Source organism: Pseudomonas sp. GW458-11-26-14-LB4 (assembly GCF_059423925.1).
Window position 1 is genome coordinate 286463 of sequence record NZ_JBWKYU010000001.1, and the last position, 56514, is coordinate 342976.

Below are 56514 nucleotides of genomic sequence, written 5' to 3' on the forward strand. Positions count from 1 at the left end.
GCGCCGTGCGCGGCATCCTCGCCGACGATGTGAAGGAAGGCGACATCGTCATCATTCGCTACGAAGGCCCGAAAGGCGGCCCGGGCATGCAGGAAATGCTCTACCCGACCTCGTACCTGAAATCCAAAGGCCTGGGCAAAGCCTGCGCCCTGCTGACCGATGGCCGTTTCTCCGGCGGCACTTCCGGTCTGTCCATCGGCCACGCTTCGCCAGAGGCTGCGGCCGGCGGCGCGATCGGTCTGGTACAGGACGGCGACAAGGTGCTGATCGACATTCCGAACCGCTCGATCAACCTGTTGATCAGCGATGAAGAACTGGCGGCACGCCGGGTCGAGCAGGACAAGAAAGGCTGGAAACCGGTCGAACAGCGTCCACGCAAAGTGACCACCGCCCTCAAGGCCTACGCCCTGCTGGCGACCAGCGCCGACAAGGGTGCCGTGCGCAACAAGGCGATGCTCGACGGGCTGTGATGCTTAACCGTCGCGCATAAAAATGCCCCGCCAAGTGCGGGGCATTTTTTTGCCTTCAGGTTTTGATCGTTCCCACGCTCCCGCGTGGGAATGCCTCAAGGGACGCTCTGCGTCCAGTGACGCGGAGCGTCACGGGCTGCATTCCCACGCAGAGCGTGGGAACGATCGTCGCGCTCTGCTCGGGAGCGATCACCGTAGCAATTACTGGATTTCTTCAGGTTTGACGATCACCCAGTTCTTGTCCGCCGTCACCGGCAAACCTTCTTTCGCCTGGGCCGCCGCGTGCTTGGCCATCATGCCCTGAATCTGGGTCATGTACTTGTCCTTGCGATTGACCCACAAGTGAATGCCACCCTTGGCCACGTCCACATCGTGGAACAGCATGTAGCCGTCGCTGGTCGGTGTGTCGCCACCCACCAGTACCGGTTTTTTCCATTCGTCGATATAGGTCAGGATTGCCGCGTGCTTGCCGGCCATCCAGGTTGCCGGAGTCCACAGGTAGGGTGTCAGCTCGAGGCCGAGGTTGGCCTTCTCGTCATATTTGCCGGCGGTGATCTGCTTGCGCGCGGTGGTCAGCTCGCCGGTCTCGCGGTTCTTCAGCAACGTGGTCACGCCGATCACGTTCTGCGGTTTGACGTTGTAGCCATACTTCGGATCGGCCGCGACCATCCGCACCAGTTCTTCGGAGGCGGCGGTCATCACGTAGACTTCGATGCCGTTCTCCATCAGTTTGTTGTACAGCTCTTTCTGGCCAGTGAAGATCTTCGGCGGATTCACATCCAGATTCTTGACCACGTCACCTTCGTAATAGGTCGCAGGCACCGGTTTGCCCGAGGCCATCAGCTCATCGACGTAGCCCTTGAGTTCCTTGAGGGTGAAGCCGGAAAAAACTTGCGCGACCCATGGATAGCAGACCATGTCGTCGACTTCGCAGAGGCGGTAGTAGTAACTGAACAGGCTTTCCTTGTGGTCGGCGGTGTCCTTGAACGGCATCAGTTTCAGGGAGGGGTCGAGCTTGTCCCGGGTGATCAGGCCCTTGTTTTCCATGAACGGCAGCAACGACTCTTCGAGGTCGTAGCGGTAACTGGTGTTGTCCATGTCGAACACCGCGTAGTTACCTTTGTTGGCGTTGGCGGCGATCATCGCGTCCAGTGCCTTGGCCTGATCCGCCGGCCAGTGTTTCAGGTCGGTGGCGAACGCCTGAGTGGCCAGGCCCATCCCCACAGTCAGTGCGACAGCCAGAAATTTCGGTGCAAACTTCATTGGCGCTTCTCCCTGGGTCAAAGAAATCGACGCTAACAAATAAATGTGACAGTCCCCGTCTGTCAGCGACCGTCCACGTCCGTTTCGCGCCAATTGCATCCCCGAGAGCGACACCCGCTTATTCCAAAAACGACGGACGACCTTTGATTTCGGTATTAAATCATTGGAAATCAAACTGTTAGGCTTGCCGGTTCGCAACAGCCCCGGAAGGTTGTTGGCACAGTCTTTTCTGGAGTCCTCATGAATCTGCCCCTGATTCTCAACTTGCTGGTGTTCCTCGCCCTGCTCTTCGGCCTGGCGCAAACCCGTCACACCTCGTGGAGCCTGGCGAAAAAAGTCCTGCTCGCACTGGTGCTGGGCGTGGCATTCGGCGTCGCGCTGCACACGATTTACGGTGCCGGCAACCCGGTACTGAAAGCCTCGATCGGCTGGTTCGATCTGGTCGGCAACGGTTACGTGCAACTGCTGCAAATGATCGTGATCCCGCTGGTGTTCGCCTCGATCCTCAGCGCCGTGGCCCGTCTGCACAACGCATCGTCGCTGGGCAAGATCAGCTTCCTGACCATCGGCACGCTGCTGTTTACCACCGCAATTGCGGCGCTGATCGGCATCGGCCTGACCAACCTGTTCGGCCTGACCGCCGAAGGTCTGGTCGCCGGCACGCAGGAAATGGCCCGTCTGCAAACCATTCAGACCGACTACGCCGGCAAGGTCGCCGACCTGAATGTGCCGCAACTGCTGCTGTCGTTCATCCCGCAGAACCCGTTCGCCGACCTGGCCCGGGCCAAGCCGACCTCGATCATCAGCGTGGTGATCTTCGCCGCGTTCCTGGGGGTTGCCGCGCTGCAACTGCTCAAGGATGACGTCGAGAAAGGTCAAAAAGTGATCAACGCCATCGACACCCTGCAGGCCTGGGTGATGCGTCTGGTGCGTCTGGTGATGAAGCTGACCCCGTACGGCGTGCTGGCGCTGATGACCAAAGTGGTCGCCGGTTCCAACCTGCAGGACATCATCAAGCTCGGCAGTTTCGTGGTGGTGTCGTACCTCGGTCTGGGCCTGATGTTCGTGGTACACGGTCTGCTGGTGTCGGCGGCCGGGATCAACCCGCTGCGCTTCTTCCGCAAGATCTGGCCGGTGCTGACCTTCGCGTTCACCAGCCGCTCCAGCGCCGCGAGCATTCCGCTGAGCATCGAAGCGCAGACTCGTCGTCTGGGTATTCCGCAATCGGTGGCAAGCTTCGCCGCATCGTTCGGTGCGACCATCGGCCAGAACGGTTGCGCCGGTCTGTACCCGGCAATGTTGGCGGTGATGGTTGCGCCAACCGTCGGCATCAACCCGCTGGATCCGCTGTGGATCGCGACGCTGGTGGCGATCGTGACCCTGAGTTCGGCTGGTGTGGCGGGCGTGGGTGGCGGTGCGACCTTCGCCGCGCTGATCGTGCTGCCGGCCATGGGCTTGCCGGTTTCGCTGGTGGCGTTGCTGATTTCGGTCGAGCCGCTGATCGACATGGGTCGTACGGCGCTGAACGTGAGCGGTTCGATCACCGCTGGCGCGATTACCAGCCAGGTGATGCAGCAGACCGACAAGGCACTGCTGGATGCCGATGAGCATGCGCAGCTAGCGAGCTAGCCAGCTGCAAGCTGCAAGCTGCAAGCTGCAAGCTGCAAGAAGAGCATTCCAGCTTTTACTCGCGGCTTGCAGCTCGAAGCTTGTAGCTATCTTCTTTCCCAGACTTCGAAGTTGTAAGCCGGTTTGTCGCCTTCAGCCGGATTCGGCACGTTCGACACCAGCTTCCACTGGTTCAGATCGAACTCCGGAAACCACGCATCCCCTTCCGGGCTCAACGCCACACGGGTCAGATACAAACGATCCGCCTGCGCCAGCCCTTGCGCATACAACTGCGCCCCACCAATCAGCATCAACTCGTCGACGCCCTGCTCTTTCGCCCACGCTTCGGCGCGAACCACGGCGGCTTCCAGCGACGGATAGACTTCCGCGCCCTCCAGCACCAGACCGGCCTGACGGCTGACCACGATATTCAGACGGCCCGGCAACGGACGCCCCAGCGAATCCCAGGTCTTGCGGCCCATGATGATCGGCTTGCCGAGCGTCGTGGCCTTGAAGTATTTGAAGTCTCCGGGCAGGTGCCAGGGCATGCTGTTGTCGACGCCGATCACGCGGTTTTCACCGAGGGCTGCGATCAGGCTGAGGGGGAGTGATTTAGTCATGCCGGCGAGGATACCAGAGCCGCCCTTACCCCGATAAGCGCCACAGCGGTTATGCTCACGGCTCAATCAAGCAACGGGATGCCGCGTGACTGAACTGACTTCACTGCAAAACCTCTGGCTCACCGAAACCGTGCGTCTGCGCGAAGAACACGCAGGCCCGCTGGATGATCTGGAAGCCAATCGCCTGGCCCGCGCGGCCGGCGGCGATCTGCCGGGACGCATTCAACGCCGCGCCCTGTGGCTGGCCGAGCGCGACGGCCTGACCTCCGCACTCAAGCACTGGCTGCAAGGCGCCCGTCTGGCGCTGGTGCTGCTGGCGATCTTCGCCATATTGAGCGGCGCAGGGCTGGCCTTCGCCGCACTGGGCCAGACGCCGGTCAATGTGTTCTGGGCGCTGGGCAGTCTGCTCGGGCTGAATCTGATTCTGCTGTTGAGCTGGGCGCTGGGGCTGATCTTCGCTGGCGAACATGGCGCCACCCTCGGCCGCTTGTGGCTGTGGCTCAGTGAAAAACTCGCCCGCGACGCCAAGGCGGCACAACTGGCGCCAGCCCTGCTGTTGATGCTGCAACGCAAGAGGCTCAATCGCTGGGCACTCGGTACGCTGGTCAATGGCCTGTGGTTGCTGGCGATGGTCAGCGCGCTGGTTTTGCTGTTGACGCTGATGGCGACCCGGCGCTACGGCTTTGTCTGGGAAACCACGATTCTCAGCGCCGACACGTTCATCAACATGACTCAGGCCCTCGGCGCCTTGCCGGCGCTGCTGGGCTTCAACGTGCCAACCGTGGACATGATCCGCGCCAGCGGCGACACCGCACTGAATATCGAAAGCGCCCGTCAGGCCTGGGCGACCTGGCTGGTCGGTGTACTGGTAGTTTATGGCGTGCTGCCGCGTCTGCTATTGGCGCTGTTCTGCTTCTGGCGCTGGAACAGTGGCAAAGCTGCGCTGCGTCTTGACCTGAACCTGCCCGGCTACGCCCAACTGCGCGAACGCCTGATGCCGACCAGCGAACGCCTCGGCATCACCGATCCAGAACCTGCGCAATTGCACCGCGTCGAAAGCACCGTCGGCGAACACGCCAGCGATGGCGCGTTGCTGGTGGCGATCGAACTCGACGATCAACACTCATGGCCGCCGACGCTGCCGAAAAACGTCAGCAACGCCGGCATCCTCGACAGCCGTGAATCGCGCAACAAACTGCTCGAACAGCTCAGCCGCTTCCCGCCGGCGCGCCTCGCGATTGCCTGCGACCCACGACGTTCGCCGGATCGCGGCAGCCTGGCGCTGATCGCCGAGCTGGCGCGCAATGCCACTGCGACCCGTGTCTGGTTGTTGCAGGCGCCGCAAGGACAAGCGCTGGATGCCGAACGCCTCGGTGACTGGCATGTGGCGTTGCAACAGCTGGAACTGCCGTTCGCCGATTGCGCCCCGTTGAACTGGCTGGAGCACGGACATGACTGATGCCTGGAAAGCGCCGCTGAAACTGGCGGTGGTCGGCCACACCAACGTCGGCAAGACTTCGCTGTTGCGCACCCTGACCCGCGACGTCGGCTTCGGCGAAGTCTCCCATCGACCGAGTACCACGCGGCATGTCGAAGGCGCGCGGTTGTCGGTGGATGGCGAGCCGTTGCTCGACCTCTACGACACGCCCGGTCTGGAAGACGCCATCGCCCTGCTGGATTTTCTGGAACGTCTGGAGCGCCCCGGCGAACGCCTCGACGGCCCGGCACGGCTGGCGCGGTTTCTCGACGGCAGCGAAGCGCGCCAGCGTTTCGAACAGGAAGCCAAAGTCCTGCGGCAACTGCTCGATTCCGATGCCGGCCTGTACGTGATCGACGCCCGCGAACCGGTGCTGGCCAAGTACCGCGATGAACTGGAAGTGTTGGCCAGTTGCGGCAAGCCGCTGCTGCCGGTGCTGAATTTCGTCAGCAGCGCCAACCACCGCGAGCCGGACTGGCGCGAAGCACTGGCGCGTCTCGGCCTGCATGCATTGGTGCGTTTCGACAGCGTCGCCCCGCCCGAGGACGGTGAGCGGCGGCTGTATGAAAGCCTCGCACTGTTGCTGGAAAACGCCCGCCCACAACTTGAACGCCTGATCGCCGATCAACAGGCCCAGCGCCTCGCCCGCGAGCAAAGCGCCGCACGCCTGATTGCCGAATTGCTGATCGACTGCGCTGCGTGCCGACGCAGTGTGGCGAGCAACGCCGAGCAGGAACAACAGGCCATCAGCGAACTGCGCAAAGCCGTGCGTCAACGCGAACAGAAGTGCGTCGAGGCGCTGCTGAAGCTCTACGCCTTCCGCCCGCAGGACGCCGCCGCCAGCGATCTACCGTTGCTCGACGGACGTTGGGGCGATGACCTGTTCAACCCGGAAACCCTCAAGCAACTCGGCGTGCGGGTCGGCGGCGGGATTGCGGCCGGTGCAGCGGCCGGTGCGGGTGTGGATTTGCTGGTCGGCGGCATCACCCTAGGCGCCGCCGCGCTGGCCGGCGCCATTGCCGGCGGCGCCCTGCAAACCGCCCGCAGCTATGGCAACCGCTTGATCGGCAAGATCAAGGGGCAGCGGGAGCTGACGGTCGACGACAACGTGTTGCGCCTGTTGGCCCTGCGTCAGCGGCAACTGTTGCAAGCGCTGAATGCCCGCGGCCATGCGGCGATGGATGCCGTTCAGGTGGCGACGCCGCAGGACAAGACCTGGCGCGAGGGCAAGTTGCCGGAAGCACTGAACAAGGCGCGGGCGCATCCGCAATGGTCTTCGCTGAATCCGCATCCGAAGCTGAATCAGGCGGAGCGGCAGGAGCAGATTGAGTCGTTGGTCGGGAAGGTGCTTGAGCTTTAGATCCGCGCCCTCACCCGGTCGACAACAAAACTTCAGCCTTGCGCTTGAGAACGGCAAGATCCATCACCGGCACCGCCATTTCCTTCGCCAGTTCATCCCACTGGCGCATTCGCAGGCTGACGGCGCACAACGGATCCTGCTCGAACGCATCCGCTTCAGCCTCGGTCATCACCCCGCCCTGATATTCCAGGGTGCGGCGGCTGGCTTCGCTCAAGCGGTCGTAATAGCCCGATTCCCTGAGCGTCAGATAGCGCTTGGCCTGGACGTGATATTCCACCAGTCGCGCCAGGCGTTCGCAGAAGCCGGCCTCACGCAAGTAATCCGCGCCGAGGCGTTCGTGGCTGACCACGCCGTAACCGCCCATGTTCTCTGCGCCTTCGGCACACAAGTGGCCGATGTCGTGGAAGAACGCGGCAAGCACCACTTCGTCGTCGAAGCCTTCGGCGATGGCCAGTTGCGCCGACTGGGACATGTGCTCGATCTGCGACACCGGTTCGCCGATGTAGTCGCTGGCGCCGAAGCGCTCATAGAGGCCGAACACCCGGTCGATGACTTGCTCGTGACTCAACATCAGTGCTCTCCAAAAAGCTGTGCAACATTGCGCTCGGCCATGGCCGGGCCGACGCTCATGCCGACGCCGCTGTGCATCAGCGCCACACTCAGCCCCGGCGCCGGACGCAGGAACGAAAACGGCCCCGGCCCCCGGGAACCATAGACACCCTGCCAGCGCTCGACCACCTGCACCTTGCAGCCAAGGGTCTGTTCGGCCAGCTCGAGCATCCAGTTGTCGACCTGCTCGGCGTTGAACGGTGATGGATCGCTGCCGTAATGGTGCGAATCACCAATGATCAGTTCGCCATACGGCGTCGGGCTGATCAGCAGGTGAATGCCGTTCTCCTGCAAGTGCGGTTGCTCGCGCAGGATTTGCGCCTGCACTGCGGCCGCTTCCGGCAGATCGGCGAAGGCGCCGTAATGCACGCAGCTGAGGCCGGTGAGCAAGGCATGTTGCAGGTTCAGGTCGATCTGCGGCCGGGCGCGGAGCATTTGCAGTCGGCAGATTTGCGGGTCGAGGGCGGCAATCGGCTCGGCCAGCAAGGTCTGATAATCGTGGCCGGAGCAGACGATGATCTGCTTGGCGGAGAATGTGCCGGCAGTACTTTGCAGGCGCCCAGGCTCGACATCGCGAACCAGCGTCGAGAAGTGAAACTCGACGTCGAGCTCGCGGCGCAGGTATTCGATCAGCGCCGGAATCGCTTCCCGGGAATACAGCTGTTGGTCGTCCATACCGTGCAGCGCGGCGCGGTGATGGCTGAACTGGCCGCCGTACAGATCGCGCAGCGCGGCACCGCGCAGCAGTTCGACGCGGTAGTCGTGCTCGACGGCGCGTCCGGCGCAGAAGGCTTCGAGCAAGTGCTCTTCGGCTTCGGTGCGGGCGAACAGGTACGAGCCGTTGCGCTTGAGTTGCAGGCCGGCGAGCTGCGCCCACTGGCCCCAGATGTCGCGGCTGGCCTTGGCCAGTTCGAGCATCGGACCCGGTGGCTGGCCGGTGACCAGGGCCTGGCCGAAGTTGCGTACCGAGGCGCCGAGTGGCGTGGTGGTGCGCTCGAAAACCGCGACCTTGAGACCGCGCCGGGCGGCGGCCCAGGCGTGGGACAGACCCAGAATGCCGGCGCCGACGATCAGCAAGTCTTTGTGTTGTGTCATGCAGCTACCTCAATGATCGTTCCCACGCTGATCGTTCCCACGCTCTGCGTGGGAATGAATACCGTGACGCTCTGCGTCACAGAGGACGCGGAGCGTCCTTGGCTGCATTCCCACGCGGAGCGTGGGAACGATCGGGTAAGAAGATTTACTTGGCAGCGACTTTCTCGGACTTGCCGTCATAGCGCTTGCGCCATTCGGTCAGGATCTCGTCGCGGTTCTTCGAGGCCCAGGCGAAGTCGTTCTTGATCAGGCGCTGCTCGTAGTCGGCCGGCAGTTCGGTCTGCGGCTTGGCGATGCCCGGTTGGGCGAGGACGGCGAAGTTTTCCTTGTACAGATCCATCGCCGGGGCGCTGGCGGAGAAGTCGGCCAGTTTCTTCGCGGCTTCTTCATGCGGCGTGCCTTTGATCACGGCAGTCGCTTCGATTTCCCAGCCCAGGCCTTCCTTCGGCAGGATGATGTCCAGCGGCGCGCCCTGACGCTTCAGCTGAACGGCCGGGTATTCGAAGGAAATCCCGATCGGGAATTCGCCCGCTGCCGCCAGTTTGCAAGGCTTGGAACCGGAGTGAACGTACTGGCCGATGTTCTGGTGCAGACCGTCCATGTAGGCCCAGCCCTGTTTCTCGCCGAAGGTTTGCAGCCAGGCGCTGACGTCGAGGAAACCGGTGCCGGACGAGGCCGGGTTCGGCATCACGATCTTGCCCTTGTACTCAGGCTTGGTCAGGTCCTGCCAGCTCACCGGTTTGCTCAGGCCCTGCTTTTCGGCTTCGACGGTGTTGAAGCAAATCGTCGCGGCCCAGACGTCCATGCCGACCCAGGCTGGCGGGTTGGCGGCGTCGCGGTAGTTCGCGCCGATCTTGCCCAGATCCTTCGGCGCATAGCTTTGCAGCATGCCTTGCTGATCGAGGATCGCCAGGCTCGACGCCGCCAGGCCCCAGACCGCGTCAGCCTGCGGGCGATCCTTTTCGGCCAGCAGTTTGGCGGTGATGATCCCGGTGGAATCGCGCACCCACTTGATCTCGACGTCCGGGTTGGCCTTTTCGAAGGCCTCTTTGTAGGACTTCAACTGCTCGGCTTCGAGGGCGGTGTATACCGTCAACTCGGTTTTTGCCGCGAAGGCATTCAGGCTGAAAGTAGCGAGCACAGCAGCGGCCAGGGCCATAGGCTTGAACATGATCGTTTTCCTGTCGGTGAGTTGAGGCTAAAGGGATAAGTCGTGGATCAGTGGCCGGGCGCCGTTTGCCGCCAGGCCTGGGAACGGCGCAGCAAGCCGCGCGAAGCCCACGCCAGCAGCAAGGACACGCCCGCCGAGGTGAACAGAATCAGGGTCGACATCGCCGCAGCCCCGCCGACGTTGCCGGCGTCATCCATGTTCAGCACCGCCACCGCCGCGAGGATGGTGTCGGGGCTGTAGAGGAAGATCGCGGCGGACACGGTGGTCATGGCCGAGACGAACAGGTAGCGCACGATGTCCAGTAGCGCCGGCAGGCAGATCGGCACGGTGACCTTCAGGTAATGCCGGTACAGCGGCGCCTTGAGCGACAGCGCGGCAGCTTCGAACTCGGCATCGAGCTGGCGCAGCGCGGTGGTGGCGGTCATCTGTGCGGTGGTCAAATAGTGAGCAATGGTGCAGACGATCAGCAGGGTCATGGTTCCGTACAGCACGTGCAGCGGGTTGCCGGTCAGGTTGAAAAAGAAGACATAACCCAGACCCATCACCAGCCCCGGCACCGCCATCGGTACGAAACTGAGCATTCGCAGTGTCAGATTCAGCCCGCGCTGGCTGCGGGTCTTTTCCATCAGGTAGGCGCCGGTGAAGATCAGCACGCTGCCAATCAGCGCCGTGCCCAGCGCCATCTTCAAACTGTTGCCGTAGGCCAGCCAGCCACCGCCGGCGGTCTCGTTGAACTGGTAGTGGTTGAGCGACAGCGACAGGTTGTACGGCCAGAATTTCACCAGCGACGAGAATACCGCCATACCGAACACCAGCAGCAACGCGGCGCTGATCAGCAGCACAACGCTGAAATAAAAGGTGTCGCGCTTCTTCGACGGCGCCGGTTTGAACACCTGGGCGCGGCCGCTCATGGAGTCGCCGTGACGGCGACGCAGCCAGGCGTCGACACCGAAGCTGAACAGCGCCGGCAGCAGCAGAACCATGCCGATCAACGCGCCGCGACCGAATTGCTGCTGGCCGACCACCGCTTTGTAGGCTTCCAGCGCCAGCACCTGATAGTCGCCACCGACGACAACCGGCACACCGAAATCGGTGATGGTCAGGGTGAACACCAGACAGAACGCGGCGAACACAGCCTGGCGAGTCGCGGGCCAGGTGATGCTGCGGAAGGCTTTCGCCGGACTCGCGCCCATGCTCGACGCAGCGTCGAACAGTCGCGCATCCGCCAGCGACAGGGCTGACAGCAAAATCATCAAGGCGTGTGGGAAGGTGTAGATCACCTCACCCAGAACAATGCCCCAGAAACCGTAGATGTTGTCCGACAGCAGCCCGCGCAACATGCCCTGATTGCCGAACAGATAGACCAGCGCAATCCCCGGCAGCATCGACGGCGCCATCAGCGGCAGCAGGGAGATCCCGCGCCAGATGCCTTTTGCCGGAATCAACGTGCGCTGCAAGGCGTAGGCAAACAGGTAGGCTAGCGGTACGACGATCGCCGCGACGCTGAGGGAAACTTTCAGGCTGTTACCGAGCAGCCAGTGGAAATTGTCGCTGGTCACCAACTCCTTGGCGGCGAGCCAGCCACCGCCCTGCCCGGCTTCGCTGCTGAAGCCGCGCCAGAAGATCGCCAGCAATGGCAACAGCACCGCCACACCGAGCAGCACCAGCAGCAGAAGTTTGCCGCCGAGGACGAAGATCCGGTCGCCGACCTCGGCCCCGGACATCTGCCGCGCCTGCTTTTGCGGTAGCGGCAGTGCGAGGTTGCTGTTCATCAGGCAAACACCTGCAGGCTGCGTGGCGGCAAGGCGACCATGATCTGCTGGGCGCCGAGGCGTGGCATGGCTTCCGGTGCCAGTTCGGCGAGCAAGGGGTGGCCGGGCAACTGATCGAGTTCGAAGCTCATGCGGCAGCGGTTGCCGAGGAAAGTGATCTCGCGAACCTTGGCCGGGAACAGGTTTTCCTCGTGTACCAGCGGATTGACGTTGATCGCTTCCGGGCGGCAGAACAGCCGGCCCGACGCACTGTGGACGCTGCCGTCGGCCAGGCGCAGGTTCATCCCGCCGACCTTGGCGTGGCTGTCGCTGCTGCGCTGGAATGGCAACCAGTTGCCTTGGCCGACGAACTCGGCCACGAACGGCGTGGCCGGGCGGTTGTAGATTTCCTGCGGGGTGGCGTACTGCTCGACCTTGCCGTTGTTCATCACGGCAATGCGGTCGGCCATCAGCATGGCCTCGTCCTGATTGTGGGTGACCATCAAGGTGGTGATGCCGAGGTTGCGTTGCAGTTGACGCAGCTCGGTGCACAGATGCTCGCGAACCCGGGCATCGAGGGCCGACATCGGTTCGTCGAGCAACAGCAGCGACGGCGCCGGTGCCAGAGCCCGGGCCAGTGCCACCCGTTGCTGCTGGCCGCCGGACAACTGGCCCGGGTACTTTTTCTCACTGCCGGTGAGGCCGACCAGTTCCAGCATCTGACCGACGCGACGGCGCACTTCATCGCGACCGCTGCCGGCGAGGCCGTAGGCAATGTTCGCTTCGACGGTCAGATTGGGAAACAGCGCGTAGGACTGGAACAGGATGCCGTAGTCGCGGGCCTGCGGCGCGAGGTGGGAAACATCGCGCTCGCCCAGGTACAGCTCGCCGCTGTCCTGCTTTTCCAGACCGGCGATGCAACGCAGCAGCGTGGTCTTGCCGCAGCCCGACGGGCCGAGCAGGCACACCAGTTCACCGGCCGCGACATCGAGGGAGACGTTATCCAGCGCCGTGAAAGCGCCGAAACGCTTCTGCACGCCGCGCACTTTCATCGGTGCGCCGGGGTTGGTCAGGGCAGTTGCAATTGCAGGGTTCATGGACAGGCCTCATCAAGCAGATGAGACGAATCCTAGAGTTGTAATGCGTCGGTCATATGGCAACAAGGCAAAATCGACCGATAGTGGTATTCAGGGATTTTGGTTCCCCGCAGAGCGTGGGAACGATCATTACGATCAGGCCGGGGACATTTCCTGCGCCAGTCCGAGAAACGCCGCCGGCAAGCGGGCGTTCTTGCGTTCCTTGAGGCAGTAGAGGTATTCGGGAATCTGCGGCGCATTTTCGAGGGTCAGCACCCGCAACTGCGGATCGTGCGGCACTTCCTGGCGGGCGATGATGCTGATGCCGATGTTGCGCAGCACCGCCTCGCGAATCGATTCGCGGCTGCCGATCTCCAGCAACGGGCCGAAACTGACGCCGGCGCTGGCCAGCAATTCTTCGGTGAGGCGACGGGTAGTTGAGCCGGATTCACGCATCAACAAGGTATGCCCGGCCAGCGCACTCAGCGTCACATGGTCGTGCGCCGCCAGTGGATGATTGCGATGCACCGCCAGCACCAGCGGGTCGCTGCCCAACACCCGACGGATCAGCCGTGCATCGTCGAGCAACTGCGACGAGGCCGCGACATCCACCCGATAATCCTCCAGCGCTTCGAGCACCTGCTGCGAGTTGCCGATTTCCACCGACACTTCTACCTGTGGCAAACGCTCGCGGAACGTCTTAACCAGATCAAGGATGTAATACGGCGCGGTGGCGGCAATGCGCAGCGTGCCCTGCACCTGGCCGCTGTTGCGCAGGAAGAACTCGATATCGGCTTCCTGCTGCAACAAGGCTTTGACCATCGGCAACAGTCGCGCACCTTCGTCGCTGACACTCAAGCGCCGGCCGCCACGGTAGAACAACTCCACCGAATACTGGCTTTCCAGATTGCGGATCTGAGTGGTCACGGTCGGTTGGCTGAGGCCGAGCTTTTTCGCCGCCAGCGTGATGCTGCCCAGGCGGGCCACCATGTAAAACGCTTTCAGCTCGGCACTCAGCACAACCGTCCCTCTTCCTCTATTTGCGCAGCAGGCGCAAACCGTTGAACACCACCAGCAGGCTCACGCCCATGTCGGCAAACACCGCCATCCACATGGTGGCGAGCCCGGCGAAGGTTACCCCAAGAAAGATCGCTTTGATCACCAGCGCCAGCGCGATGTTCTGTTTCAGGATAGTGGCGGTATGGCGCGACAGGCTGATGAAGGCCGGAATCTTGCGCAGATCATCGTCCATCAGGGCGACATCGGCGGTTTCAATCGCCGTATCGGTGCCGGCCGCCGCCATCGCAAACCCGATCTCGGCCCGAGCCAGTGCCGGCGCATCGTTGATGCCGTCGCCGACCATGCCGACCCGGCGCCCTTGGGCGTACAGGTCTTCGATGGCTTGCAGTTTGTCGGTGGGCAGCAAGTCGCCCTTGGCCTGATCGATCCCGACCTGCGCCGCAATCGCCTGCGCGGTGTGGACGTTGTCGCCGGTGAGCATCAGGGTTTTCACGCCCAGTTCGTGCAATTGGCGGATCGCCTCACGGCTGGTTTCCTTGACCGTGTCGGCCACGGCGAACAGCGCCAGCGGGCCGGAACGGTCGAGCAGCAGCACCACGGACTTGCCCTGTTTCTCCAGCGCGAACAGCTTTTCTTCCAGCTGCGGCGAGCACAGGCCCAGTTCTTCCACCAAACGATGGTTGCCCAAGTGGTAGACCTGACCGTTGACCTCGCCTTTTACCCCACGGCCGGCCAGCGCTTCGAAGTTATCCACAAGCAGAGCCGCGAACCCTTTATCCACAGCCGCATTGGCGATGGCCAGCGACACCGGGTGATCGGAGCGCCCGGCCAGCGCGGCGGCAATCGCCGGGGCCGTGGCGTCGGCGGTCGGGTCGAGGGAAAGGTAATCGGTCTGCACCGGTTTGCCGTGGGTGAGGGTGCCGGTCTTGTCGAGGGCCAGATAGTCGAGCTTGAAACCGCCCTCCAGGTACACGCCACCCTTGACCAGAATGCCTTTGCGCGCCGCTGCGGCGAGGCCGCTGACGATGGTTACCGGAGTGGAAATCACCAATGCACACGGGCAAGCGACCACCAGCAACACCAGCGCGCGGTAGATCCAGTCGAACCACGCGGCGCCCATGAACAGCGGCGGGATGATCGCCACGGCCAGCGCCAGGACGAAGACCACCGGGGTGTAGATTTTCGAAAACTGATCGACGAAGCGCTGGGTCGGCGCACGCGCGCCTTGCGCCTGTTCCACGGCGTGGATGATCCGCGCCAGAGTCGAATTGTTCGCCGCTGCCGTTACCGCGTATTCCAGCGAACCGGCCTGGTTGATGGTGCCCGCAAAGACCTTGTCGCCGACGGTTTTCTCCACCGGCAGGCTCTCACCGGTAATCGGCGCTTGATCGATAGTCGAACTGCCACTGACGACTTCACCGTCCAGCGCAATGCGCTCACCGGGTTTAACCCGCACGCGGGCGCCGAGATCGATGCTTTTGACGTCCAGTTCGACCCAGTTACCGTCCGCCTGCAACACCGTCGCCTGCTCCGGCGTCATCTGCATCAGGCCGCTGATGGCGTTGCGTGCGCGGTCCAGCGAGCGCGCTTCGATCAGCTCGGCCACGGTGAACAGGAACATCACCATCGCCGCTTCCGGCCACTGGCCGATCAACACGGCGCCGGTCACGGCGATGCTCATCAAGGCGTTGATGTTGAGGTTGCGGTTCTTCAGGGCGATCCAGCCCTTCTTGTAGGTGGTGAGGCCGCCGCTGAGGATGGAAATCAGCGCAATGATCGCCACCACCCAGGTCGGGGCGGCGCTGGTGAAGTGGATCACTTCGGCAGCGAGCGCACCGACGCCGGACAGCGCCAGCGGCCACCAGTGTTTTTTCACCGGCGCCGTCGTTGGCGCTTCGACGCCCGCCTCCAGCGGCTCGGCCTGCATGCCCAGGGATTTGATCGCGTCGATGATCGGCGCGGTGTCCGGCAGATTGTGTGTCACACCGAGCACGCGGTTGATCAGGTTGAATTCCAGTTGCTGGATCCCGGCCAGTTTGCCGAGCTTGTTCTGGATCAGCGTCTGCTCCGTCGGGCAGTCCATCGCCTCGATGCGGAAGCTGCTCAGCCGGGCGTCAGCGCTTTTTGCCTCGCTCAGTTTCACCAGTGACGGCGCGGTGGCTTTCGACGAGCAGCACGAGTCTTCACTCGAATGAACCGGCGCAGGCGCAACGGTTTTCGACCCGCAGCAGGAGTCGCCGGCGTGGGCATGTTTATGCACAGGCTGCAGTTTGTGACTGTGATCGTGCCCGTCGCCGGGCTTGTGGGTGTGCAGGGAATCGCTCATTGGTCGCGTCCATGAAGGTGCCTGTTGCCAAGTAAAGACCCTGTAGCCACTATAGGGTCAAGCACCCTTTTGGAGATTGCCGTCATGAAGATCGGAGAACTGGCGAAACAGACCGATTGCGCCGTGGAAACCATCCGCTACTACGAGCGTGAAAACCTGCTGCCGGAACCGGCCCGCAGTGACGGCAACTACCGCGTCTACACCCAGGCCCACGCCGAGCGCCTGACCTTCATCCGCAACTGCCGCACCCTCGACATGACCCTCGAAGAAATCCGCAGCCTGCTCGCCTTGCGCGACAGCCCGCAGGATCAATGTGAAAGCGTGAATGCGCTGATCGACGAGCACATCCAGCACGTCAAGGCGCGAATCGATGGGTTACTGGCGTTGCAGACGCAACTGCTCGAGCTGCGCCAGCGCTGTGGCGAAGGGCCGGAAGCGGATCAGTGCGGGATTTTGCAGAGGCTGAAAGTCAGTGGCGGGGTTGTGGCAACCGAAGTCGAACATTCCCATGTGGGCAGAAGCCACGGCCACTAACGACTGACGCTCGTTCCCATGCTCCGCGTGGGAATGCCGCCATGGACGCTCCGCGTCCAAAGTGACGCGGAGCGTCACGGGATTCATTCCCACGCAGAGCGTGGGAACGATCCTGCCGACTAGACCGCCATCGGCGCGGTCATCGGCGCATGGTGCTCGTAGCCTTCCAGCGAGAAGTCGCTCGGCTCCACCAGTTCCAGCCACTCCGGTTGATAAACACCGGTCTTGGCAAACTCCGGCACGCGGTCCGAAATCTTCAGTTTCGGCATGGCGAACGGCTCGCGCTTGAGCTGTTCGTTGAGCATGTCCAGGTGGTTTTCGTAGACGTGGGCGTCACCGATGAAATAGGTGAACCAACGCGGCGTGTAGCCGGTCAGGCGACCGATCAGACTCAGCAGCGCAGCGCCTTCGGTGAGGTTGAACGGCGTGCCCAGGCCCAGGTCGTTGGAGCGGATGTAGAGGGTCAGGGAAATTTCCTTGGTCTCAACATTCGGGTGGAACTGGTACAGCAGATGGCACGGCGGCAGGGCCATTTCATCGAGCTGGGCGCAGTTCCAGCCGTGGAACAGGATGCGCCGGCTGCCCGGATCCTTGATGATCGTGTCGACGCACTGGCGCACCTGATCGATGGCTTTGTACAAGACCACATAGGCCTGACCGTCTTCTTCGCCCTGGGCAATCTGCTTGTAGCCGTTGCTCAGGGTTTGTTCGATGGCGGCGGTGTTGCTCAGCGGGATCTGCTTGTACGCCGGCCATTTGCGCCATTGCACGCCGTAGATTTCGCCAAGGTCGTCTTCGCCCTGGCGGAACGGGTTGGCCAGCCACTGGGCGTTTTCGTTGGCGTTCTGATCCCAGACCTTGCAGCCCAGCGCACGGAATTCGGCGGCGTTGTTCACGCCACGCAGAAAGCCGCACATCTCGCCGATGGCCGATTTGAAGGCCATCTTGCGGGTCGTGATCGCCGGGAAACCTTCCTGCAGATCGAAGCGCAGCATCGCGCCCGGAAAGCTGATGGTGTTCACGCCGGTACGGTTGGCCTGTTTGGTGCCGTTGTTGATGACGTGCGACACCAGATCGAGATATTGCTTCATGAGTTACCTGTCCTTGAGCCCCGGCAGACGTCGCCGGGGTTCGAATATTTAAGCTGTCGGTGCAACCGGCGCCGCCGGGGCGCGGTGGTAGGCCAGCCAGATCAGGAACAGCCCGCCGATGATCATCGGTACGCAGAGTACCTGACCCATGGTCAGCCAGTTCCAGGCCAGATAGCCCAGTTGCGCGTCCGGCACGCGGACGAATTCGACGATGAAACGGAAGATGCCATAGAACAGCGCGAACATGCCCGAGACCGCCATGGTCGGCCGCGGCTTGCGCGAGAACAGCCAGAGGATCAGGAACAGCGCCACGCCTTCCAGAGCGAACTGATACAGCTGCGACGGGTGACGCGGCAGTTGCGCCGGGTCGCTGAACGGCGGGAACACCATGGCCCACGGCACGTCGGTGGCCTTGCCCCACAGCTCGGCATTGATGAAGTTGCCGATACGCCCGGCACCCAGACCGATCGGCACCATCGGCGCCACGAAGTCCATCAGCTGGAAGAACGACTTGCCGTTACGCTTGCCGAACCACAACGCGGCCAGCATCACGCCGATGAAACCGCCGTGGAACGACATGCCGCCCTTCCACACTTCGAAAATCAGCGTCGGGTTGGCCAGGTAAGCGCTCAGGTCGTAGAACAACACATAGCCCAGACGCCCGCCGACAATCACCCCCATCGACAGCCAGAACACCAGGTCGGACAGCTTTTCCTTGGTCCAGGTCGGGTCGAAACGGTTGAGCCGGCGCGATGCCAGCAGCCACGCGCCGCCGATGCCGACCAGGTACATCAGGCCGTACCAGTGGATTTTCAGCGGACCGATGGCCAAAGCCACCGGATCGATCTGCGGGTAAGGCAGCATTGCGACTCCTCGTTAGCATTCAAATCTTCAAAAATTCCCGGGCGACGCTGTCACCTCAGGATTAAGCCAGGATTGCGACCTGCCAAAACCGACGGCTCAGAACAGAAAGCTCAGGCCCACGCAAAACAGCAAAGCCGCGAACAGCCGTTTCAGCAACTTCGGCGACAGCCTGTGCGCCAGCCGCGCGCCGAGACGGGCGAACACCATGCTGGTCAGCGCAATGCCGAGCAGTGCCGGCAAATACACAAAACCGAGACTATGGGCCGGCAGCAACGGATCATGCCAGCCCAGAATCATGAAACTTATTGCACTGGCCACAGCAATCGGCAGACCGCAGGCCGACGAGGTCGCCACCGCCTGCTGCATCGGCACGCTGCGCCAGGTCAGGAACGGCACGGTCAGCGAGCCGCCGCCAATCCCGAAAATCGCCGATGCCCAGCCGATCACACTGCCGGCCACGGTCAGACCGAGTTTACCCGGCACCGTTCGGCTGGCCTTGGGTTTGACGTCCAGCGCCAGCTGCGCCGCGATCACCAGGGCGAACACACCGATGATCTTTTGCAGGTTGGGCCCGGAGATCGCTTCGGCGGTCAGCGCTCCGAAACCCGCGCCGAGCAGAATGCCAACGGTCATCCACTTGAAGATCGGCCAGCGCACCGCGCCGCGTCGATGATGCTCGCGCACCGCGTTGACCGACGTGAAGATGATCGTCGCCAGGGACGTGCCGACCGCCAGATGGGTCAGGATCGACGGATCGAAGCCCTGCAAGGTGAAACTGAACACCAGCACCGGGACGATGATGATCCCGCCGCCCACCCCGAACAGCCCGGCCAGTACGCCCGCACAGGCGCCCAGCGCCAGATAGAGCAGAAATTCCATGACTGCCTCCCAAGGCACGTCCCCAAAACCGGAGCGGCATGGTAACGGATGGATACCCTTCGGCTCCACTGGCGATGGATGCACGGACGATGTCTGCGTAGAGTGGGCAAAAAACACACAAGGACCACCTTATGTGCCTGATTGTTTTCGCCTGGCGACCGGGGCATGCCCAGCCGCTGATCGTCGCGGCCAACCGCGACGAGTTCTACGCCCGGCCGAGCCTGCCGCTGGCGCAGTGGCCCGAGTCGCCGCATGTTCACGCCGGCCGTGATCTTGAGGCTGGGGGCACCTGGCTCGGTCTGGGCGCCAACGGTCGTTTTGCGGCGCTGACCAACATTCGCGATCCGCATCAGCCGCCGGCCCGGCGCTCCCGGGGTGAACTGGTGGCGGGTTTTCTGACCGGAAACCTGTCGATCGATGACTATTTGTCTGACGTTGTCGCCCGTTCGCCGGAATATGCCGGGTTCAATCTGCTGCTGGGCAATGCCAACGAGCTGTGGCACTTCAATGCGCGGTCTTCGGAACCGGTGATGTTGCAGCCCGGGGTCTATGGCCTCTCCAACGCCGGGCTGGATACACCGTGGCCGAAACTGCTCAAGGCCAAGGCGGCATTGAGTGCGGTGCTGGATGATCCGCAGCCCGACCGGTTGCTGGCCTTATTGAGCGATGCGCAGACGGCGCCGTTTGCTGACCTGCCGGACACCGGCGTGGGGCTGGCGACCGAGTCGTTGCTGTCGAGTGTGTTTATTGCCAGCCAGAGCTACGGGACTCGGGCGAGTACGGCGTTGATTGTGCAGGCGGACGGGACGCGGCGGATGGTCGAGCGCAGTTTCGGGCCGTATGGCGGGCATTTGGGGGAAGTGGAGATCAAAATTTAAAAGCCACCCTCACCCCAGCCCTCTCCCGGAGGGAGAGGGAGCCGACCGAGGTGTCTTGAGCCTTACATCGACCTGAAAGATCGAGTCGATTATGGATTCAATACAACTCGTTCAGGTCGATGCATATCTGCAGCATCCCGCGATCAGTCCCCTCTCCCTTTGGGAGAGGGTTAGGGTGAGGGGCTTTTCGGGATCGCCACTAATCTAGAGGGGTTTGACCGCCGCCGGATTGACCATCTTCGCCAACCCAAGATTCTTCAACGCCAGTTGCAGCGAGCTGTGGATCACCTGCGGGTTGTCGATGGTCATCAGTTCCGCCAGCAGATCCTTGGCCTTGCTCAGGTTGATCTGACGCAGCATCCATTTCACCTTCGGCAGGTTGGTGGCGTTCATCGACAGGCTGTCGAAACCCATCGCCATCAACAGCACCGCTGCCGCCGGGTCACCGGCCATCTCGCCGCAGATACTCACAGGTTTGCCTTCGGCATGGGCGTCGCGCACTACGGTTTGCAGGGCTTGCAGCACCGCGGGGTGCAGGTAGTCGTAAAGATCTGCCACCCGTGGGTTGTTGCGGTCCACCGCCAGCAGGTACTGGGTCAGGTCGTTGGAGCCGACCGACAGGAAGTCCACCATCCGCGCCAGTTCCTTGGTCTGGTAGACCGCCGCAGGAATTTCGATCATCACGCCCACCGGCGGCATCGGCACGTCGGTGCCTTCGTCGCGCACTTCGCCCCAGGCCCGGTGAATCAGGTGCAGCGCCTCTTCGAGCTCGTGGATGCCGGAGATCATCGGCAGCAGGATCCGCAGGTTGTTCAGGCCTTCGCTGGCCTTGAGCATCGCACGGGTCTGCACCAGGAATATTTCCGGGTGGTCGAGAGTGACGCGGATCCCGCGCCAGCCGAGGAACGGGTTGTCTTCCTTGATCGGGAAGTACGACAGCGACTTGTCGCCGCCGATGTCCAGGCTGCGCATGGTCACCGGTTGCGGATGGAACGCGGCGAGCTGCTCGCGGTAGATCGCCAGTTGTTCCTTCTCGCTCGGGAAGCGCTGGTTGATCATGAACGGCACTTCGGTGCGGTACAGACCGACACCTTCGGCGCCGCGCTTCTGCGCTCGCGCCACGTCCGCCAGCAAGCCGGTGTTGACCCACAGTGGCATGCGGTGGCCGTCCAGGGTCACACACGGCAGGTCGCGCAGGGTATCGAGCCCCAGCGCCAGTTGCTTCTCTTCCTCCACCACCTCGGTGAACTGCTTGCGCAGCACTTCGCTGGGGTTGGTGTAAACCTCGCCCCGTGTGCCGTCGACGATCATTTCGATGCCGTCGACCTTGGCGTACGGCAGATCGACAAGACCCATTACAGTCGGGATACCCATGGCCCGGGCCAGGATCGCGACGTGGGAGTTGCCCGAACCGAGTACCGACACCAGACCGACCAGCGTGCCTTCCGGCACCTCGCCGAGCATCGCCGGCGTCAGTTCTTCGCTGACCAGAATGGTTTTTTCCGGGTAGACCAGGTTCTGCTGACGCTCTTCCTGCAAATAGGCGAGCAGGCGTCGGCCCAGGTCCTTGACGTCCGACGCCCGCTCCCGCAGGTACTCGTCGTCCATCAGATCGAAACGGTTGACGTGATCGGTCACGACCTGGCGCAGCGCGCCCTGGGCCCATTGACCGGTCTTGATCACGTTGGTGATTTCACTGCCCAACGAGGCATCGTCGAGCATCATCAGGTAGACGTCGAACAGCGCGCGCTCTTCCGGACGCAACTGGGTCGCCAGTTTGGCCGACAACGCGCGCATATCGGCGCGCACGCCTTCGATGGCGGTCTTGAACAGCGCCAGTTCCGCGTCGATGTCGGTGATGGTCTTGTCCGGCACCACGTCCAGATCCGCCGGTGGCAGCATGACCACCGCGGTACCGACCGCCGCGCCCGGCGAACCCGGTACGCCGACGAACTTGGCTTCCTGGATGCCCTTACCCTGACGGCCGAGGCCACGGATGGAACCTGTGGCCTCGGCGTGGGCGATTACGCCCGCGAGCTGCGCGCTCATGGTCACGAGGAAGGCTTCTTCACCTTCATCGAACTGGCGGCGTTCTTTCTGCTGGATGACCAACACGCCGACGACGCGGCGGTGGTGAATGATCGGCGCCCCGAGAAACGAGGCGTAGCGCTCCTCGCCGGTCTCGGCAAAGTAGCGGTAGCGCGGGTGATCCGCGGCATTTTCGAGGTTCAGGGGTTCTTCACGCGTGCCGACCAGGCCGACCAGACCTTCGTTGGGTGCCATGCTGACCTTGCCGATCGAGCGCTTGTTCAAGCCCTCGGTGGCCATCAGCACGAAGCGATTGGTCTCTGGATCAAGCAGGTAGACCGAGCAGACCTGGCTGCCCATGGCCTCTTTGACGCGCAACACAATAATCCCCAACGCCGCCTTGAGATCCTTGGCGGAGTTAACTTCCTGGACGATCTTGCGCAGCGTATTGAGCATGGCTCGGGGTCGAACTCCGTCGTCAGTCGCGCGCTAAAAGGCGCGGGGCAAGCTCTTTGAGAGCGCGGCGATACACTTCGCGCTTGAATGTCACCACCTGGCCCAACGGATACCAATAACTGACCCAGCGCCAGCCATCGAACTCCGGTTTACCGGTCAAATCCATCCGCACCCGCTGCTCGTTGGAGATCAGGCGCAGGAGAAACCATTTCTGTTTCTGGCCGATGCACAGCGGTTGGCTGTGGGTTCGCACCAGACGTTGCGGCAAACGATAGCGCAACCAGCCCCGGGTGCAGGCCAGTATTTCAACATCTTCGCGTTCCAGGCCAACTTCTTCGTTCAGCTCGCGGTACAAGGCGTCTTCCGGCGTCTCCTCGGGATTGATTCCCCCTTGCGGAAACTGCCAGGCATCTTGATTGATACGGCGAGCCCATAGCACCTGGCCGGCGTCATTCGTCAGAATGATCCCGACATTAGGGCGGAAACCATCGGGGTCGATCACGGCAACAACCTCGCAAACGCATGTCGCCGCATTGTTCCACAAAGGTTGTGAAGGCGGCAACGAGGGTTCCGAGCTTATGTGCACTCTTGTGAAAAGACCGTATTCTTGTGGCCTTTTTACTGACTTTTCAGCGGGTAACTGCAATGCGCCTGGCTTTATTCGATTTGGACAACACCCTTCTGGGCGGCGACAGCGATCACGCCTGGGGCGATTATCTGTGCGAGCGCGGCTTCCTCGACCCGGTCGCCTACAAGGCGCGCAACGACGAGTTCTATCAGGATTACCTGGCCGGCAAACTGGATAACGCCGCCTACCTGAACTTCTGTCTGGAAATCCTCGGGCGCACCGAGATGGCCGTGCTTGAGCAGTGGCACAACGATTACATGCGCGACTGCATCGAGCCGATCATGCTGCCGAAAGCGCTTGAGTTGCTGAAAAAGCACCGCGACGCCGGCGACAAACTGGTGATCATCACCGCCACCAACCGCTTCGTCACCGCACCGATCGCCGTGCGCCTGGGCGTCGAAACCCTGATCGCCACCGAGTGCGAGATGCAGGACGGTCGCTACACCGGGCGCAGCACCGACGTGCCGTGCTTCCGCGAAGGCAAGGTGACGCGCCTGAACCGCTGGCTGGAAGAAACCGGGCATTCGCTCGAAGGCAGCTATTTCTACAGCGACTCGATGAATGACCTGCCACTGCTGGAGCAGGTGGCGAATCCGGTCGCTGTTGATCCGGATCCGAACCTGCGGGCCGAAGCCGAGAAGCGCGGCTGGCCGGTGATCAGTCTGCGCGACTGATGACGTCATCGCTGGCAAGCCAGCTCCCACAAATTCTCAAGCGCTCACAAAGTCTGTGTTCACTGAGGATCCCTGTGGGAGCTGGCTTGCCAGCGATTGGGGTCAACTCGGTGTCAGGCCTTAAACCGGCTTGGCGCCCATCAACCCGGCAATCGCGATAAAGCAGACCAGCCCGAACAACGCCAGCCCCAGGCTGAACCGGCCCACGCCGCCCGGCACCTTGCGCAACCGGTTCAAACGCACCAGCAGCCAGAACCACGCCAGCGCCGCCACGCTGTAGAGCACGCTCGAAGCCAGAATCCACGTCTGCCCCAGCGGCCAGCCCACCAGATGCACCATCCACCAGCCGGTGAACGGCATGCTCACCAGCGCCAGCACGATCAACAGCCAGACAAACAGCCATGGCCGCTGCAACGTACGGCTGCCTGCCGTCGCGTCACCCTTGCGCCGTGCGCGCCAGACCCAGACTCCCAGGCCCAACGCACCGAGCAAGAGCACCGCAGTCGCCAGCATGTGCGCCGCTTTCAGGGCGGTTAACGTTTCCATGATCCGATTTCCTTATGGCCTGCCCATCAGCGTAGCCGTTCAGCCAAGAAACAGCTGGTAGGCCGGGTTGTCGCTTTCGTCCCAGTACGGGTAGCCGATTTCCTCAAGGGCTGCGGGCACCAGATGACGTTCGTCGTGGGGCACTTGCAGGCCCGCGACCACACGGCCATCCGCCGCACCGTGGTTGCGGTAGTGGAACATCGAGATGTTCCAGCGACCGCCGAGCTTGTTGAGGAAGTTGAACAGCGCGCCCGGACGCTCCGGGAACTCGAAGCGCAGCACCACTTCATCGACCACGTGTGCCGCGCGCCCGCCGACCATGTGGCGTATGTGCAGCTTGGCCAGTTCGTTGTCGGTCAGGTCGAGTACCGGGAAACCCTGCTCGGTCAGGCTCGCCAGCAGCGCACTGCGTGGGTCGTTGTCCGGGTGGGTCTGCACGCCGACAAAGATGTGCGCTTCGCTGCCATTGTTGTAGCGGTAGTTGAATTCAGTGATCTGGCGCTTGCCGATGGCCTCGCAGAAGGCCTTGAAGCTGCCGGCCTTCTCGGGGATGGTCACGGCGATGATCGCTTCGCGGCCTTCACCCAGTTCGGCGCGCTCGGCGACGTGGCGCAAGCGGTCGAAGTTGACGTTGGCCCCGGAGTCGATGGCCACGAAGGTCTGGCCGCTGACGCCGCGCTGCTCGACGTACTTCTTGATCCCGGCCACGCCCAGCGCGCCGGCCGGTTCGGTGATCGAGCGGGTATCGTCGTAGATGTCCTTGATCGCCGCGCAGATTTCGTCGGTGCTGACGGTGATCACTTCATCGACGTAATCCTTGCAGATATCGAAGGTGTGCTGGCCGATCTGCGCCACCGCCACGCCGTCGGCGAAGATGCCTACAGTCGGCAGCACCACGCGTTCGCCCGCCGCCATCGCCGCTTGCAGGCAGTTGGAGTCATCGGGCTCGACGCCGATGACCTTGATGTCCGGCCGCAGGTATTTCACGTACGCCGCGATACCGGCGATCAGACCGCCGCCGCCCACCGGAACGAAAATCGCATCCAGCGGCTGCGGATGCTGGCGCAGGATTTCCATCGCCACGGTGCCCTGCCCGGCAATGGTGTGCGGATCATCGTACGGGTGGATGTAGACGTAGCCTTTTTCATCGACCAGTTTCAGCGAGTAGGCCAGCGCTTCCGGGAAAGAATCGCCGTGCAGCACCACCTTGCCGCCACGGGAGCGCACGCCTTCGACCTTGATCTCCGGGGTAGTCTTGGGCATCACGATGGTCGCTTTCACGCCCAGCACTTTCGCCGCCAGGGCCAGGCCCTGCGCATGGTTGCCCGCCGAGGCGGTGACTACGCCGCGAGCGCGCTCTTCGTCGCTCAACTGGGTCAGCTTGTTGTAGGCGCCGCGAATCTTGAACGAGAACACCGGCTGCAAGTCTTCGCGCTTGAGCCAGATATCGTTGCCCAACCGCTCGGAGAGCTGGCGGGCGTTCTGCAGCGGGGTTTCTACGGCAACGTCATAAACGCGCGAGGTGAGGATCTTCTTGACGTACTGTTCGAGCATCGGAAAGCATCACTGGCGGTTGGGCGGGACCAGCGAGTCTAACCCGGCTTTCGGCCGGACGACCACACGAATGCAGAGGTTTTAGCCCGGCTTGAGGCTATAATGCCGGCCTTTCCGTTCTTACCTTGCCCGCTTCCGGAGCCCGCATGACCCAGGATCAACTCAAACAGGCCGTGGCCCAGGCCGCCGTCGACTTCATCCTTCCGAAACTCGACGACAAGAGCATCGTCGGCGTCGGCACCGGCTCCACCGCCAACTGCTTCATCGACGCCCTGGCCCAGCACAAAGGCGCGTTCGACGGCGCGGTCGCGAGCTCCGAAGCCACCGCCGCGCGCCTCAAGGGCCACGGGATTCCGGTGTACGAGCTGAACACCGTGAGCAACCTGGAGTTCTACGTCGACGGCGCCGATGAAAGCGACGAGCACCTGAACCTGATCAAGGGCGGCGGCGCAGCCCTGACCCGCGAGAAGATCGTCGCGGCTGTGGCCCAGACATTCATCTGCATCGCCGACGCCAGCAAACTGGTGCCGGTGCTGGGTGCGTTCCCGCTGCCGGTGGAAGTGATCCCGATGGCCCGCAGCCACGTCGCCCGCCAGCTGGTGAAGCTGGGCGGCGACCCGGTCTACCGCGAAGGCGTGCTGACCGACAACGGCAACATCATCCTCGACGTGCACAACCTGCAGATCACCAATCCGGTGGAGCTGGAAGCGCAGATCAATGCGATCGTCGGCGTGGTCACCAACGGTTTGTTCGCGGCGCGTCCGGCGGATCTGCTGTTGCTGGGTACCAGCGAAGGTGTGAAGACCCTGAAGGCTGAGTAACCTCAGGCTGCCTGCAAATTCGCGGGCAGACGACTAAACCCGTGGGAGCGAGCCTGCTCGCGAAAGCGCCAATTCAGCCAACATCTTCATTGGCTGACGCGACGCAATCGCGAGCAGGCTCGCTCCCACAGTGTTTTGCGGCGCGAATTATTTCTGCGCAGGCTTCCTGAAGACATAAAACAGATTCGGCTCGCTCACCAGATACAACGTCCCGTCGTCATCCATCGCGATACCTTCCGCCTGCGGCACGGTTTTCTTCAGGCCCTGCCGGCCACCGCTCAATGACATGGTGCTCAACGGGCGCCCGTCCACATCCAGTTCCAGAATCAGCCGTGACTCGTCGGACAGCGCCAGTAAATGGCCGCTGCGCTCGTCGTATTGCAGGCTCGACAGATCGCGCACGAACATCCCGGCATCGCGCTTGGGATTGTTGATCACGTGTACCGCGTAGGATTTTTCCGGGTTGAAGTGCGGAAAACCGTGCACTTCATAGATCAGCATCGGATCCCGCTCCTTGGCCACGAACAGGCGTTTGCCCACCGAGTCGTACGCCAGGCCTTCAAACCCCTTGTTGCCGCTCATGTGCACACCGAGGGTCATTTGCTCGGCGTCCGCTGCATCGAGGAACGTGGTGCCGTGTTCCAGATGGATCTTGATCAGGCGTTGCTGGCGTTCATCGGTGATCACGTAGGTGTCGGCGCTGATGAACTCCACCGCCTCCGGATCACCGAAGCCGATCAAGGCGACACGGCGCAGGATCGTGCCGTCCAGCGACAGCTCGACCAGTTCGGCATTCTTGTTGGTCACGGTGAACAGGCTCTTGCGCACCGGATCGTAGGTCAGCGCCGAGACATCGTCGTTCAGCCCGTCGATGACCTTCGCTTCAATCTCCACCCGGTATTGATCCAGCCCGATCGCCTCGCTGCTCATCGGCTGCCATAGCGTATGCAGGTTGAACCAGGCACGCTCGAACAGGCGCATGTATTGGCCGATCGCAATCAACGCGATCAGGGCAATCACCGACAGGATGATGAACAGAGGCTTGGGGCGGGCAAGTCGACGCATTCGGGCAGGCTCGGAGTCAAAACAGGCGGATGAAATATCACGCCTGTCTGAACTGAAGCTTAATGGCCACTTGCCTCAGGCCACAACTGCACAGATCTGCAATTGCTGTAGGAGTCGTTACTTCTGCTTTTCGAAGCGGTAGAACAGGTTCGGCTCGCTGACCATGTACAGCGTGCCCGCCTCGTCCATGGTCACGCCTTCGGCGCGGGGAATGGTTTTCTTCAAGCCGTTGAAACCGCCGAGCAGGGTCATGAAGCTGACCTGCTCGCCCTTCTCGTCCAGCTCCAGCAGCAAATGCGAATCGGCGGACAGGACCAGGGTGTGGCCGGTGCGCGGGTCGATCGACAGAGCCGAGAGGTTACGCAGGTCCAGTTCGTCGCTGTCGAGTTTCTGCTTGTCGCCCTTGAGCGTCTGGCTGCCGTCGCTTTTCCAGGTGAACAGCGCAGGCGGACGCTCTTCGCCCAGCAGCAGTTGCTGGTTGCGGGCGTCCCAGGTGATGGCTTCAAAAGCCTTGTTCTGGTCTTTCGACGGCCCCAAGTCGTATTTCGGGAAATCGTCACGCTTCAGTTCGCGGGTCTCGGCATCGACCTTGACGATGGAGAGCAGGTGCTCGCGCTCGTCGACAATCGCCATCAAGCCGTTTTCCATCACCGTCAGGCCTTCGGGATTGCTCCAGCCCACCAGCGGCATCTTGCGCAGCACGTCACCCTGCAGGGTCAGCTCGACCAGGAACGGATTCTTGCCCATCACCGAAAACAGGGTTTTGGTCTGCGGGTTATAGGACAGGTCCGAAGCTTCGTCCTTTTCCATCCCCGGCAGCAGCTTGGCGTCGATCACCACGCGGTAGTCCGGAAGCCAGACACTTTCCTGCTTCTCGGCCGGGCTTTCAAAACGCTCCAGCACCCACAACAGGCCACGGTCATCCCAATGCATGGCAAACGCCAGCCCGTACGCAGCGACGGCTGCCAACACAATCCAGGAAGACCAGCGCAGGGCGAAGCGCGAACGGCGGGCGGGTTTGAGCTGAGTTTGAGATGACATCAAAGGACGCGTTCCGAAAATTCAGGCTACGGGTAATAGCACAAAGAGGCCGGCTCAGACGCCAGAATGACCGGAATTATCCGGACAGAATGTGAAAAAAACGGCAAATGGCCGGAATGCCCTGCGTCTTTGCAGGTCGCATCACAAAACGAAAACGGGAGACTGCAGACTTGAGGGCTGAGCTCAAATCTGCAATCTCCCGCTCGGGAACGCGATGTACGGATCAGCGAACGCTGCTGGTGAAGCGACTGGCGCCCGGCAGCTCCAGCACGATCTCATCACCAACGTTCAGCGGGCCGACGCCCACCGGCGTGCCGGTCAGGATCACGTCACCGGCCTGCAGCGAAAAGCAGCCGGCCATGTGCTGGATCATCGGCACGATCGGATTGAGCATCGCGCTGCTGTTGCCGTCCTGGCGCACTTCGCCGTTGATGGTCAGGCGGATGCCGATGTCGGTCAGGTCGGCGAAAGTGCTGCCGACCACGAACGGCGCAATCACCGCCGCGCCGTCGAACGACTTGGCGATTTCCCACGGCAGGCCCTTGGACTTGAGCTCGGCCTGCTTGTCGCGCAGGGTCAGGTCCAGCGCCGGGGCGAAACCGGAGATCGCGTCCAGCACTTCTTCACGGCTCGGCTTGATCGACAGCGGCTTGCCGATCAACACGGCGATTTCCGCCTCGTAATGCACGGAGCCACGCTCGGTCGGAATGCTGAAACCGCCTTCCAGCGGCACCACGCAACTGCCCGGCTTGATGAACAGCAACGGCTCGGTAGGCACCGGGTTGTCCAGTTCCTTGGCGTGTTCGGCGTAGTTACGCCCGATGCACACCACTTTCCCCAGCGGAAAATGAATCCGCGTACCGTCGACATACTGGTGCTGATAGCTCATTACCGACTCCTGCCTTCATTGATTCATCAGGGATTGCCAATCAAACCGCGAAGATCTTGCCCGGGTTCATGATGCCGTTCGGGTCGAACACCGTTTTGACCGCTTTCATGTATTCGATTTCCACCGGCGAGCGGCTGTAGGTCAAGTAATCGCGTTTGGTCATGCCCACACCGTGTTCGGCGGAAATCGAACCGTTGTACTTCTCGACGGTTTCGAACACCCACTTGTTGACGGTGGCGCACTTGGTGAAAAAATCGTCCTTGCTCAGGTTGTCCGGCTTGAGGATGTTCAGGTGCAGGTTGCCGTCGCCGATGTGGCCGAACCAGACGATTTCGAAATCCGGATAGTGTTTGCCGACGATCGCGTCGATTTCCCGCAGGAACGCCGGGACTTTCGAGACGGTGACCGAGATATCGTTCTTGTATGGCGTCCAGTGGGAGATGGTTTCGGAGATGTACTCGCGCAACTTCCACAGGTTCTGCAACTGGGTTTCGCTCTGGCTCATCACGCCATCCAGCACCCAGCCCTGCTCCACGCAGTGTTCGAAGGTTTCCAGGGCGCTGTTGGCCACCTCTTCAGTGGTCGCCTCGAATTCCAGCAAGGCATAGAACGGGCAGTCGGTTTCGAACGGCGCCGGAACATCGCCACGGCCCATGACCTTGGCCAGGGCCTTGTCGGAGAAAAACTCGAACGCGGTCAGGTCGAGTCGGCCCTGAAAGGCGTGCAGCACCGGCATGATCGAATCGAAATCGGCGGTGCCGAGGACCATCGCGGTCAGGTTTTTCGGCGAGCGATCCAGGCGCATGGTGGCCTCGACCACAAAACCCAGGGTGCCTTCGGCGCCGATGAACAGCTGGCGCAGGTCATAACCGGTGGCGTTCTTGATCAGGTCCTTGTTCAGTTCCAGCACGTCGCCCTTGCCGGTCACCACTTTCATGCCCGCCACCCAGTTGCGGGTCATGCCGTAGCGAATGACCTTGATCCCGCCGGCATTGGTGCCGATGTTGCCGCCAATCTGACTGGAACCTGCCGAAGCGAAGTCCACCGGGTAGTACAAGTCATGTTCTTCGGCGGCGTTCTGCAATTGTTCGGTGACCACGCCCGGCTGACAGACGGCGGTGCGGTCGGTCAGGTTGATGTCGAGAATCTGATTCATGTAGTCGAACGACACGACCACTTCGCCATTGGCGGCCACGGCTGCGGCGGAGAGCCCGGTGCGCCCGCCCGACGGCACCAGCGCGACTTTGTGTTCGTTGGCCCAGCGGACGACGGCCTGCACCTGCTCGATGGTCTTGGGGAACACGATGGCGCTGGGCGCCGGGGCGAAGTGCTTGGTCCAGTCCTTGCCGTAAGCGTTCAGGGAGTCGGCATCGGTCAGGACTTTGCCAGGCTCGACCAGGGTCTTCAGTTCATCAATCAGGGCAGGATTGGTCATCGACGGAACTCTCGAACAATTCATGGTCATCCTGAGAACGCTTCACGTCGCAGGAATGAGTGTTTAGCGGGGTGGCTATGCTAGCATACCGACCCCGCAGGCCAGTGCCCAAGGCCGGTTCTGCGGTGACGGCTTTCTTGTCGTCCAGGTCAATGTCTGTTGACCATTTCCTGCCATTTTTCTCCGGGATACAGGTTTACGCAGATGAGCAAGACTTCTCTCGATAAGAGCAAGATCAAGTTCCTTCTTCTCGAAGGCGTCCACCAATCGGCTGTCGACGTCCTCAAGGCGGCGGGCTACACCAGCATCGAATACCTGACAGGCTCCCTGCCGGAAGCCCAGCTCAAGGAAAAGATCGCTGACGCTCACTTCATCGGCATTCGTTCGCGCACCCAGCTGACCGAAGAGATCTTCGATCACGCGAAGAAGCTGGTCGCGGTCGGCTGTTTCTGCATCGGCACCAACCAGGTTGACCTGGAAGCGGCCCGCGAGCGCGGCATCGCCGTGTTCAACGCGCCTTACTCCAACACCCGCTCCGTTGCCGAGCTGGTGCTGGCCGAAGCGATCCTGCTGCTGCGCGGCATCCCTGAGAAAAACGCTTCCTGCCACCGTGGCGGCTGGATCAAGTCCGCAGCCAACTCTTTCGAGATCCGTGGCAAGAAACTGGGCATCGTCGGCTACGGCTCCATCGGTACTCAGCTGTCGGTCCTGGCTGAAGGCCTGGGCATGCAGGTGTTCTTCTACGACACTGTGACCAAGCTGCCACTGGGCAACGCGACCCAGGTCGGCAACCTGCACGAGCTGCTGGGCATGTCCGACATCGTCACCCTGCACGTTCCGGAAACCGCTGCGACCCAGTGGATGATCGGCGAGAAGGAAATCCGCGCCATCAAGAAGGGCGGCATCCTGATCAACGCTGCACGCGGCACCGTGGTCGAGCTGGATCACCTGGCTGCTGCGATCAAGGACAAGCACCTGATCGGCGCCGCCATCGACGTGTTCCCGGTCGAGCCGCGCTCCAACGACGAAGAGTTCGAAAGCCCGCTGCGTGGCCTGGATAACGTGATCCTGACCCCGCACATCGGCGGTTCCACCGCTGAAGCGCAGGCCAACATCGGTCTGGAAGTGGCAGAAAAACTGGTCAAGTACAGCGACAACGGTACTTCGGTATCGTCGGTGAACTTCCCGGAAGTGGCCCTGCCGGCTCACCCTGGCAAGCACCGCCTGCTGCACATCCACGAGAACATCCCGGGTGTGATGAGCGAGATCAACAAGGTCTTCGCCGAAAACGGCATCAACATCTCCGGTCAGTTCCTGCAGACCAACGAGAAGGTCGGCTACGTGGTGATCGACGTCGACGCCGAGTACTCGGAGCTGGCGCAAGAGAAGCTGCAACACGTCAACGGCACCATCCGTAGCCGCGTATTGTTCTGATCCGACGCTGAGCGACAAAAAAGGGAGCCTTCGGGCTCCCTTTTTCATGCACGCGAAAACATCATTCGACGTTGACGGTGATCTTCTTCGACACGATCGGCGGATCGAACGCCATGTGGCCGCTGTCACCCAGCTCCAGCTGCAGGGTGTGCTTGCCCGGCGCGAGCTTGATGTCGGCCTGGGTCTGCGCCTTGCCGAAGTGCATGTGGTTGGCGTCGGTCGGCACGACGGAGCCGGCCGGAACGACTTCCTTGGCATCGATCAGCAGATGGTGATGACCGGTGTTCTTGGTGACGTCACCGGCCGGTGCCAGCGCGATGTCCTTTACACCGAACTTGACCGTGAAGGTCTGCGAAACCGTGGCTCCGTCCTCGGGAGAAACGATGAACACTTCGGCGCCCTTCGGTGCCGGTGTGGCCGCACTGGCCAGTACCGAAACACCCATCAGCACACCGGCCAACGCTGCACGTGACATAAAGCTTTTCATTTTCTTCTCCAGTTTTTCCGTAAAATCCGCACGGTCATGACAACTTCATGACCATTCGTTGTCGAAGGCACTCGACAACCATAGCAAAGCGAGCCTGGAAAACAGGCCGATATCGATTTCAAAGGAGTGACCATGCGTTTTCTGCCTGGCCTGATCTGCCTGCTTCCCCTTCTGAGCCCTCTGGCTCACGCCGAACTGATTGATGACGTCTACGACCGTGGCGAGTTGCGCATAGCCCTTGAGGCTAATACACCGCCCTTCAATTTCAAGGACGGCGACACGCTCACGGGGTTCGAGGTCGAGCTTGGGCAACTGCTGGCCAACGAACTGGATGTGCGCGCCGACTTCATCGTCACCGACGAAGCCGATCTGCTCCAGGGCGTCGAAAGCGGCAAGTACGACGTCGCGCTCAACCACATAGCACTGACCCCGGAACTCAAGGATCGTTTCGACGTGAGCGAGCCTTACACGCAGGTCAATGCGCAGTTGTTGGCGAAAAAGGACGAGCAACCTCAGCCGCTGGTTCTGGTACAGGCGCTGACTGAAGAGAAACCGAAGGTCAAGCCGCCGGTGGATCTGGCGATTCCGTTTCAGAAGGGCAACCCGGCGTTTCACGCGAGTCTGGAAAATGCCTTGCAGCGGATCAGGGCGGATGGGCGGCTGGAGGCGTTGTCGAAGAAGTGGTTGAGTGTGCAGGCTACGGAAAACTGAAGTGAACGTGACTAGTCGAGCAAGCTGAGGGCCTGTGCGGCTTGCGGCAGTTCGAGTTCGCTGAAGACCTGCACCCCATGGCGCTTCAGCAACGCGGCGGTAACGCCCTTGCCACTCACCTTCACCCCACTGAACGTCCCGTCATAGGTCAACAGATTCCCGCACGAAGGGCTGTTGGCCTTGAGCACCGCCACCCGAATCCCGTGCTTCTGCACAAGCGCCAGCGCCTGCCGCGCACCATCCAGAAACTGCGCACTGACGTCTTCGCCCTCGGTGGTGATCACCGAGGCGAGTCCGTCCAGCACTTCGCTGCCCTGCCCGCCCGGAATCTCTGCCGCTGCCCGTGGCGTCGGCAAACCACCGGCGACTTCCGGGCACAGCGGCACTACCCGGCCTTCGCTGATCCACTGCTCCAGCAGATCGAACGGCCCGCTGGCTCCACCGTCATAACGCACGCGATGGCCAAGCAGGCAGCGGCTCACAAGAATCCTGTGCATCTCAGAACGGCTCGTTGCCACGGCGGCGGAACCAGCCTGTCAGCGACAGCCGCTCGCGATTGGCCGGCAACACTTCATGAGGGACTTCGCCGGAGAGAAACACCACCAGACACCCGCCTGTAGGCTGTACGTCGTGAACGCGCTCATTCTCCAGGTACATGCGCAGTTGCCCGCCATCCTCCGGCAGCCAGCCGTCATTGAGGTAGATCACCGCCGAGACCATGCGCCGGTCATCGTCGCGGAAACGGTCGACGTGCTTGCGGTAGAACGCACCCGGCGGGTACAGGGCGAAGTGGCACTCGAAGTCTTCAAGCCCGAGGAACAGGCCCCGGTTGAGCGCTTCGCGCAAGCTGTCCATCAGGTTCAGGTAGCGGTCACTGGCCTCGGCCTGACCGGGGTCGATCCACTGGATATGGTCGCCACGAATCCCCTCGCGGATCTCCGAAAACGGGCCACGTCCGACCCCCGCCGGCGCCAGTTCACCTTCGGCGTCACGTTTGCGGCACTCGGCCGCCAGTGCGCGGGTCAAATCCGCAGGCAGGAAAATGTTCTGCTGCGACCAGCCGCGCTCGGCCAGGTCGTCGACGATACGTAACAGCAGCGGGTGATCAGAGGATATTTGCATGGCGCGCATAGTATGCCTGCGGCAAGAAATCCGACAGAGCCACGCGGCGGCTTGATACGAATTCTCGACAAGTACTGGCACCGCACGGAGAATAGTCGGCTGCCGACAGGAGTCCTTATGCGCCGTTTGCTTTTTTCACTGTTGATGTTCTGCGTTTTGCCCGCCTGGGCGGACGGCCACGACCAGTTGTACAAGGTCGCCGGCTGGCCAGAACAACGCGCGCATTTCAACGACGCCCTGAGTGCCGCGCAGCAGCGTTACCAGAACAGCCTGCCGCCGGCGGTGTTTCAGGCGCTGGTGAACAACAGCAACCAGCGCTTCGCCCCTCAGGCCGTGGATCAACGGGCCGAAGCGCAGCTGCGCAAGAACCTCGCCGATCCGAAACCGGCCCTGTCGTTCTTTCAGTCACCGCTGGGCAAGAAGATCGTCGCCGCCGAACTGCTGGCGACCCGCCGCGATCAATTGGCAAAAAACGCCAAGGGCCTGCCGAAGATGCCGGCCAGCGACAGCCGCCTGCTGATCATCGGTCACCTCGCCCAAGCCCTGCCCGCCCGTGAAGCCGGTGCCGAAGTCAGCCTGGCGATTGCCGGCGTGGCGGCGGACAGCCTGAGCTCGATGATCCCCGGCCTGCTCGGCGGCGGTCAGGCCCAAGGCATGTTGAATGGTCAACGCCAGCGCCTGATGGATCAGATCGGTGCCGACCTGAACAACACGCTGCTATACGTTTATCGCGATCTGTCGGATGAAGAACTGGAAGAGTTCGCGACCTTTGCTGAATCCACCGAAGGCAAAGCCTACTATCAGGCCGCGCTGGCCGCGATTCGCGCCGGGCTGGCCGTCGGCCAGAGCACCTCGAACCTCAGTCAGTGATCTAGGGGTTGCGGCCCTTGATCCGCTTGCTCAGGAACTCGAAATACTCCTCGCGCATTTCCGCCGTCTCGTTGGCCAGGTGATGCCGCGCCTCGGCCAGCAACAGAATCTGCGGCCGGTCGAACTTCCACTTCATCACTTGCAGGTTGTGCTGCCAGTCCACGGTCATGTCCGCCTGGCCCTGAACGATCAGTGGCCGGCGTGGACTTTTCTTCGCGTATTCGACCCGGTTGATCCAGCGTGACAACGCCCCGACCCAGGCAGTCGGCAAGCGTTTGGGCTGCAACGGATCAGCCTGCAGGAACGGCAGGAAATCCGGATCGTTGGAGTTCTCGCTGAAACGCCGGGCGATGCCCCTGACAAAAGGCCTGAGCAGGTAATAACTGAACTGCGACCAGCCCCAGGCACGCGGACGCACCAGCGGCGCCAGCAGAATCAGTTGCCCCTGCGCCGGGCTGTTTTCACCATGATTGAGCACGTGATCGACAATGATCGCCCCGCCGGTGCTTTGCCCGCACAAGTGCCACGGCTGCGGCAGGGCAATCGAGCGCGCCTCGGCGAACAAGCCTTGCAGCGCATCCTGATACTCGGAGAAGTCGCGGATGCTCGCCCGCTCGCCGCTGGACAGACCATGCCCCGGCAGATCGCAGGCAATCACCGCGAAGCCCTGATCCAGCGCCCACTCGATCACATGCCGGTAAAGACCAGTGTGATCATAAAAACCGTGCACCAGAAACAGCGTGGCCTTGGCGGTTTCCGCCGGCCACCAGCAATGACTGACCAGTTGATAGCCATCGATGTCGAACCGGCCCATCCCACGCCAGACATCGCGCTCCGGAAAGTCGGTCTTGTAGAAACGCTGATACGCCTTCGCCTCCTCGGACAACGGCTGCCACTCGGCCAGAGGCTTGAGGCTCGCACGCAGATGATCGGGATCGAAGGCAACAGACATGGGCAATTCCAGAACGGTAAACGGACTTTATCGGCCTGCGATATTCATCTGTCGCGGCAAGCATGGCAAGCTAGCGCGCTCTCAAGGAATCAAAACCATGCGTTCGCCCTACCGCACCGCACTGTTTGCCAGCCTGCTCGCCATCGTGTGTGCCGGCGTGCTGTGGGCCGCGTACGACTGGTTTCAGGGCCGCTACCTGCGGGCGTTCAGCGAACACACCGCTGTGTTTTCCGGCGACCCGTTGCGCCTGCCCGACGACCTCGCCGGCCCCGGCAATATCCGTCTGGTGCACTTCTGGGATCCCGCCTGCCCGTGCAACGTCGGCAATCAACAGCACCTGAGCGAGATGGTCGAACAGTTCGGCCCCAAGGGCGTGGAATTCTTCGCGGTGCAGAAGGCCGGCAGCCACGGCCAGTTGCCCGCCACCCTCAGCAATCTCAAAACCATCACGGTCCTGCCCGGCTCCGAACAGATTCCCGCCAGCCCGGCCGTGGCGATCTGGGACCGCAGCGGCAGACTGGCGTACTTCGGCCCCTACAGCGAAGGCCTGACGTGCAACTCCAGCAACAGTTTTATCGAACCGATCCTGCAAGCCTTGAGTGATGATCGTCCGGTCAATGCGACTCATACGCTGGCGGTCGGTTGTTACTGCCCGTGGCCGGCCGAGAAGAAGTAAGGCATTCCGGACATTTCAAGGACGGCGATGCGCAGCACACGAGGCGTGTGCTAATTGTTTGCAGCCCGCACGGGCGGCAATCCCGAATGCACAAGGAGTCACCATGAAACGCGTCTTCACCGTTCTTGCCTTGCTCATCGTTGTCCTGCTCGCCGCTGGCGGGTGGTATGTCTACAGCAAGCAACCGACGCGTCAGGGCCAGGTGGAGTTGCGCAACCTGCAAGGGTCGGTGACCGTGCGTTACGACGAGCGCGGTGTGCCGCACATCCGTGCCGAAAACGAGACCGACCTCTACCGCGCCCTCGGCTATGTGCACGCCCAGGATCGCCTGTTTCAGATGGAAGCCATGCGCCGTCTGGCCCGGGGCGAACTGGCCGAAGTGCTCGGGCCGAAACTGCTCGACACCGACAAGCTGTTCCGCAGCCTGCGCATCCGCGAGCGGGCCGCCAGTTACGTGGCCGGCCTCGACAAGCAGTCACCGGCGTGGAAGGCCCTGCAAGCCTATCTGGACGGCATCAATCAATATCAGGACTCGCACGCCGCCCCTGTCGAGTTCGACGTGCTGGGCATCCCCAAGCGGCCGTTCACCGCCGAGGACAGCATCAGCGTCGCCGGCTACATGGCCTACAGCTTTGCCGCCGCGTTTCGCACCGAACCGTTGCTGACCTACGTGCGCGATCAATTGGGCGCCGATTACCTCAACGTCTTCGACCTCGACTGGCAGCCCAAGGGCGTGCTCGCCAAAGGCCACGCCGGCACCGCACCGGCCCTCGCCGCCGAAGACTGGAAAGACCTGAACACCCTCGCCCGCGTCAGCGAACAGGCATTGATCGACAACGGTCTGCCGCAGTTCGAAGGCAGCAACGCCTGGGTGATCGCCGGCAGCCACAGCAAGAGCGCCAAGCCCTTGCTGGCCGGCGATCCGCACATTCGTTTTTCGGTGCCGTCGGTGTGGTACGAGGCGCAGCTGTCGGCGCCGGGTTTTGAACTCTACGGCCATCATCAGGCGCTGGTGCCGTTTGCGTTTCTCGGCCACAACCTGGATTTCGGCTGGAGCCTGACCATGTTCCAGAACGATGACCTGGATCTGATCGCCGAGAAGGTCAATCCGGACAACCCGGATCAGGTCTGGTATCGCGGCCAGTGGACCGACATGGTCAAGACCGAGCAGCAGATCGCCGTGAAAGGCCAGACGCCGGTGACCATAACCCTGCGCCAGTCGCCCCACGGGCCGATCGTCAACGACGCCCTCGGTACAGCCGCAGGGAAAACTCCGATTGCGATGTGGTGGGCGTTCCTCGAAACACCGAACCCGATCCTCGAAGGTTTCTACCAGCTTAACCGCGCCGACACCTTGGCCAAGGCTCGTGCCGCAGCCGCCAAGGTGCAGGCGCCGGGGCTGAACATCGTCTACGCCAACGCCAAGGGCGATATCGCCTGGTGGGCCTCGGCGCTATTGCCCAAGAGGCCGGCCGGCGTGAAGCCTGGCTTCATTCTCGACGGCAACAGCAATCAGGCGGACAAGGACGGCTACTTCCCGTTCAGCGCCAACCCGCAGGAGGAGAACCCGGCGCGGGGCTATATCGTCTCGGCCAACTTCCAGCCCGTGTCGCCGACCGGCATGGAGATTCCCGGTTACTACAACCTCGCTGACCGTGGCCAACAGCTCTACCGCCAGCTCGCCGACAAAAACGTGAAGTGGGACAACGAGGCCAACCAGAAGCTGCAACTGGGCACCGCCACCGGTTATGGCCCGCGTCTGCTGGCGCCGTTGCTGCCGGTGCTGCGTGAAGTGGCGGGCAATCCCGCCGAGCAGAAGCTGATCGAACAACTGGCCCAATGGCAAGGCGACTATCCGCTGGATTCAGTCAGTGCGACGGTGTTCAACCAGTTCCTGTTCAACCTCGCCGACGCGGCAATGCGCGATGAGCTGGGCAATGATTTCTTCGAAACCCTGCTGTCGACCCGAGTGATCGATGCGGCGCTGCCCCGGCTCGCGGCGAATGCCGATTCACCGTGGTGGGACAACCGCAGCACGCCGAACAAGGAAACCCGCGCCGACACTGTGCGCACAGCGTGGCAAGCGAGCATGGCGCACCTGAAATCGACCCTCGGCGACGATGCTTCCGGCTGGCAATGGGGCAAGGCGCACACGCTGACCCATGGTCATCCGCTGGGCCAGCAGAAACCGCTGGACCGCATTTTCAACGTCGGTCCGTTCGCCGCACCGGGCTCACATGAAGTGCCGAACAACCTCTCGGCGAAGATCGGCCCCGCGCCGTGGCCGGTGACCTACGGCCCGTCGACCCGTCGGCTGGTGGACTTCGCCGACCCGGCTCACAGCCTGACCATCAACCCGGTCGGCCAGAGCGGCGTGCCGTTCGACAGCCACTATGACGATCAGGCGGAAGCGTATGTGGACGGGATGTATGTGCAGGCGCATTTCAGTGAGGAAGAGGTGACGGCGAATACTCGGAGTACTCTGAAGCTGCTGCCAAAGCGGGCTGAGCCATAAAAGCCGCCCTCACCCCAGCCCTCTCCCCGAGGGAGAGGGAGCCAACCGAGGTGTCTTGCGTCATACGTCGACCTGAAAGATCGGAGTCGATTATGGATTCACAGCAGATCGTTCAGGTCGGCGTATCTCTCCAATATCCCCCAATCGGCCCCCTCTCCCTCGGGGAGAGGGCTGGGGTGAGGGGGTAGCGGTCTCAAGCCAACCTCGGCTCAAAGCATCGCCGCAAAATTCAGCCGGAATTGCTGCGGCGTCACCCCCAGCCGCCGGTTGAACACACTGCGCATATGTTGCGCATCGCGAAACCCGCACTGATAGGCCACGGTCTTCAGCGGCGCCGTGGTGCTTTCAAGCATCACCCGCGCCGCATCCACCCGCGCCCGCTCGACGAATTCCGCCGGGGTGACTTTCGCTTCGCGGGCAAACACCCGAGAGAAATTTCGCGCACTCATGTTCGCCGCGTTCGCCAGATCGGCGATGGTCAGGTCGCCGGTGAGATTGGCCAGCACATACAGCTGCACCATCGCCACCGCCGACGTCGGCTCGGCATGGGGCGTAAGGAACGGGCTGAACTGCGACTGCCCGCCCGAGCGCTGGGTGAACACCACCAGCCGCTTGGCCACGCTCAGCGCCACCTCGGCCCCGTGATCTCGCGCCAGCAGGTACAGCGACAGATCGATCCCCGCCGTCACCCCCGCCGAGGTGTAGAGCTGGCCGTCCTCGACATACAACCGATCAGCCTCGACCCGGCTCGACGGGCACAACTGCGCCAGCGCTTCGGCGTCGTTCCAGTGGGTGGTGACCGTGCGCCCGTCCAGCAACCCGGCACGGGCGAGCATGAACGCGCCGTTGCAGATCGAGCCAAAACGCCGCGCCCGCCCACAGGCCTCACACAGCCAGGCATCAAACGTCTCGCCGAAATCCAGGAACGGCAACTGCGGCCCACCCGCCACCAGCAGCAAATCGTAAACCTGCAACGCTTCGCTGAAATGCCGATGCGCACTCAGGGTCAGCCCGTTGGAACACGCCATCGACCCGCGCTCGACACCGATCACGTCGAGCCGGTAATGATCCTCCGGCGCCAGGAAGCGGTTGGCCTCGGCGAACACGTCCATCGGCCCGCTGACGTCCAGCGCCTGCACGCCGGGGAACACCACGATGGCGACGGTTCTGTTCATGGCGATGTCGGCTCCCGGGGAATGGCGGATCAGCGCCAACCCTAGCCAATCCTCGCCGCAGAAGCGAGCTGGCACGATTTGCAGGTGGAATGGCAAGGATCGCAGCCATGGATCGATTGTCCGGTTTTGCCCCCGGGAACAGACTTTCCCCATCAGCGCCGTGACGGCGTTTTCGACGAGGAAGCTCAACATGACCACGACCATCGCCGGTATCCGGATCCCCGACAGCGCCCTCGCCCGGGCCACCACCGAGTACATCCGCGACATCGAATCCGACCTGCTTTACCACCACTCGCGCCGGGTATTTCTGTTCGGCGCCTTGAGCGGTGAGCGCCAGCAACTGGCCTACGATCCGGAACTGCTGTACGTCGGCGCGATGTTCCACGACCTGGGTCTGGTCGAAGGTCACCGCAGCGATGACGAGCGCTTCGAAGTCGATGGCGCCAACGCAGCCGCCGCGTTTCTCAAGCCGTACGGGTTGAGCGATGACGACATCGAGCAGGTCTGGTTGTCGATCGCCCTGCACACCACGCCGGGGGTGCCGAAGCATCTGCGCCCGACCGTGGCGCTGGTGACCGCAGGCGTCGAGATGGACGTGCTGGGCATGGACTACGCGGCGTTCACCACGGTGCAGCGCGAGGCGGTGGTGCATGCGCATCCACGGGGCGAAGGTTTCAAGGAGTGCATCATCTGCGCGTTCGCCGATGGCTTGCGTCATCGCCCGCAGACTACGTTCGGCAATGTGAAGACCGATGTGTTGAAGGATCAAGCGCCGGGATTCAAGCCGATGAACTTCGTCGAAGTGATTCGCCAGTCGCCCTGGGTTTCCTGACCGGCATAAAAAAACCTCGCGACCGTTATCGGTCGCGAGGTTTTTTTGTACCGGGAGGCTTACGCCGCTTCCGGCGTCGGCGCCCGGCGCACGTCCGGTTGCTTCCACGAATCCGCAGCGCCTTCTTCGATGGCCTGCTGAATCGCTTTCTTGCGAGCTTCTTCGGCACGGCGGCTGAAGAACCAGACCAGGAAGGTCACCAGCGACACCGCCAGCAGAATCAGACTGGCCACGGCGTTGATCTCAGGCTTCACGCCCAGACGCACCGCCGAGAACACTTCCATCGGCAGGGTCGTCGAACCCGGCCCCGACACGAAGCTCGCCAATACCAGGTCGTCCAGCGACAGCGCGAACGACATCATGCCGCCCGCTGCCAGCGACGGCGCGATCATCGGGATGGTGATCAGGAAGAACACCTTCCACGGACGCGCGCCGAGGTCCATCGCCGCTTCTTCGATCGACAGGTCCAGCTCGCGCAGACGCGCCGACACCACCACCGCCACATACGCCGCACAGAACGTGGTGTGAGCGATCCAGATGGTGACGATGCCCCGCTCCTGTGGCCAGCCGATCATCTGCGCCATCGCCACGAACAGCAGCAACAGCGACAGACCGGTAATCACTTCAGGCATTACCAGCGGCGCGGTGACCAGGCCGCCGAACAGCGTGCGGCCCTTGAAACGGGTGATGCGGGTCAGCACGAAGGCTGCCAGCGTACCCAGCGCCACGGCGGCAATCGCGGTGTAGCAGGCGATTTCCAGCGAGCGCACCACCGAGCCCATCAGTTGCGAGTTGTCGAGCAGGCCGACGTACCACTTCACCGACCAGCCGCCCCACACCGTCACCAGTTTCGAGGCGTTGAACGAGTAGATCACCAGAATCAGCATCGGCAGATAGATGAACAACAGGCCGAGCACCAGCATCAGGCTGGAGAAACGGAAGCGCTTCATTCTTTACCCTCCATTTCCTTGGCCTGACTGCGGTTGAACAGGATGATCGGCACGATCAGGATCGCCAGCATCACCACCGCCAGGGCGGACGCCACCGGCCAGTCACGGTTGTTGAAGAACTCTTGCCAGAGCACTTTACCGATCATCAGGGTTTCCGGACCGCCCAGCAGTTCCGGGATCACGAACTCGCCCACCACCGGGATGAACACCAGCATGCAGCCGGCGATGATGCCGTTTTTGGACAGCGGCACGGTGATTTTCCAGAAGCTGTTGAAGGTGCTCGAACCCAGGTCGGAAGCGGCCTCCAGCAGGCTGGTGTCGTGCTTCACCAGGTTGGCGTACAGCGGCAGGATCATGAACGGCAGGTACGAGTAGACGACGCCGATGTACACCGCCAGGTTGGTGTTGAGGATCTGCAGCGGCTCGTCGATCAAGCCCATGCTCATCAGGAAACCGTTGAGCAGGCCGTTGTTGCTGAGGATGCCCATCCAGGCATAGACGCGGATCAGGATCGCGGTCCAGGTCGGCATCATGATCAGCAGCACCAGCACCGTTTGCAGCTCTTTGCGGGCGCTGGCGATGGCGTAGGCCATCGGGTAACCGATCAACAGGCACAGCAGCGTGCTGAAAAATGCCATCTTCAGCGAGCCGAGGTAGGCGGCGATGTACAGTTCGTCGTCGCCGAGCATTGCGTAGTTGCCCAGGTTCAGCAGCAGTTGCAGCTTCTGCTCGGCGTAGGTGTAGATCTCGGTGTACGGCGGGATGGCCACGTCCGCTTCGGCGAAGCTGATCTTCAAAACGATGAAGAACGGCAGCATGAAGAACAGGAACAGCCAGATGAACGGAACCCCGATGACCAACTGGCGGCCACCGGGAATTATTCGATTGAGCCGGCGTTTGAATTTGCGCATGTTCATGAGCGAAGTACCACGCCGCTGTCGTCTTCCCACCACACGTAAACCTGATCGCCCCAGGTCGGACGTGCGCCACGGCGTTCGGCGTTGGCCACGAACGACTGCACCAGCTTGCCGCTCGGCAATTCGACGTAGAACACCGAGTGACCGCCGAGGTAGGCGATGTCATGCACCTTGCCGCTCGACCAGTTGTATTCGCAGGTCGGCTGGTCGGCGGTGACCAGCAGTTTTTCCGGACGGATCGCGTAGGTCACGGACTTGTCCTGCACCGAGGTGCTGATGCCGTGGCCGACGTAGATCTGCCGGTCGAGGTCCTTGCAGGTGATGGTCGCGTGGCCTTCGGCATCGTCGATCACTTCGCCTTCGAAGATGTTCACGTTACCGATGAATTCGCAGACCAGACGGCTGGTCGGGGTTTCGTAGATGTCGATCGGGCTGCCGATCTGGGCGATCCAGCCCAGGTGCATGATCGCGATGCGCTCGGCCATGGTCATGGCCTCTTCCTGGTCGTGGGTCACCATCACGCAGGTCACGCCCACGCGCTCGATGATCTCAACCAGCTCGAGCTGCATTTGCGAACGCAGTTTCTTGTCCAGTGCGCCCATCGGCTCGTCGAGCAGCAGCAGTTTCGGCCGCTTGGCCAGCGAACGCGCCAGCGCCACACGCTGACGCTGACCGCCGGACAACTGGTGCGGCTTGCGCTTGGCGTACTGGCTCATCTGCACCAGCTTGAGCATCTCGGCCACGCGGGCGTCGATCTCGGCCTTGGGAATCTTGTCCTGTTGCAGGCCGAAAGCGATGTTCTGCGCCACGGTCATGTGCGGGAACAGGGCGTAGGACTGGAACATCATGTTGATCGGTCGCTCGTACGGCGGCATGTCGGTGATGTCGACGCCGTCGAGGAAAATGCGCCCCTCCGTGGGCCGTTCAAACCCTGCCAGCATCCGCAGCAGAGTGGATTTGCCCGAGCCCGAACCGCCGAGCAGGGCGAAGATTTCGCCCTTCTTGATTTCCAGGGACACATCGTCCACGGCAACCGTCTCGTCGAACTTCTTCGTGACCCGGTCGATTTTGACCAGCACCTGTTTCGGTGTCTGGTCGCCCTCGAGGGCTTTCTTATAGGCGCCGGAGGCAACTGCCATTTACAAAACTCCCAGAAAAAAAGAGTGCAGTTCGCCCACGCAAGACGAACCCAGGATAGTTTGTACGTTGAAGCTATTTACCCGACTTGACCTTGGTCCAGCTGCGGGTCATCAAACGCTGAATGTTCGGCGGCAACTCGATCGACACGTAGGTCTTGTCGAGCACGGCCTGCGGTGGATAAACCGACTCGTCGGTGCGGATGGACTGCTCCATCAGCTTGTCCGAACCCGGGTTGGGGTTGGCGTAACCGACGTAATCACTGACCTGGGCGATCACCTCAGGTTTCAGCAAATAGTTGATGAAGGCGTGGGCCTCTTTGACGTTGGCCGAATCCTTCGGAATCGCCAGCATGTCGAACCACAGCGCGCCGCCCTCTTTCGGGATCGAGTAGGCGATGTTCACGCCCTTCTTGGCTTCTTCGGCGCGATTCTTGGCCTGGAAGATGTCGCCGGAGAAACCGATGGCCACGCAGATGTCGCCGTTGGCCAGATCGCCGATGTATTTCGAGGAATGGAAGTAGGTCACATACGGACGCACCGCCAGCAGTTTGGCCGTGGCCTTCTCGTAATCCTTGGGATTGGTGCTGTTGGCGTTCAGGCCCATGTAGTTGAGCACGGTCGGCATCATTTCATCGGCCGAATCGAGGAACGCCACGCCGCAGCTGTGCAGCTTCTTGATGTTCTCCGGCTCGAACAGCACGCTCCAGGAGTCGATCTTGTCGACGCCGAGCACGGCTTTCACTTTGTCGACGTTGTAGCCGATGCCGTTGGTGCCCCACAGGTACGGTACGGCGTACAGGTTGCCCGGATCGTTCTGTTCCAGGCGCTTGAGCAGCACCGGATCGAGGTTGGAATAGTTCGGCAGTTGCGCCTTGTCGAGCTTCTGGAATGCCCCCGCCTTGATCTGCTTGCCGAGGAAGTGGTTCGACGGCACGACCACGTCGTAGCCGGTACGCCCGGCGAGCAGTTTGCCTTCCAGGGTTTCGTTGGAGTCGAACACGTCGTAGACCGGTTTGATCCCGGTGTCTTTCTGGAAATCGGCCAGGGTGGTCTCGCCGATGTAATCCGACCAGTTATAAATATGCACAGTACCGGCGGCTTGGGCACCGACAGCGAACGTCAGGCCGGCAGCGGCCAGCAGGGCATTGCGCAAAGAAGAAAAAATAGGCAAGTGGAGGTCCTCTAATTTAGTTGGGCCCAAGTTGCCCCGTGCTGCATGACAGTCACGGTTGCCCGGCAACAAAACCGGCGCGCAACTTACCTTCGAAAAACCGTTCCAGCAAAACTTTCTGTCATTTAATTGCACCGCTGACCGCCCGGGTGAAGGCGACGGCCAGCGGTGACTGCTTCAAACCGGCTTATTTACCGGATTTGATCTTGGTCCAGCTGCGAGTGATCAGGCGCAGGGTAGGCGCGTCCAGATCGCTGATCGCATAGAGCTGCTTCTTCACTTCAGCCGAAGGGTAGATGCTCGGATCGCTGGTGATTTCCTTGTCCACCAGGGCGGTGGCCGCCTTGTTGCCGTTCGGGAAACGCACGGCGTTGGTGATTTCGGCCATCACTTTCGGCTCGAGCAGGTAGTTCATGAACTTGTAGGCGGCTTCGACGTTTTCGGCATCCTTGGGAATGGCGACCATGTCGTAGAAAGTACCGGCACCTTCTTTCGGAATGGTGTAGGCCAGTTTGACCTTGTCACCGGCTTCCTTGGCGCGGGTCTTGGATTGTTCCAGGTCACCCGAGTAGCCGACCGCCACGCAGATGTTGCCGTTGGCCAAGTCCGAGATGTACTTCGAGGAGTGGAAGTAAGCCACCGAAGGACGGATCTTGAGGAACAGGTCTTCGGCGGCTTTCAGGTCAGCCTTGTCCTTGCTGTTGGTCGGCTTGCCCAGATAGTGCAGAGCCGCGGGAATCATTTCGGTCGGCGCGTCGAGGAAGCTCACACCGCAGCTTTTCAGCTTCTCGATGTTTTCAGGCTTGAACACGATGTCCCAGGAATCGATCTTGTCGATGCCCAGTGCAGCCTTGACCTTGGCCGGGTTGTAGCCGATGCCGATCGAACCCCACATGTACGGGAACGCGTGCTTGTTGCCCGGGTCGCTGGCGTCGCCAACGGCCTTGAGCAGGTCTTCGTCGAGGTTCTTCCAGTTCGTCAGCTTGGACTTGTCCAGTTCCTGATAAACGCCGGCCTTGATCTGTTTGGCCAGGAAGTTGTTGGAAGGCACCACGATGTCGTAACCGGATTTGCCGGCCAGCAGCTTGGCTTCCAGGGTTTCGTTGCTGTCGAAAACGTCATAGACGACCTTGATGCCCGTCTCTTTTTCGAAATTGGCAACCGTGTCCGGCGCGATGTAGTCGGACCAGTTGTAAACGTGCAACACCTTGTCGTCCGCCTGAACCGCACCCGCCATCACGCCCATCAGGGACATGGCGAGCAGAGTCTTGCCAGCGAGCTTTTTGCCTAATGCCTTCATGCGTTAATGCTCCAAATTTTTCTTTTTTGAACCACTTTGTTCAGCGGCCGAACCCGGACAACTGGAACCGCGGCTAGTCTGGCAAGATCCGAGGCGGTCTTTCAAGAAAAGACCAGCCTTTCTGACAGCTCCGAGCGACAGCGCAACAGCTCCATCGCTCAGAGCCTAGCACTTAGCCCTGCAACGCACTCAGGGTCAGGTCCAGGCACTTGCGTGCCTTTGTAACCAGTTCATCGATCTCCGCCTTGCTGATCACCAGCGGCGGCGCGATGATCATGGTGTCGCCCACGGCACGCATGATCAGCCCGTTGTCGAAGCAGAACTGGCGGCAGATCATGCCCACACCCTTGCCTTCGTAACGCTTGCGAGTGGCCTTGTCCTGCACCAGCTCGATGGCCCCCAGCAGACCGACTCCGCGCACTTCACCCACCAACGGGTGATCGTTCAGTTCGCGCAGACGTTTCTGCAAATACGGTGCCGTTTCTTCATGGGCGCGTTCGATGATTTTCTCTTCGCGCAGAATCCGGATGTTTTCCAGACCTACTGCCGCCGCTACCGGGTGACCGGAGTAGGTGAAGCCGTGGTTGAAGTCGCCGCCCTCGTTGAGCACCGCCACCACTTCGTCGCGCACGATCAGGCCACCCATCGGGATGTAGCCGGACGTCAGGCCTTTGGCGATGGTCATCATGTGTGGCTTGAGGTCGTAAAAATCACTGCCGAACCATTCGCCGGTACGGCCGAAACCGCAGATCACTTCATCGGCCACGAACAGGATGTCGTACTTGGCGAGGATTTCCTTGATGCGCGGCCAGTAGGTGTCTGGCGGAATGATCACGCCGCCGGCGCCCTGGATCGGCTCGGCAATAAAGGCACCGACGTTGTCGACGCCGACTTCCAGAATCTTTTCTTCCAGCTGATTGGCCGCCCAGATCCCGAACTCTTCCGGGGTCATGTCGCCGCCTTCGGCGAACCAGTACGGCTGCGCGATGTGGACGATGCCCGGAATCGGCAGGTCGCCCTGTTCGTGCATGTAGGTCATGCCGCCCAGGCTTGCGCCTGCCACGGTGGAACCGTGGTAGCCGTTCTTGCGGCTGATGATGACTTTCTTGTTCGGCTGGCCCTTGATCGCCCAGTAGTGGCGAACCATGCGCAGCATGGTGTCGTTGCCTTCGGAACCGGAGCCGGTGAAGAACACGTGGTTCATGCCTTCTGGCGCCACGTCGGCGATGGCCTTGGCCAGTTCCAGCGCCGGCGGGTGCGCGGTCTGGAAGAACAGGTTGTAGTAAGGCAGTTCGCGCATCTGTTTGGCGGCAGCATCCGCCAGCTCATCGCGTCCATAACCGATCGCCACACACCACAGACCCGCCATGCCGTCGAGGATCTTGTTGCCCTCGCTGTCCCACAGGTACACGCCCTTGGCGTTGGTGATGATCCGTGGACCCTTTTCTTTCAGCTGCTTGAAGTCGCTGAACGGGGCCAGGTGGTGATCGCTGCTGAGGGCTTGCCACTCACGGGTTTGCGGGTTGTTGCTGGTCATGCCAATTCTCCTTGTTATCGGTGAAGGCGCGGCGGCTGGCCACCGCGCCCGGCGTATCAGACGGCGAAGAGCAGGTACTCACGCTCCCAGGAACTGATCACGCGCTTGAAGTTTTCATGCTCGGCCCGCTTGACCGCGACGTAGCCGGTGATGAAGGTCTTGCCCAGGTATTTCTCGATGGTCGCGCTGTTTTCCATGCGCTCCAGGGCGTCCTCGATGGTCAGCGGCAGGCGCAGGTTGCGGCGCTCGTAGCCACGGCCCACAACCGGTGCGCTCGGGTTGATCCCTTCGACCATGCCGATGTAGCCGCAGAGCAGGCTCGCGGCAATCGCCAGGTACGGGTTGGCGTCGGCGCCCGGCAGGCGGTTTTCCACCCGGCGGTTCTGCGGGCCGGCATCCGGGACGCGCAGGCCCACGGTGCGGTTTTCTTCGCCCCACTCAACGTTCACCGGCGCCGAGGTGTCCGGCAGGAAGCGGCGGAACGAGTTGACGTTCGGTGCGAACAGCGGCAACAGCTCGGGGATGAGTTTCTGCAGGCCACCGATGTGGTGCAGGAACAGCTGGCTCATGGTCCCGTCGTCATTGGAGAACACGTTCTTGCCAGTCTCGATGTCGATGATGCTCTGGTGCAGGTGCATCGCACTGCCCGGCTCGCCGGTCATCGGCTTGGCCATGAAGGTCGCGGCCACGTTGTGCTTGAGGGCGGCCTCGCGCATGGTGCGCTTGAACACCAGAATCTGGTCGGCCAGGGACAGGGCATCGCCGTGACGGAAGTTGATTTCCATCTGCGCCGTGCCGTCCTCGTGGATCAGCGTGTCGAGGTCCAGTTCCTGCAATTCGCACCAGTCGTAGACGTCTTCGAACAGCGGATCGAATTCGTTCGCCGCTTCGATGGAGAACGACTGACGACCGATCTCCGGACGCCCGGAACGGCCAACTGGCGGCTGCAACGGATAGTCAGGGTCGTCGCTGCGCTTGGTCAGGTAGAACTCCATTTCCGGCGCAACGATCGGCTGCCAGCCCTTGTCGGCATAGAGTTTCAGGACTTTCTTGAGGACGTTGCGCGGCGACAGCTCGATCGGGTTGCCTTGCTTGTCGTAGGTGTCGTGGATCACCTGGGCGGTCGGCTCTATGGCCCATGGCACCAGGTACACGGCGTTCTGGTCGGGGCGGCAGATCATGTCGATGTCGGCCGGGTCGAGCAGTTCGTAATAGATGTCGTCTTCGACGTAGTCGCCGGTCACGGTCTGCAACAGAACGCTTTCTGGCAAGCGCATGCCTTTTTCGGCGATGAACTTGTTGGTCGGCGAGATCTTGCCCCGGGTGATACCGGTCAAGTCGCCGATCATGCATTCGACTTCTGTGATCTTGTGGTCTTTCAACCAATCGGTGAGCTGGTCGAGGTTGTTACTCATAAATGCCTCTGGGCTGAGTCTCCTGACAGATGTCAGGCAATGTTTGACGCACCAGGCGTCGCGTTAAAGGGCCTTGCTTGCGCGCAGTGCCGGCTTACGCCCGGCACCGCGCATAGACAATGAAGGAGGAGCTTACCTGCCCTTTACGCTGGCGTTGCATTTCCTGTGCACATCCCGGGCGTGCAGAATCACGGGCACGGCGACGGACGCGGTGCAGGCCGGGAGCAGGAAAGAGATCTATATTGAAAGGAGAACCGCTAAAGAGGATGCCCTCGCACACGTCCAGAATATCGGACGCTGGCGCTCGATCTGCCATGGGCTGGGAGATCGCTGGCACGTTGCAGGCCTTGCTGGCCGCGCTGCGGACGGACGTGTCGCCACTGATGTGATAAGCATGCAGACCGGACTGCAAAGAGCAGTCGGTGACGCCGATTAACGGCAGGCGAGACATGAAGCACCCCGGTATTATTGCTGTTATGGGTTTGATCCGAGCTTAGCCTTGTTCATTTTTTTACACAACACCCCCGTAAAAAATACAACACGGCCTGCTCAAGCCTGCGGGTGGCGCGTCCTTCACGGATAAAAAAATGCCCCAAAGTGCCCCATAAATGCCCTCGTGGCGCTTTTTCAGGGCAGAAAAGGCCTCGCTTGACTTCGGCAGGCCGTTCGGGTTGACTGAAACCAGAAAAGATCAATGATTGATATTTTTAACAACAAAGGTGTTGCATCATGTCGGTACCCCCGCGTGCCGTTCAGCTTAACGAAGCGAACGCGTTCCTTAAGGAACATCCTGAGGTTCTGTACGTTGACCTTCTGATTGCGGATATGAATGGTGTGGTGCGCGGCAAGCGCATCGAACGCACCAGCCTCCACAAGGTTTACGAGAAAGGCATCAACCTGCCGGCCTCTCTATTTGCTCTGGATATCAATGGTTCGACGGTGGAAAGCACCGGCCTGGGCCTGGACATCGGCGACGCCGACCGTATCTGCTATCCAATCCCCGATACCCTGTGCAACGAGCCATGGCAGAAGCGCCCGACCGCGCAACTGTTGATGACCATGCACGAACTCGAAGGTGACCCTTTCTTCGCCGACCCGCGCGAAGTTCTCCGTCAAGTTGTTGCAAAGTTTGACGAGCTCGGCCTGACCATCTGCGCCGCGTTCGAACTCGAGTTCTACCTGATCGACCAGGAAAACGTGAACGGCCGCCCTCAGCCGCCACGCTCGCCGATCTCCGGCAAACGCCCGCATTCGACCCAGGTCTACCTGATCGACGACCTCGACGAATACGTCGACTGCCTCCAGGACATTCTGGAAGGCGCCAAAGAGCAAGGCATCCCGGCCGACGCCATCGTCAAGGAAAGTGCCCCGGCGCAGTTCGAAGTGAACCTGCACCACGTCGCCGACCCGATCAAGGCATGCGACTACGCGGTCCTGCTCAAGCGTCTGATCAAGAACATCGCCTACGACCATGAAATGGACACCACCTTCATGGCCAAGCCGTACCCGGGCCAGGCAGGCAACGGTCTGCACGTCCACATTTCGGTTCTCGACAAAGAAGGCAAAAACATTTTTGCCAGCGAGGATCCCGAGCAGAACGCCGCGCTGCGTCACGCGATCGGCGGTGTGCTCGAGACCCTGCCCGCGCAGATGGCTTTCCTCTGCCCGAACGTCAACTCCTACCGCCGTTTCGGCGCACAGTTCTACGTGCCGAACTCGCCGAGCTGGGGGCTGGACAACCGCACCGTGGCCCTGCGCGTACCGACCGGCTCCGCCGACGCGGTCCGCCTGGAACACCGCGTTGCCGGCGCCGACGCCAACCCGTACCTGCTGATGGCTTCGGTGCTGGCGGGCGTGCACCACGGTCTGACCAACAAGATCGAGCCACCGGCTCCGACCGAAGGCAACAGCTACGAGCAGAACGAGCAGAGCCTGCCGAACAACCTGCGCGATGCCCTGCGCGAGCTGGACGACAGCGAGGTGATGGCCAAGTACATCGATCCGAAATACATCGACATCTTCGTCGCCTGTAAAGAGAGCGAGCTGGAGGAGTTCGAACACTCCATCTCCGACCTCGAGTACAACTGGTACCTGCACACCGTTTAAGCGGATTGCAGCAAAGGAAAACGCCGTTGGCTTCTCAGCCAGCGGCGTTTTTTTATTGGCCTCTGTGGCAGACATTCAAGCTCTGCGTACAATGCCCGCTGCCCCGCAGGAGACTTTCATGACGCGTCCCGCCCCCGTCCGCAAACCCCGTGCCCGCAGTCAGGCGCGGATCGATTCGATACTCGACGCCGCGCGCACGCTGCTGGCCGCCGAGGGCGTGGCGAGCCTGTCGATCTACAGCGTGGCCGAGCGCGCGCAGATTCCGCCCTCTTCGGTCTACCACTTCTTCGCCAGCGTCCCGGCGCTGCTCGAAGCCCTGACGGCCGATGTACACGCGGCCTTCCGTGCCTGCCTGCAAGCGCCGATCGATCACGATGCCCTGCGCGACTGGCGTGACCTGTCGCGGCTGGTCGAGGAGCGGATGCTGGAGATCTACGGCGAGGATGCCGCCGCCCGCCAGCTGATCCTCGCGCAGCACGGCCTCACCGAAGTCACTCAGGCCGACCGCCAGCACGACCTCGAACTCGGCGACCTGATGCACAAGCTGTTCGACCATCACTTCGAACTGCCGCGACTGCCGGATGACGTCGACGTGTTCGCGCTGGCCATGGAACTGGGCGACCGCGTCTATGCCCGTTCGGTGCAGCAGCACGGACAAATCACCCCGCGCATGGCCGAGGAAGGCATGCGGGTGTTCGATGCCTATATCGGGCTGTATCTGCCGCCCTATCTGCCCAAGCGGGTTCTCTAGCGCGGCACGCGACAGGCACAAAAAACCCCGAAGGGCTCACACCCTTCGGGGTTGTTTTTGTCCCACGCCCTTACAACTTGGCGATGGACACCTCGGTGGATTTCACGAAGGCGATCACTTCGCTGCCGACCTCCAGTTCCAGCTCCTTGACCGAACGGGTGGTGATCACCGACGTGACGATGCCGGAAGCGGTCTGCACGTCGATTTCCGACAGCACGTCGCCGAGAACGATCTCCTTGATCGCGCCTTTGAACTGGTTGCGTACGTTGATGGCTTTGATAGTCATGGCATTGATTCCTGTCGTTTGCTTGAGTTATTGAGCCCAACGCAGTTGCGTAGGCAAGGGTGAAACGGGTTCCGGCGCCGGCGGTTCGCCGGGCAGGGACAACACACGGTTGAGCACTTCGGTTTCCAGCGCCGCCAGGCGATGGGAGCCACGCACCCGAGGGCGCGGCAGCTCCACTTGCAGGTCGAGGCCGACTTCGCCGTCCTCGATCAGAATCACCCGGTCGGCAATCGCCACCGCTTCGCTGACGTCGTGGGTCACCAGCAGCACGGTGAAACCATGCTGTTGCCAGAGACGCTCGATCAGTTGCTGCATCTCGATCCGGGTCAGCGCATCCAGTGCGCCCAGCGGCTCGTCGAGCAGCAACAGACGCGGCTGATGAATCAGCGCCCGGGCCAGCGCCACGCGCTGCTTCTGCCCACCGGACAGTGCCGCCGGCCATTCATTGGCGCGATCGGCGAGGCCGACTGCATCCAGCGCCTGCAAGGCTTGCGGGCGCCAGTCGCCCTTGAGGCCGAGACCGACGTTGTCGATGATCTTTTTCCACGGCAGCAGCCGCGCTTCCTGGAACATCAACCGGGTGTCATCCCGCGCATCGCTGAGCGGTGCGGCACCGGCGAGCAAATCGCCGCCAGTGGGTTGATCGAGGCCGGCAAGCAAGCGCAGCAACGTGCTTTTGCCGCATCCGCTGCGCCCGACCACGGCGACGAACTGCCCGGCCGGGATGTGCAGATCGATGTCACGCAGTACCTGCCGCGAGCCGAAGGTCTTTTGCAGGTTGCGCACCGCCAGCGGAATCCCGCGCAGCAGGCGTGGAGGTTGTTGAGCGGTCATACCGCACCTCCTTTCGCCACTTGATACGCCGGATGCCAACGCAACCACACACGCTCAAGGCCACGGGCCGCGAGGTCGGCCAGCTTGCCGAGCACCGCGTACAGCAGAATCGCCAGCACCACCACGTCGGTCTGCAGGAACTCGCGGGCGTTCATCGCCAGGTAACCGATGCCGGAGCTGGCAGAGATGGTTTCCGCCACGATCAGCGTCAACCACATAAAGCCCAAAGCGAAGCGCACGCCGACCAGAATCGAAGGCAGCGCGCCCGGCAGAATCACCTGCCAGAACAGGCTGAAACCGGACAGGCCATAACTGCGGGCCATTTCCACCAGCGCCGGGTCGACGTTGCGGATGCCGTGATAGGTGTTGAGGTAGATCGGGAACAGCGTGCCCAATGCCACCAGAAAAATCTTCGCCGACTCATCGATGCCGAACCACAGAATCACCAGCGGAATCAGCGCCAAATGCGGCACGTTGCGGATCATCTGCACCGAGCTGTCGAGCAGACGTTCGCCCCACTTCGACAGGCCGGTGATGAAACCCAGCACCAGGCCGATGCTGCCACCGATGGTGAAGCCCAGCGCGGCGCGCCAGCCGCTGATCGCCAGGTGCGTCCAGATTTCGCCGCTGCGCACCAGGCTCACGCCGGCTTCGATCACCGCCACCGGCGCCGGCAGAATCCGCGTCGACAACCAACCCGCCGACACCGACAACTGCCACACCGCCAGCAACAACACCGGCAACGCCCAGGGCGCGAGGCTGTGGATAAATTTCTTCATGGCAGCGCCTCAGCTCTGGGACGCGGCTTTGGGGAGAATGTCGTTGGCCACCATCTCGCCGAACGGGCTGACGTAACCGGCGCTTTTCGGCAGTTCCGGACGCTCGACGTCGAGGTGCGGGAACAGCAGTTCAGCCACCCGATACGATTCTTCGAGGTGTGGATAACCGGAGAAGATGAAGGTATCGATGCCCAGATCCGCGTATTCCTTCACCCGTGCAGCTACGGTCGGGCCGTCGCCGACCAACGCCGTCCCGGCACCGCCGCGCACCAGACCGACGCCGGCCCACAGGTTCGGGCTGACTTCGAGGTTATCGCGGCTGCCACCGTGCAGCGCGGCCATGCGTTGCTGGCCGACCGAATCGAACCGCGCCAGCGACGCCTGGGCACGCTTGATGGTGTCGTCGTCCAGATGCGAGATCAGGCGATCTGCCGCCTGCCAGGCTTCAGCGTTGGTTTCCCGCACGATCACATGCAGACGAATGCCGAAGCGCACGGTGCGTCCGAGCTTGGCGGCTTTGGCGCGCACCTGTTCGATCTTCTCGGCAACGGCTGCGGGCGGCTCGCCCCAGGTCAGAACCATTTCCACTTGCTCGGCGGCCAGATCCTGCGCCGCTTCCGACGAACCACCGAAATACAGCGGCGGACGCGGTTGCTGGATCGGCGGATAGAGCAATTTGGCGCCCTTCACGCTGATGTGCTCGCCGTCGTAATCCACGGTTTCGCCTTCCAGCACGCGACGCCAGATCCGGGTGAATTCCACCGAGGCCTGATAGCGCGCTTCGTGATCGAGGAACAGACCGTCGCCGGCCAACTCTTCCGGATCGCCACCGGTCACCAGGTTGAACAGCGCACGACCGCCGGACAGACGATCCAGCGTTGCCGCCTGACGCGCCGCCACCGTCGGGGAAATGATCCCGGGGCGCAGGGCGACAAGGAATTTCAGACGCTGGGTCACCGGGATCAGCGATGCCGCCACCAGCCACGAGTCCTCGCAGGAGCGGCCGGTGGGAATCAGCACGCCGCCAAAACCCAGTCGATCCGCCGCTTGCGCGACCTGTTGCAGATAGCCGTGGTCGACGGCGCGGGCGCCTTCGGCGGTGCCAAGGTAATGGCCGTCGCCGTGGGTAGGCAGGAACCAGAAGATGTTGAGGCTCATGGAGTGGTCTCCTTGGGGATTCGATTTACTGGGCTTGGGTGACCGAGCTTTGGGCCACAGCGGCCGGTGGGGTCCAGATCACGTCCTTGATGCTCAACGGCTTGGGAATCAACTTGAGCTGGTAGAAGGTGTCGGCGATTTTCTGTTGTGCGGCGACCACTTCCGGGG

General features: G+C 61.9%; 53 protein-coding genes (2 of these 53 only partly in view). 16 read left to right on the forward strand and 37 right to left on the reverse strand.

Annotation, left to right across the window (positions count from 1 at the left end; genetic code table 11):
- Positions 1 to 470, forward strand: the 3' portion of a protein-coding gene (ilvD, locus tag AC07XZ_RS01290; RefSeq protein ID WP_102685794.1) for a dihydroxy-acid dehydratase. 1372 nt of this gene lie to the left of the window's left edge; 470 of the gene's 1842 nt are visible here — the last part of the coding sequence; the start codon falls outside the window, past its left edge; the stop codon is at positions 468 to 470.
- A 201-nt stretch (positions 471 to 671) separates the two neighbouring features.
- Here ilvD and AC07XZ_RS01295 read toward each other — a convergent pair whose 3' ends face one another.
- Entirely contained in the window at positions 672 to 1733 is a 1062-nt protein-coding gene (locus AC07XZ_RS01295; RefSeq protein WP_085605918.1) for an HAD family hydrolase, read from the reverse strand.
- Positions 1734 to 1973: 240 nt separating this feature from the next.
- On the opposite strand from AC07XZ_RS01295, the gene AC07XZ_RS01300 reads away from it, so the two are divergent.
- Positions 1974 to 3362, forward strand: a complete 1389-nt coding sequence (locus AC07XZ_RS01300; RefSeq protein ID WP_102685795.1) for an L-cystine transporter — start codon at positions 1974 to 1976, stop codon at positions 3360 to 3362.
- 86 nt (positions 3363 to 3448) lie between these two features.
- On the opposite strand, the gene AC07XZ_RS01305 is transcribed toward AC07XZ_RS01300, so the two are convergent.
- On the reverse strand, positions 3449 to 3961 hold the full coding sequence (locus AC07XZ_RS01305) for a dihydrofolate reductase (protein ID WP_102685796.1): 513 nt from the start codon (positions 3959 to 3961) through the stop codon (positions 3449 to 3451).
- An 85-nt stretch (positions 3962 to 4046) separates the two neighbouring features.
- Here AC07XZ_RS01305 and AC07XZ_RS01310 point away from each other — a divergent pair, with 85 nt between their 5' ends.
- Both AC07XZ_RS01310 and AC07XZ_RS01315 read left to right on the forward strand, forming a co-directional pair.
- Positions 4047 to 5420: a DUF2868 domain-containing protein gene (locus tag AC07XZ_RS01310; RefSeq protein ID WP_102685797.1), complete on the forward strand. Its 1374-nt coding sequence runs from the start codon at positions 4047 to 4049 to the stop codon at positions 5418 to 5420.
- Entirely contained in the window at positions 5413 to 6798 is a 1386-nt protein-coding gene (locus AC07XZ_RS01315) for a GTPase/DUF3482 domain-containing protein (protein ID WP_102685798.1), read from the forward strand. Before AC07XZ_RS01310 ends, AC07XZ_RS01315 begins: the two co-directional genes overlap by 8 nt.
- A gap of 10 nt (positions 6799 to 6808) precedes the next feature.
- On the opposite strand, the gene AC07XZ_RS01320 is transcribed toward AC07XZ_RS01315, so the two are convergent.
- The 7 genes from AC07XZ_RS01320 to AC07XZ_RS01350 form a co-directional block, all read right to left on the reverse strand.
- Positions 6809 to 7369 carry a phosphonate degradation HD-domain oxygenase gene (locus AC07XZ_RS01320; RefSeq protein ID WP_102685799.1) on the reverse strand — a complete coding sequence of 187 codons (561 nt, stop codon included), beginning with the start codon at positions 7367 to 7369 and terminating at the stop codon, positions 6809 to 6811.
- Positions 7369 to 8502, reverse strand: coding sequence for a TIGR03364 family FAD-dependent oxidoreductase (locus AC07XZ_RS01325; RefSeq protein ID WP_102685800.1), 1134 nt, complete (start codon positions 8500 to 8502; stop codon positions 7369 to 7371). Before AC07XZ_RS01325 ends, AC07XZ_RS01320 begins: the two co-directional genes overlap by 1 nt.
- Before the next feature lie 145 nt (positions 8503 to 8647).
- Complete coding sequence (locus AC07XZ_RS01330) at positions 8648 to 9673, reverse strand: putative 2-aminoethylphosphonate ABC transporter substrate-binding protein (protein ID WP_085746716.1); 1026 nt, start codon at positions 9671 to 9673, stop codon at positions 8648 to 8650.
- Positions 9674 to 9720: 47 nt separating this feature from the next.
- Positions 9721 to 11445, reverse strand: coding sequence for a putative 2-aminoethylphosphonate ABC transporter permease subunit (locus AC07XZ_RS01335; protein WP_102685802.1), 1725 nt, complete (start codon positions 11443 to 11445; stop codon positions 9721 to 9723).
- Positions 11445 to 12521, reverse strand: a complete 1077-nt coding sequence (locus AC07XZ_RS01340) for a putative 2-aminoethylphosphonate ABC transporter ATP-binding protein (protein ID WP_102685803.1) — start codon at positions 12519 to 12521, stop codon at positions 11445 to 11447. Before AC07XZ_RS01340 ends, AC07XZ_RS01335 begins: the two co-directional genes overlap by 1 nt.
- Positions 12522 to 12656: 135 nt before the next feature.
- Positions 12657 to 13520, reverse strand: coding sequence for a LysR family transcriptional regulator (locus AC07XZ_RS01345; protein WP_007953452.1), 864 nt, complete (start codon positions 13518 to 13520; stop codon positions 12657 to 12659).
- A gap of 16 nt (positions 13521 to 13536) precedes the next feature.
- Positions 13537 to 15846 carry a heavy metal translocating P-type ATPase gene (locus AC07XZ_RS01350; protein ID WP_102685804.1) on the reverse strand — a complete coding sequence of 770 codons (2310 nt, stop codon included), beginning with the start codon at positions 15844 to 15846 and terminating at the stop codon, positions 13537 to 13539.
- Positions 15847 to 15930: 84 nt separating this feature from the next.
- Here AC07XZ_RS01350 and cadR point away from each other — a divergent pair, with 84 nt between their 5' ends.
- Positions 15931 to 16380 (forward strand): Cd(II)/Pb(II)-responsive transcriptional regulator, encoded by a 450-nt coding sequence (cadR, locus tag AC07XZ_RS01355; protein ID WP_102685805.1) that lies wholly within the window; start codon positions 15931 to 15933, stop codon positions 16378 to 16380.
- 119 nt (positions 16381 to 16499) lie between these two features.
- Here the strand turns inward: cadR and AC07XZ_RS01360 are convergent, their stop codons facing one another.
- The 3 genes from AC07XZ_RS01360 to AC07XZ_RS01370 all read right to left on the reverse strand — a co-directional run bounded on the left by AC07XZ_RS01360 (position 16500) and on the right by AC07XZ_RS01370 (position 19214).
- Positions 16500 to 17471, reverse strand: coding sequence for a thymidylate synthase (locus AC07XZ_RS01360; RefSeq protein WP_011336420.1), 972 nt, complete (start codon positions 17469 to 17471; stop codon positions 16500 to 16502).
- Positions 17472 to 17519: 48 nt separating this feature from the next.
- Positions 17520 to 18335 carry a prolipoprotein diacylglyceryl transferase gene (gene lgt / locus AC07XZ_RS01365; protein ID WP_039767887.1) on the reverse strand — a complete coding sequence of 272 codons (816 nt, stop codon included), beginning with the start codon at positions 18333 to 18335 and terminating at the stop codon, positions 17520 to 17522.
- A gap of 96 nt (positions 18336 to 18431) precedes the next feature.
- The gene (locus tag AC07XZ_RS01370) at positions 18432 to 19214 is read right to left on the reverse strand and encodes a sulfite exporter TauE/SafE family protein (protein WP_064380026.1); all 783 of its coding nucleotides are present in this window, start codon (positions 19212 to 19214) and stop codon (positions 18432 to 18434) included.
- Between the two features lie 131 nt (positions 19215 to 19345).
- Here AC07XZ_RS01370 and AC07XZ_RS01375 point away from each other — a divergent pair, with 131 nt between their 5' ends.
- Positions 19346 to 20092, forward strand: a complete 747-nt coding sequence (locus AC07XZ_RS01375) for an NRDE family protein (RefSeq protein ID WP_102685806.1) — start codon at positions 19346 to 19348, stop codon at positions 20090 to 20092.
- Positions 20093 to 20296: 204 nt separating this feature from the next.
- Here AC07XZ_RS01375 and ptsP read toward each other — a convergent pair whose 3' ends face one another.
- Entirely contained in the window at positions 20297 to 22576 is a 2280-nt protein-coding gene (gene ptsP / locus AC07XZ_RS01380; RefSeq protein WP_064600191.1) for a phosphoenolpyruvate--protein phosphotransferase, read from the reverse strand.
- 22 nt (positions 22577 to 22598) lie between these two features.
- Positions 22599 to 23078 (reverse strand): RNA pyrophosphohydrolase, encoded by a 480-nt coding sequence (locus AC07XZ_RS01385; protein WP_003229203.1) that lies wholly within the window; start codon positions 23076 to 23078, stop codon positions 22599 to 22601.
- 143 nt (positions 23079 to 23221) lie between these two features.
- Between AC07XZ_RS01385 and AC07XZ_RS01390 the strand changes: the two genes are divergently transcribed.
- Entirely contained in the window at positions 23222 to 23878 is a 657-nt protein-coding gene (locus tag AC07XZ_RS01390) for a histidinol-phosphatase (protein WP_085605945.1), read from the forward strand.
- Between the two features lie 120 nt (positions 23879 to 23998).
- Here AC07XZ_RS01390 and AC07XZ_RS01395 read toward each other — a convergent pair whose 3' ends face one another.
- Together AC07XZ_RS01395 and ilvA are read right to left on the reverse strand one after the other, a co-directional pair.
- On the reverse strand, positions 23999 to 24424 hold the full coding sequence (locus AC07XZ_RS01395; protein WP_102685808.1) for a DUF2269 family protein: 426 nt from the start codon (positions 24422 to 24424) through the stop codon (positions 23999 to 24001).
- Positions 24425 to 24463: 39 nt separating this feature from the next.
- Positions 24464 to 25978: a threonine ammonia-lyase, biosynthetic gene (gene ilvA, locus AC07XZ_RS01400; protein WP_011336426.1), complete on the reverse strand. Its 1515-nt coding sequence runs from the start codon at positions 25976 to 25978 to the stop codon at positions 24464 to 24466.
- Positions 25979 to 26124: 146 nt separating this feature from the next.
- Between ilvA and rpiA the strand changes: the two genes are divergently transcribed.
- On the forward strand, positions 26125 to 26799 hold the full coding sequence (rpiA, locus tag AC07XZ_RS01405) for a ribose-5-phosphate isomerase RpiA (RefSeq protein ID WP_007953476.1): 675 nt from the start codon (positions 26125 to 26127) through the stop codon (positions 26797 to 26799).
- A gap of 147 nt (positions 26800 to 26946) precedes the next feature.
- Here rpiA and AC07XZ_RS01410 read toward each other — a convergent pair whose 3' ends face one another.
- The 4 genes from AC07XZ_RS01410 to AC07XZ_RS01425 form a co-directional block, all read right to left on the reverse strand.
- Positions 26947 to 27864, reverse strand: coding sequence for an SdiA-regulated domain-containing protein (locus AC07XZ_RS01410; RefSeq protein ID WP_102685809.1), 918 nt, complete (start codon positions 27862 to 27864; stop codon positions 26947 to 26949).
- A gap of 117 nt (positions 27865 to 27981) precedes the next feature.
- Positions 27982 to 28905 (reverse strand): SdiA-regulated domain-containing protein, encoded by a 924-nt coding sequence (locus tag AC07XZ_RS01415; RefSeq protein WP_102685810.1) that lies wholly within the window; start codon positions 28903 to 28905, stop codon positions 27982 to 27984.
- 223 nt (positions 28906 to 29128) lie between these two features.
- A complete protein-coding gene (locus tag AC07XZ_RS01420) occupies positions 29129 to 29794 on the reverse strand; it encodes a fumarylacetoacetate hydrolase family protein (protein ID WP_102685811.1) in 666 nt (221 codons plus the stop codon).
- Between the two features lie 40 nt (positions 29795 to 29834).
- A complete protein-coding gene (locus AC07XZ_RS01425) occupies positions 29835 to 31229 on the reverse strand; it encodes an FAD-binding oxidoreductase (RefSeq protein ID WP_102685812.1) in 1395 nt (464 codons plus the stop codon).
- A 204-nt stretch (positions 31230 to 31433) separates the two neighbouring features.
- Between AC07XZ_RS01425 and serA the strand changes: the two genes are divergently transcribed.
- Positions 31434 to 32663: a phosphoglycerate dehydrogenase gene (gene serA, locus AC07XZ_RS01430; protein WP_007953487.1), complete on the forward strand. Its 1230-nt coding sequence runs from the start codon at positions 31434 to 31436 to the stop codon at positions 32661 to 32663.
- A 61-nt stretch (positions 32664 to 32724) separates the two neighbouring features.
- On the opposite strand, the gene AC07XZ_RS01435 is transcribed toward serA, so the two are convergent.
- Complete coding sequence (locus AC07XZ_RS01435) at positions 32725 to 33150, reverse strand: DUF4399 domain-containing protein (protein WP_102685813.1); 426 nt, start codon at positions 33148 to 33150, stop codon at positions 32725 to 32727.
- Positions 33151 to 33282: 132 nt separating this feature from the next.
- On the opposite strand from AC07XZ_RS01435, the gene AC07XZ_RS01440 reads away from it, so the two are divergent.
- Positions 33283 to 33861: a transporter substrate-binding domain-containing protein gene (locus AC07XZ_RS01440; protein WP_102685814.1), complete on the forward strand. Its 579-nt coding sequence runs from the start codon at positions 33283 to 33285 to the stop codon at positions 33859 to 33861.
- A gap of 11 nt (positions 33862 to 33872) precedes the next feature.
- Here AC07XZ_RS01440 and AC07XZ_RS01445 read toward each other — a convergent pair whose 3' ends face one another.
- The gene (locus AC07XZ_RS01445) at positions 33873 to 34358 is read right to left on the reverse strand and encodes a 2-thiouracil desulfurase family protein (RefSeq protein ID WP_102685815.1); all 486 of its coding nucleotides are present in this window, start codon (positions 34356 to 34358) and stop codon (positions 33873 to 33875) included.
- Position 34359: 1 nt separating this feature from the next.
- Positions 34360 to 34992 carry a 2OG-Fe(II) oxygenase gene (locus tag AC07XZ_RS01450; RefSeq protein ID WP_085746727.1) on the reverse strand — a complete coding sequence of 211 codons (633 nt, stop codon included), beginning with the start codon at positions 34990 to 34992 and terminating at the stop codon, positions 34360 to 34362.
- 108 nt (positions 34993 to 35100) lie between these two features.
- Between AC07XZ_RS01450 and AC07XZ_RS01455 the strand changes: the two genes are divergently transcribed.
- Positions 35101 to 35853, forward strand: coding sequence for a DUF2059 domain-containing protein (locus AC07XZ_RS01455; RefSeq protein ID WP_039765403.1), 753 nt, complete (start codon positions 35101 to 35103; stop codon positions 35851 to 35853).
- Position 35854: 1 nt separating this feature from the next.
- On the opposite strand, the gene bipL is transcribed toward AC07XZ_RS01455, so the two are convergent.
- Positions 35855 to 36805 carry a phospholipase BipL gene (gene bipL, locus AC07XZ_RS01460; protein ID WP_102685816.1) on the reverse strand — a complete coding sequence of 317 codons (951 nt, stop codon included), beginning with the start codon at positions 36803 to 36805 and terminating at the stop codon, positions 35855 to 35857.
- Between the two features lie 97 nt (positions 36806 to 36902).
- Between bipL and AC07XZ_RS01465 the strand changes: the two genes are divergently transcribed.
- Entirely contained in the window at positions 36903 to 37481 is a 579-nt protein-coding gene (locus tag AC07XZ_RS01465) for a DUF6436 domain-containing protein (protein WP_085746729.1), read from the forward strand.
- Between the two features lie 103 nt (positions 37482 to 37584).
- Positions 37585 to 39996, forward strand: a complete 2412-nt coding sequence (locus AC07XZ_RS01470) for a penicillin acylase family protein (RefSeq protein ID WP_102685817.1) — start codon at positions 37585 to 37587, stop codon at positions 39994 to 39996.
- Positions 39997 to 40205: 209 nt separating this feature from the next.
- Here the strand turns inward: AC07XZ_RS01470 and AC07XZ_RS01475 are convergent, their stop codons facing one another.
- Entirely contained in the window at positions 40206 to 41171 is a 966-nt protein-coding gene (locus AC07XZ_RS01475) for a GlxA family transcriptional regulator (RefSeq protein WP_102685890.1), read from the reverse strand.
- Between the two features lie 190 nt (positions 41172 to 41361).
- On the opposite strand from AC07XZ_RS01475, the gene AC07XZ_RS01480 reads away from it, so the two are divergent.
- Entirely contained in the window at positions 41362 to 42003 is a 642-nt protein-coding gene (locus tag AC07XZ_RS01480) for an HD domain-containing protein (protein WP_039765393.1), read from the forward strand.
- 59 nt (positions 42004 to 42062) lie between these two features.
- Here the strand turns inward: AC07XZ_RS01480 and AC07XZ_RS01485 are convergent, their stop codons facing one another.
- The 7 genes from AC07XZ_RS01485 to AC07XZ_RS01515 all read right to left on the reverse strand — a co-directional run bounded on the left by AC07XZ_RS01485 (position 42063) and on the right by AC07XZ_RS01515 (position 50432).
- A complete protein-coding gene (locus tag AC07XZ_RS01485; RefSeq protein WP_007953503.1) occupies positions 42063 to 42953 on the reverse strand; it encodes an ABC transporter permease subunit in 891 nt (296 codons plus the stop codon).
- A complete protein-coding gene (locus AC07XZ_RS01490) occupies positions 42950 to 43831 on the reverse strand; it encodes an ABC transporter permease subunit (RefSeq protein ID WP_170844921.1) in 882 nt (293 codons plus the stop codon). Before AC07XZ_RS01490 ends, AC07XZ_RS01485 begins: the two co-directional genes overlap by 4 nt.
- 35 nt (positions 43832 to 43866) lie before the next feature.
- The gene (locus AC07XZ_RS01495) at positions 43867 to 45009 is read right to left on the reverse strand and encodes an ABC transporter ATP-binding protein (RefSeq protein ID WP_007953506.1); all 1143 of its coding nucleotides are present in this window, start codon (positions 45007 to 45009) and stop codon (positions 43867 to 43869) included.
- Positions 45010 to 45082: 73 nt separating this feature from the next.
- Positions 45083 to 46180: a polyamine ABC transporter substrate-binding protein gene (locus AC07XZ_RS01500; protein WP_102685818.1), complete on the reverse strand. Its 1098-nt coding sequence runs from the start codon at positions 46178 to 46180 to the stop codon at positions 45083 to 45085.
- Between the two features lie 187 nt (positions 46181 to 46367).
- Complete coding sequence (locus AC07XZ_RS01505; RefSeq protein WP_085746731.1) at positions 46368 to 47480, reverse strand: polyamine ABC transporter substrate-binding protein; 1113 nt, start codon at positions 47478 to 47480, stop codon at positions 46368 to 46370.
- Positions 47481 to 47652: 172 nt separating this feature from the next.
- Positions 47653 to 49017 carry an aspartate aminotransferase family protein gene (locus tag AC07XZ_RS01510; RefSeq protein ID WP_039765388.1) on the reverse strand — a complete coding sequence of 455 codons (1365 nt, stop codon included), beginning with the start codon at positions 49015 to 49017 and terminating at the stop codon, positions 47653 to 47655.
- A 56-nt stretch (positions 49018 to 49073) separates the two neighbouring features.
- The gene (locus AC07XZ_RS01515; protein ID WP_011336448.1) at positions 49074 to 50432 is read right to left on the reverse strand and encodes a glutamine synthetase family protein; all 1359 of its coding nucleotides are present in this window, start codon (positions 50430 to 50432) and stop codon (positions 49074 to 49076) included.
- A gap of 729 nt (positions 50433 to 51161) precedes the next feature.
- On the opposite strand from AC07XZ_RS01515, the gene AC07XZ_RS01520 reads away from it, so the two are divergent.
- Together AC07XZ_RS01520 and AC07XZ_RS01525 are read left to right on the forward strand one after the other, a co-directional pair.
- Positions 51162 to 52538: a glutamine synthetase family protein gene (locus AC07XZ_RS01520; RefSeq protein WP_011336449.1), complete on the forward strand. Its 1377-nt coding sequence runs from the start codon at positions 51162 to 51164 to the stop codon at positions 52536 to 52538.
- Between the two features lie 118 nt (positions 52539 to 52656).
- The gene (locus AC07XZ_RS01525) at positions 52657 to 53289 is read left to right on the forward strand and encodes a TetR/AcrR family transcriptional regulator (RefSeq protein WP_085746732.1); all 633 of its coding nucleotides are present in this window, start codon (positions 52657 to 52659) and stop codon (positions 53287 to 53289) included.
- Between the two features lie 70 nt (positions 53290 to 53359).
- Here AC07XZ_RS01525 and AC07XZ_RS01530 read toward each other — a convergent pair whose 3' ends face one another.
- The 5 genes in view from AC07XZ_RS01530 to AC07XZ_RS01550 are tightly spaced (at most 27 nt apart) and all read right to left on the reverse strand, a layout consistent with a single transcriptional unit that may run on beyond the window.
- A complete protein-coding gene (locus AC07XZ_RS01530; protein ID WP_007953520.1) occupies positions 53360 to 53575 on the reverse strand; it encodes a TOBE domain-containing protein in 216 nt (71 codons plus the stop codon).
- Positions 53576 to 53602: 27 nt separating this feature from the next.
- Positions 53603 to 54409, reverse strand: coding sequence for an aliphatic sulfonates ABC transporter ATP-binding protein (ssuB, locus tag AC07XZ_RS01535; protein WP_102685820.1), 807 nt, complete (start codon positions 54407 to 54409; stop codon positions 53603 to 53605).
- Positions 54406 to 55188, reverse strand: coding sequence for an aliphatic sulfonate ABC transporter permease SsuC (gene ssuC, locus AC07XZ_RS01540; protein WP_085689862.1), 783 nt, complete (start codon positions 55186 to 55188; stop codon positions 54406 to 54408). Before ssuC ends, ssuB begins: the two co-directional genes overlap by 4 nt.
- A 9-nt stretch (positions 55189 to 55197) precedes the next feature.
- Complete coding sequence (gene ssuD, locus AC07XZ_RS01545) at positions 55198 to 56346, reverse strand: FMNH2-dependent alkanesulfonate monooxygenase (protein ID WP_011336452.1); 1149 nt, start codon at positions 56344 to 56346, stop codon at positions 55198 to 55200.
- Positions 56347 to 56371: 25 nt separating this feature from the next.
- Positions 56372 to 56514 carry the final stretch of a sulfonate ABC transporter substrate-binding protein gene (locus AC07XZ_RS01550; RefSeq protein ID WP_007953529.1) on the reverse strand. 838 nt of this gene lie beyond the right edge of the window, so 143 of the gene's 981 nt are visible here — the last part of the coding sequence; the start codon falls outside the window, past its right edge; it ends in the stop codon at positions 56372 to 56374.

Bases quoted from the DNA above. Each gene is read 5' to 3' on its own strand.
- AC07XZ_RS01295 (WP_085605918.1), bottom strand. From the start codon at position 1,733: ATGAAGTTTGCACCGAAATTTCTGGCTGTCGCACTGACTGTGGGGATG.
- AC07XZ_RS01370 (WP_064380026.1), bottom strand. From the start codon at position 19,214: ATGGAATTTCTGCTCTATCTGGCGCTGGGCGCCTGTGCGGGCGTACTG.
- AC07XZ_RS01465 (WP_085746729.1), top strand. From the start codon at position 36,903: ATGCGTTCGCCCTACCGCACCGCACTGTTTGCCAGCCTGCTCGCCATC.
- AC07XZ_RS01320 (WP_102685799.1), bottom strand. From the start codon at position 7,369: ATGTTGAGTCACGAGCAAGTCATCGACCGGGTGTTCGGCCTCTATGAG.
- AC07XZ_RS01485 (WP_007953503.1), bottom strand. From the start codon at position 42,953: ATGAAGCGCTTCCGTTTCTCCAGCCTGATGCTGGTGCTCGGCCTGTTG.
- AC07XZ_RS01435 (WP_102685813.1), bottom strand. From the start codon at position 33,150: ATGAAAAGCTTTATGTCACGTGCAGCGTTGGCCGGTGTGCTGATGGGT.
- AC07XZ_RS01475 (WP_102685890.1), bottom strand. From the start codon at position 41,171: ATGAACAGAACCGTCGCCATCGTGGTGTTCCCCGGCGTGCAGGCGCTG.
- AC07XZ_RS01470 (WP_102685817.1), top strand. From the start codon at position 37,585: ATGAAACGCGTCTTCACCGTTCTTGCCTTGCTCATCGTTGTCCTGCTC.
- ptsP (WP_064600191.1), bottom strand. From the start codon at position 22,576: ATGCTCAATACGCTGCGCAAGATCGTCCAGGAAGTTAACTCCGCCAAG.
- AC07XZ_RS01395 (WP_102685808.1), bottom strand. From the start codon at position 24,424: ATGGAAACGTTAACCGCCCTGAAAGCGGCGCACATGCTGGCGACTGCG.
- AC07XZ_RS01325 (WP_102685800.1), bottom strand. From the start codon at position 8,502: ATGACACAACACAAAGACTTGCTGATCGTCGGCGCCGGCATTCTGGGT.
- AC07XZ_RS01420 (WP_102685811.1), bottom strand. From the start codon at position 29,794: ATGAGCTATCAGCACCAGTATGTCGACGGTACGCGGATTCATTTTCCG.
- AC07XZ_RS01450 (WP_085746727.1), bottom strand. From the start codon at position 34,992: ATGCGCGCCATGCAAATATCCTCTGATCACCCGCTGCTGTTACGTATC.
- AC07XZ_RS01305 (WP_102685796.1), bottom strand. From the start codon at position 3,961: ATGACTAAATCACTCCCCCTCAGCCTGATCGCAGCCCTCGGTGAAAAC.
- ssuD (WP_011336452.1), bottom strand. From the start codon at position 56,346: ATGAGCCTCAACATCTTCTGGTTCCTGCCTACCCACGGCGACGGCCAT.
- lgt (WP_039767887.1), bottom strand. From the start codon at position 18,335: ATGCTGCCTTACCCGCAGATCGATCCGGTGGCTTTGGCCATCGGTCCG.
- AC07XZ_RS01480 (WP_039765393.1), top strand. From the start codon at position 41,362: ATGACCACGACCATCGCCGGTATCCGGATCCCCGACAGCGCCCTCGCC.
- bipL (WP_102685816.1), bottom strand. From the start codon at position 36,805: ATGTCTGTTGCCTTCGATCCCGATCATCTGCGTGCGAGCCTCAAGCCT.
- AC07XZ_RS01495 (WP_007953506.1), bottom strand. From the start codon at position 45,009: ATGGCAGTTGCCTCCGGCGCCTATAAGAAAGCCCTCGAGGGCGACCAG.
- cadR (WP_102685805.1), top strand. From the start codon at position 15,931: ATGAAGATCGGAGAACTGGCGAAACAGACCGATTGCGCCGTGGAAACC.
- AC07XZ_RS01525 (WP_085746732.1), top strand. From the start codon at position 52,657: ATGACGCGTCCCGCCCCCGTCCGCAAACCCCGTGCCCGCAGTCAGGCG.
- AC07XZ_RS01350 (WP_102685804.1), bottom strand. From the start codon at position 15,846: ATGAGCGATTCCCTGCACACCCACAAGCCCGGCGACGGGCACGATCAC.
- AC07XZ_RS01340 (WP_102685803.1), bottom strand. From the start codon at position 12,521: ATGAACCCTGCAATTGCAACTGCCCTGACCAACCCCGGCGCACCGATG.
- AC07XZ_RS01330 (WP_085746716.1), bottom strand. From the start codon at position 9,673: ATGTTCAAGCCTATGGCCCTGGCCGCTGCTGTGCTCGCTACTTTCAGC.
- AC07XZ_RS01440 (WP_102685814.1), top strand. From the start codon at position 33,283: ATGCGTTTTCTGCCTGGCCTGATCTGCCTGCTTCCCCTTCTGAGCCCT.
- rpiA (WP_007953476.1), top strand. From the start codon at position 26,125: ATGACCCAGGATCAACTCAAACAGGCCGTGGCCCAGGCCGCCGTCGAC.
- AC07XZ_RS01520 (WP_011336449.1), top strand. From the start codon at position 51,162: ATGTCGGTACCCCCGCGTGCCGTTCAGCTTAACGAAGCGAACGCGTTC.
- AC07XZ_RS01300 (WP_102685795.1), top strand. From the start codon at position 1,974: ATGAATCTGCCCCTGATTCTCAACTTGCTGGTGTTCCTCGCCCTGCTC.
- AC07XZ_RS01360 (WP_011336420.1), bottom strand. From the start codon at position 17,471: ATGAAGCAATATCTCGATCTGGTGTCGCACGTCATCAACAACGGCACC.
- ilvA (WP_011336426.1), bottom strand. From the start codon at position 25,978: ATGCTCGAACAGTACGTCAAGAAGATCCTCACCTCGCGCGTTTATGAC.
- AC07XZ_RS01375 (WP_102685806.1), top strand. From the start codon at position 19,346: ATGTGCCTGATTGTTTTCGCCTGGCGACCGGGGCATGCCCAGCCGCTG.
- AC07XZ_RS01390 (WP_085605945.1), top strand. From the start codon at position 23,222: ATGCGCCTGGCTTTATTCGATTTGGACAACACCCTTCTGGGCGGCGAC.
- AC07XZ_RS01335 (WP_102685802.1), bottom strand. From the start codon at position 11,445: ATGAACAGCAACCTCGCACTGCCGCTACCGCAAAAGCAGGCGCGGCAG.
- AC07XZ_RS01515 (WP_011336448.1), bottom strand. From the start codon at position 50,432: ATGAGTAACAACCTCGACCAGCTCACCGATTGGTTGAAAGACCACAAG.
- AC07XZ_RS01315 (WP_102685798.1), top strand. From the start codon at position 5,413: ATGACTGATGCCTGGAAAGCGCCGCTGAAACTGGCGGTGGTCGGCCAC.
- AC07XZ_RS01455 (WP_039765403.1), top strand. From the start codon at position 35,101: ATGCGCCGTTTGCTTTTTTCACTGTTGATGTTCTGCGTTTTGCCCGCC.
- AC07XZ_RS01445 (WP_102685815.1), bottom strand. From the start codon at position 34,358: ATGCACAGGATTCTTGTGAGCCGCTGCCTGCTTGGCCATCGCGTGCGT.
- ssuC (WP_085689862.1), bottom strand. From the start codon at position 55,188: ATGAAGAAATTTATCCACAGCCTCGCGCCCTGGGCGTTGCCGGTGTTG.
- AC07XZ_RS01510 (WP_039765388.1), bottom strand. From the start codon at position 49,017: ATGACCAGCAACAACCCGCAAACCCGTGAGTGGCAAGCCCTCAGCAGC.
- AC07XZ_RS01410 (WP_102685809.1), bottom strand. From the start codon at position 27,864: ATGCGTCGACTTGCCCGCCCCAAGCCTCTGTTCATCATCCTGTCGGTG.
- AC07XZ_RS01505 (WP_085746731.1), bottom strand. From the start codon at position 47,480: ATGAAGGCATTAGGCAAAAAGCTCGCTGGCAAGACTCTGCTCGCCATG.
- ssuB (WP_102685820.1), bottom strand. From the start codon at position 54,409: ATGACCGCTCAACAACCTCCACGCCTGCTGCGCGGGATTCCGCTGGCG.
- AC07XZ_RS01415 (WP_102685810.1), bottom strand. From the start codon at position 28,905: ATGTCATCTCAAACTCAGCTCAAACCCGCCCGCCGTTCGCGCTTCGCC.
- AC07XZ_RS01425 (WP_102685812.1), bottom strand. From the start codon at position 31,229: ATGACCAATCCTGCCCTGATTGATGAACTGAAGACCCTGGTCGAGCCT.
- serA (WP_007953487.1), top strand. From the start codon at position 31,434: ATGAGCAAGACTTCTCTCGATAAGAGCAAGATCAAGTTCCTTCTTCTC.
- AC07XZ_RS01530 (WP_007953520.1), bottom strand. From the start codon at position 53,575: ATGACTATCAAAGCCATCAACGTACGCAACCAGTTCAAAGGCGCGATC.